36 protein-coding genes are annotated in these 50,036 nt (G+C 37.1%); 16 read left to right on the top strand and 20 right to left on the bottom strand.

The window, feature by feature from the left end; all coding sequences use genetic code 11:
* Positions 1-472: 472 nt before the first annotated feature.
* The 7 genes from NK356_RS16150 to NK356_RS16120 form a co-directional block, all read right to left on the bottom strand.
* Positions 473-1,831 carry a M28 family peptidase gene (locus tag NK356_RS16150; RefSeq protein ID WP_034698522.1) on the bottom strand — a complete coding sequence of 453 codons (1,359 nt, stop codon included), beginning with the start codon at positions 1,829-1,831 and terminating at the stop codon, positions 473-475.
* A 3-nt stretch (positions 1,832-1,834) separates the two neighbouring features.
* Positions 1,835-3,193, bottom strand: a complete 1,359-nt coding sequence (locus tag NK356_RS16145; RefSeq protein ID WP_253317454.1) for a M28 family peptidase — start codon at positions 3,191-3,193, stop codon at positions 1,835-1,837.
* 2 nt (positions 3,194-3,195) lie between these two features.
* Positions 3,196-4,599, bottom strand: coding sequence for a M28 family peptidase (locus NK356_RS16140; protein ID WP_253317453.1), 1,404 nt, complete (start codon positions 4,597-4,599; stop codon positions 3,196-3,198).
* Between the two features lie 54 nt (positions 4,600-4,653).
* Positions 4,654-5,898 carry a DUF1015 domain-containing protein gene (locus NK356_RS16135; RefSeq protein WP_034698519.1) on the bottom strand — a complete coding sequence of 415 codons (1,245 nt, stop codon included), beginning with the start codon at positions 5,896-5,898 and terminating at the stop codon, positions 4,654-4,656.
* A 2-nt stretch (positions 5,899-5,900) separates the two neighbouring features.
* Positions 5,901-6,866: a D-2-hydroxyacid dehydrogenase gene (locus tag NK356_RS16130; protein ID WP_034698517.1), complete on the bottom strand. Its 966-nt coding sequence runs from the start codon at positions 6,864-6,866 to the stop codon at positions 5,901-5,903.
* Positions 6,867-6,974: 108 nt separating this feature from the next.
* On the bottom strand, positions 6,975-8,039 hold the full coding sequence (gene serC / locus NK356_RS16125; protein WP_253317452.1) for a 3-phosphoserine/phosphohydroxythreonine transaminase: 1,065 nt from the start codon (positions 8,037-8,039) through the stop codon (positions 6,975-6,977).
* A 107-nt stretch (positions 8,040-8,146) separates the two neighbouring features.
* Positions 8,147-8,497: a 4Fe-4S dicluster domain-containing protein gene (locus tag NK356_RS16120; protein WP_034698512.1), complete on the bottom strand. Its 351-nt coding sequence runs from the start codon at positions 8,495-8,497 to the stop codon at positions 8,147-8,149.
* Positions 8,498-8,556: 59 nt separating this feature from the next.
* Here NK356_RS16120 and NK356_RS16115 point away from each other — a divergent pair, with 59 nt between their 5' ends.
* The 3 genes from NK356_RS16115 to NK356_RS16105 are packed head-to-tail and all read left to right on the top strand — an operon-like array spanning position 8,557 to position 10,804.
* Entirely contained in the window at positions 8,557-9,591 is a 1,035-nt protein-coding gene (locus tag NK356_RS16115) for an acyl-CoA reductase (RefSeq protein WP_034698508.1), read from the top strand.
* Positions 9,592-9,638: 47 nt separating this feature from the next.
* The gene (locus tag NK356_RS16110; RefSeq protein WP_253317451.1) at positions 9,639-10,076 is read left to right on the top strand and encodes a peptidylprolyl isomerase; all 438 of its coding nucleotides are present in this window, start codon (positions 9,639-9,641) and stop codon (positions 10,074-10,076) included.
* Between the two features lie 38 nt (positions 10,077-10,114).
* A complete protein-coding gene (locus NK356_RS16105; RefSeq protein ID WP_034698502.1) occupies positions 10,115-10,804 on the top strand; it encodes a Bax inhibitor-1 family protein in 690 nt (229 codons plus the stop codon).
* Positions 10,805-11,570: 766 nt separating this feature from the next.
* Here the strand turns inward: NK356_RS16105 and NK356_RS16100 are convergent.
* From NK356_RS16100 to NK356_RS16080, 5 genes are all read right to left on the bottom strand, one after another.
* Positions 11,571-11,819, bottom strand: coding sequence for a hypothetical protein (locus tag NK356_RS16100; RefSeq protein ID WP_002980002.1), 249 nt, complete (start codon positions 11,817-11,819; stop codon positions 11,571-11,573).
* Complete coding sequence (locus NK356_RS16095; protein ID WP_034698499.1) at positions 11,819-12,127, bottom strand: thioredoxin family protein; 309 nt, start codon at positions 12,125-12,127, stop codon at positions 11,819-11,821. Before NK356_RS16095 ends, NK356_RS16100 begins: the two co-directional genes overlap by 1 nt.
* Before the next feature lie 114 nt (positions 12,128-12,241).
* Positions 12,242-12,874 (bottom strand): peroxiredoxin, encoded by a 633-nt coding sequence (locus NK356_RS16090; RefSeq protein ID WP_034698496.1) that lies wholly within the window; start codon positions 12,872-12,874, stop codon positions 12,242-12,244.
* A 147-nt stretch (positions 12,875-13,021) separates the two neighbouring features.
* Positions 13,022-15,961 (bottom strand): pitrilysin family protein, encoded by a 2,940-nt coding sequence (locus NK356_RS16085; RefSeq protein WP_253317450.1) that lies wholly within the window; start codon positions 15,959-15,961, stop codon positions 13,022-13,024.
* A gap of 33 nt (positions 15,962-15,994) precedes the next feature.
* The gene (locus NK356_RS16080) at positions 15,995-17,188 is read right to left on the bottom strand and encodes a pyridoxal phosphate-dependent aminotransferase (RefSeq protein WP_034698490.1); all 1,194 of its coding nucleotides are present in this window, start codon (positions 17,186-17,188) and stop codon (positions 15,995-15,997) included.
* A 179-nt stretch (positions 17,189-17,367) separates the two neighbouring features.
* On the opposite strand from NK356_RS16080, the gene NK356_RS16075 reads away from it, so the two are divergent.
* From NK356_RS16075 to NK356_RS16045, 7 genes are all read left to right on the top strand, one after another.
* Positions 17,368-18,204 carry a GLPGLI family protein gene (locus tag NK356_RS16075; protein WP_253317449.1) on the top strand — a complete coding sequence of 279 codons (837 nt, stop codon included), beginning with the start codon at positions 17,368-17,370 and terminating at the stop codon, positions 18,202-18,204.
* A 69-nt stretch (positions 18,205-18,273) separates the two neighbouring features.
* On the top strand, positions 18,274-19,611 hold the full coding sequence (locus NK356_RS16070; RefSeq protein ID WP_253317448.1) for a M20/M25/M40 family metallo-hydrolase: 1,338 nt from the start codon (positions 18,274-18,276) through the stop codon (positions 19,609-19,611).
* A gap of 98 nt (positions 19,612-19,709) precedes the next feature.
* Positions 19,710-20,345, top strand: coding sequence for a 16S rRNA (guanine(527)-N(7))-methyltransferase RsmG (gene rsmG, locus NK356_RS16065; RefSeq protein ID WP_034698484.1), 636 nt, complete (start codon positions 19,710-19,712; stop codon positions 20,343-20,345).
* A gap of 62 nt (positions 20,346-20,407) precedes the next feature.
* A complete protein-coding gene (locus NK356_RS16060; protein WP_034698481.1) occupies positions 20,408-20,812 on the top strand; it encodes a hypothetical protein in 405 nt (134 codons plus the stop codon).
* The gene (locus tag NK356_RS16055) at positions 20,812-21,348 is read left to right on the top strand and encodes a hypothetical protein (RefSeq protein ID WP_034698478.1); all 537 of its coding nucleotides are present in this window, start codon (positions 20,812-20,814) and stop codon (positions 21,346-21,348) included. The genes NK356_RS16060 and NK356_RS16055 overlap by 1 nt, the downstream gene beginning before the upstream one ends.
* On the top strand, positions 21,345-24,032 hold the full coding sequence (locus tag NK356_RS16050; RefSeq protein ID WP_034698476.1) for a PD-(D/E)XK nuclease family protein: 2,688 nt from the start codon (positions 21,345-21,347) through the stop codon (positions 24,030-24,032). The genes NK356_RS16055 and NK356_RS16050 overlap by 4 nt, the downstream gene beginning before the upstream one ends.
* Positions 24,033-24,218: 186 nt before the next feature.
* A complete protein-coding gene (locus tag NK356_RS16045) occupies positions 24,219-26,582 on the top strand; it encodes a patatin-like phospholipase family protein (protein ID WP_253317447.1) in 2,364 nt (787 codons plus the stop codon).
* A gap of 110 nt (positions 26,583-26,692) precedes the next feature.
* Here NK356_RS16045 and NK356_RS16040 read toward each other — a convergent pair whose 3' ends face one another.
* From NK356_RS16040 to NK356_RS16005, 8 genes are all read right to left on the bottom strand, one after another.
* A complete protein-coding gene (locus tag NK356_RS16040; protein WP_253317455.1) occupies positions 26,693-27,772 on the bottom strand; it encodes a cytochrome-c peroxidase in 1,080 nt (359 codons plus the stop codon).
* 67 nt (positions 27,773-27,839) lie between these two features.
* A complete protein-coding gene (locus NK356_RS16035) occupies positions 27,840-29,354 on the bottom strand; it encodes a DUF6850 family outer membrane beta-barrel protein (RefSeq protein WP_253317446.1) in 1,515 nt (504 codons plus the stop codon).
* A gap of 1 nt (position 29,355) precedes the next feature.
* A complete protein-coding gene (locus NK356_RS16030) occupies positions 29,356-30,576 on the bottom strand; it encodes a DUF4876 domain-containing protein (protein ID WP_034698463.1) in 1,221 nt (406 codons plus the stop codon).
* Positions 30,577-30,597: 21 nt separating this feature from the next.
* On the bottom strand, positions 30,598-33,393 hold the full coding sequence (locus NK356_RS16025; RefSeq protein WP_253317445.1) for a TonB-dependent siderophore receptor: 2,796 nt from the start codon (positions 33,391-33,393) through the stop codon (positions 30,598-30,600).
* 301 nt (positions 33,394-33,694) lie between these two features.
* A complete protein-coding gene (locus tag NK356_RS16020) occupies positions 33,695-35,653 on the bottom strand; it encodes a T9SS type A sorting domain-containing protein (RefSeq protein WP_253317444.1) in 1,959 nt (652 codons plus the stop codon).
* A 159-nt stretch (positions 35,654-35,812) separates the two neighbouring features.
* Positions 35,813-36,991, bottom strand: coding sequence for an acyl-CoA dehydrogenase family protein (locus NK356_RS16015; protein ID WP_034698448.1), 1,179 nt, complete (start codon positions 36,989-36,991; stop codon positions 35,813-35,815).
* Positions 36,992-37,119: 128 nt separating this feature from the next.
* Complete coding sequence (locus NK356_RS16010) at positions 37,120-37,908, bottom strand: NUDIX domain-containing protein (RefSeq protein ID WP_051934549.1); 789 nt, start codon at positions 37,906-37,908, stop codon at positions 37,120-37,122.
* Between the two features lie 16 nt (positions 37,909-37,924).
* Positions 37,925-39,109 carry a sugar MFS transporter gene (locus NK356_RS16005; RefSeq protein WP_253317443.1) on the bottom strand — a complete coding sequence of 395 codons (1,185 nt, stop codon included), beginning with the start codon at positions 39,107-39,109 and terminating at the stop codon, positions 37,925-37,927.
* Between the two features lie 176 nt (positions 39,110-39,285).
* On the opposite strand from NK356_RS16005, the gene NK356_RS16000 reads away from it, so the two are divergent.
* From NK356_RS16000 to NK356_RS15975, 6 genes are all read left to right on the top strand, one after another.
* Positions 39,286-42,207: a TonB-dependent receptor gene (locus NK356_RS16000; RefSeq protein WP_253317442.1), complete on the top strand. Its 2,922-nt coding sequence runs from the start codon at positions 39,286-39,288 to the stop codon at positions 42,205-42,207.
* 11 nt (positions 42,208-42,218) lie between these two features.
* Positions 42,219-43,778, top strand: coding sequence for a RagB/SusD family nutrient uptake outer membrane protein (locus NK356_RS15995; protein ID WP_253317441.1), 1,560 nt, complete (start codon positions 42,219-42,221; stop codon positions 43,776-43,778).
* A 3-nt stretch (positions 43,779-43,781) separates the two neighbouring features.
* Positions 43,782-45,206, top strand: coding sequence for a glycoside hydrolase family 30 beta sandwich domain-containing protein (locus NK356_RS15990; protein ID WP_253317440.1), 1,425 nt, complete (start codon positions 43,782-43,784; stop codon positions 45,204-45,206).
* 9 nt (positions 45,207-45,215) lie between these two features.
* Positions 45,216-47,438 carry a beta-glucosidase BglX gene (bglX, locus tag NK356_RS15985; RefSeq protein WP_253317439.1) on the top strand — a complete coding sequence of 741 codons (2,223 nt, stop codon included), beginning with the start codon at positions 45,216-45,218 and terminating at the stop codon, positions 47,436-47,438.
* 83 nt (positions 47,439-47,521) lie between these two features.
* Positions 47,522-48,331: a family 16 glycosylhydrolase gene (locus NK356_RS15980; RefSeq protein WP_034698438.1), complete on the top strand. Its 810-nt coding sequence runs from the start codon at positions 47,522-47,524 to the stop codon at positions 48,329-48,331.
* A gap of 41 nt (positions 48,332-48,372) precedes the next feature.
* Positions 48,373-49,812, top strand: a complete 1,440-nt coding sequence (locus NK356_RS15975; protein WP_034698435.1) for a glycoside hydrolase family 30 beta sandwich domain-containing protein — start codon at positions 48,373-48,375, stop codon at positions 49,810-49,812.
* Positions 49,813-50,036: the final 224 nt, after the last annotated feature.

Raw genomic sequence — 50,036 nt, 5'->3', positions numbered from 1 at the left:
TTGATATTATTGAATTCGTGTTATTCGTGAAATCATTCGCGTAATTTGTGTTTAAATTTTAAAAACACAAGCAGCACAAATATTCCTTCACAAATAGCGCAAATAAATATACGCAAGGATCCGTGTCAATCTGTGGAATCCGTGGGATACTTATAAGTTTCGGCTGAAGCCCTTTGATATTATTGAATTCGTGTTATTCGTGAAATCATTCGCGTAATTTGTGTTTAAATTTTAAAAACACAAGCAGCACAAATATTCCTTCACAAATAGCGCAAATAAATATACGCAAGGATCCGTGTCAATCTGTGGAATCCGTGGGATACTTATAAGTTTCGGCTAAAGCCAGAGGAAAATCTCTATAAAGATAAATGGGCTTCCTTCGTCTAAGCTCAGGATTTTAGCCCATTTCTATTGAATTACTAGCAGTATGAGTAAAAAAGAAAACCGCCTTTATAAGACGGTTTCATATGTATTACCAGTTTTTATCAATCATATAAATAATCTGGGTTAAAGCGGTTGCTCCCAATAAAAGCTCTCTTCGGTTCACCTTTTCAAAAGTATCTTCTTCTGTGTGGTGGATATCGAAATAACGTTGAGAATCCGGCATCAGCTCAGCAGCTGGAATTCCCATGTCGTGAAGCGGATAAAGATCTGTTCCTGAAAACCGCTCTTCAAAATTATACACTCCGTAAGGAAGGAATAAATTCGACCAGCTTTTAATCTGATTTCTTTTCGTATCATCCATATCCAGGGCAATACCTCTTGGGGCGAAACCTCCGGCATCTGTTTCAATGGCAAAAAGATGTTTTTCGTTTTTCTCTTTTACGGATTTACCATATTGGATTCCGCCTTTTACTCCGTTTTCTTCATTAGCGAAGCAAACAACTCTGATGGTGTGGTTGTTCGGAATACCTAACTTTTTAAAGGTTCTTAGTACTTCAATGCTTTGTACAATTCCGGCTCCGTCATCATGTGCGCCTTCACCTACATCCCAGGAATCTAGGTGTCCACCGACAACAATCACACTTTGATCTTTTTTACCGGTGATTTCCCCGATTACAGAATGGGAGAGCTTTTCTCCTTTCATTCCACAGTTGGAATTCAGTTTCGCCGTAACTTTCTGGCTTTTCAGTAAAGCTTCCAGTTCATCTGCAGTCGTGCTTCCAATGGCAACTGCCGGTATTTTGGAAACCTTGTCTTCATAGCGCATGGCTCCGGTGTGAGGCACGTCGTCAAAAGCAGAAGACAGAGATCTTACGATGGCAAATTTTCCCCCTTTTTTAGCAGTTAGAGAAGCTGCAGTCGTTCTGTATTTTGCTGCATCTCCGTAAGCTTTGAAGGTTTCTATGAAAGACTGGCTGAACGCATAGTTGAAAAATACAATTTTATCTTTCACTTTTTCAGCAGGAAGCTTTTCATATTCTTCCATGGATTTTACCATGATGATTTCTCCGGAAACATCTTTTCCTCCGGTTCCTTCAGAATTTCCAAGGGAAAGCATTTTAAGGCTTTTCCATTTTCCGTTGGAAGTCTGGATGTTCAAAGATTCTTTTCCTCTTACCCATACCGGGATCATCACTTCCTGAAGCCATACTTTATCAGCTCCGGCATCACGAAGTTTCTGTTCAGCCCATTTTACAGACTTTTCATAGGCTTCAGAACCGCTTAGACGGTGGCCTATGTTTTTCGTAAGCTCTCTCAGCTCAGTATATCCTTTTCCGTTATTCAGAATTTCTGTTGAGATTTTTCTGAACTGGATAGAATCTTCTTTAGACTGGCCAAAAGCGACCATTCCAAAAAGTAATAATGAAGTTCCTAGTATCTTTTTCATTGTTTACCAATTTTTATCAATCATATAAATAAGTTGTGTCATCACTGCAGAACCGAGCAACAGCTCTCTTCGGTTGACTTTTTCAAAAGTGTCTTCTTCCGTATGGTGAATATCGAAATAGCGTTGCGGATCCGGCACCAGTTCAGCAGTGGGAACTCCCATTTCATGAAGTGGAGCGATATCTGATCCGGAATATTTACCTTCAAAGTTGTAAACGCCATAAGGTAAAAACAGATTCACCCAGCTTTTAATCTGGTTTCTTTGAGTTTCATCCATTTCCAGAGAAATTCCCCGTGGTGAAAAACCTCCCGCATCCGATTCTATAGCAAATAGATGTTTTTCGTTGTTTTCTTTGACAACTTTACCATATTGTTTTCCTCCTTTTGTTCCATTCTCTTCGTTGGCAAAACAAACGGCGCGAATGGTATGATTATTCTGAATACCTAATTTTTTAAAGGTTCTTAATACCTCAATACTTTGAACAATTCCAGCCCCGTCATCATGAGCACCTTCTCCAACATCCCAGGAATCTAAATGTCCACCAACAACAATAACACTTTGGTCTTTTTTACCGGTAATTTCCCCGATGACAGAATGGGAAAGTTTTTCGCCCTTCATTCCACAGCTGGAGTTAAGTTTAGCCGTTACTTTCTGCTTTTTCAACAGTATTTCCAGTTCATCAGCAGAGGTATTTCCGATCGCAATGGCCGGTATTTTTGAAATGTTTTCATCATAGCGCATATTGCCTGTGTGAGGTACATCATCAAAAGCGGAAGAAAGAGATCTGATGATGGCAAATTTTCCTCCTTTTTTAGCTGTTAATGAAGCGGCAGTTCTTCTGTAAGCGCCAGCATCACGATAAGAGATGAATGTCTGTACATTTCCCTGATTAAAAGGGTAGTTGAAAAATACAATTTTATCTTTCACTTTTTCAGCGGGAAGCTGATCATATTCTTCCAGTGATTTTACCATAATAATATCACCTGATACGTCTTTTCCTCCTGTTCCTTCGGAATTTCCAAGGGAGAGCATTTTCATACTTTTCCAATTTCCATTAGAAGTTTTGATGTACAATGATTCTTTTCCTCTTGCCCAAACCGGAATCATAACTTCCTGAAGCCATACTTTATCAGCTCCGGCATCACGAAGCTTCTGGGCAGCCCACTGTACGGATTTCTCATAGGCTTCAGAACCGCTTAAACGGTTGCCTATGGTTTTGGTAAGTTCTCGAAGTTCATTGTATCCTTTACCGTTGTTCAGAATTTCAGTGGAAATTCTTTTGAATTGGATGGAATCATCTTTAGTTTGGCTAAAAACATTTATTCCAAGAAGTAATAATGTTGTTCCTAATATCTTTTTCATTGTTACCAGTTTTTATCAACCATAAAAATCATCTGTGTTATGGCGACAGCTCCAAGAAGAAGCTCTCTTTTATTTACTTTATCAAAAGTGTCTTGTTCAGAATGATGATAATCAAAATACCTTTGTGTATCTACAACTAGCTCTGCTAAAGAAATATCCAGTTTTTTTAAAGGTGAAATATCCTGAATTACTTCTGTCTGGTCGAAATCATAAACGCCATAAGGAAGGAAATATTCTTTCCACGGATACACCAGTCTTCTTCTTTGAGGAGACATATCTAAGGAAAACCCTCTCGGAGAATAGCCTCCGGCATCGGTTCCTAAGGCAAATACATGCTTTTCGTCTTTCTTTTTTACATATGCTGCATACATCTCACGGCCCTGTCCTCCGTTTTCACTGTTGGCATACAAAACTACACGGATGGTGTGGTTATTTTCATATCCAAGTGCTTTCAGGGTTCTTAGCACTTCAATGCACTGCACAACGCCTGTTCCATCATCCACTGCACCTTCACCAATATCCCACGAATCCAGTTGAGCACCCAAAACAATTACTTTAGAATCTTTTTTACCCTGAATTTCAGCAATGATATTGGGATTTGTTGTATCACCTTTTGACTCTGCAGTCATGTTAATTTTAGCTGTGACTTTTTGCTTTTTTAAGGTTTTCTCCAATTCATCTGCAGATCTTACTCCAATTGATAAAGCTGGAATTTTAACTTTATCATCAGGTTCGTAGTAAATCATTTTAGCATGAGGAGTGTCATCATTAGCTGTGGTAAGTGATCTTATAATTAAAGCTTTTGCGCCTGTTTTAGCAATCACAGAAGCGGAAATTAATTTTGATTTTGCAGTCTGCAAATAGGAATCACTGGTGTTGATAATTTTCGGGTCCATAGGAACATTCACGAAAACTATTTTATCTTTTAACTGGCCTAGTGACATGGCATTCAGCTCTGATGTGGAATTGATTAAAATGACTTCACCCACCAGATCTTTTCCTCCTGTTCCTTCAGAATTTCCGAAAGAAAGCATTCTGATGTTTTTCCAATCTCCATTTCCTGCTTTGATCTGTAAAGATTCTTTTCCTCTGATCCAGACTGGTGCTTTGGCCTCCTGTCTCCATATCATATTAATCCCAATTTCCTTGAATTTTTTTTCTGCCCATTCTACAGCTTTGGTATAACCGGGAGTTGCACTGAAACGTGGACCAATTCTTTTGGTGAGTTCTCCGAGATTATCATAAGCAGTACCGTTGGTCATAATTTCATCTGAAATTTTTCTGAACTCATCATGATAATTGAATTTGGCAACAGTACCTTTTTTTGCCGGGCTTTTTTGTGGCTTTTTCTGAGAAAATAAAAATCCACTCAAAAAGAGTGGAAGTATAATGAATATTTTTTTCATTTTTTATTTACTAATCTTTTCCATTGATAAAAGTAGGGAAAAAATAGGAATTTATTAAGGTTTCATATCGTACATTAATAAAGCTGTAATCAATTTAGGCTCAATAAATGTACATTTTGGAGGCATGCTTAATTTTAAGTCTGAAATTTTAATCATGTCATTAAAGCTTACAGGATAAATTCCAAAACCAACTTTACCTTCACCGTTGTCTACTTTTTCTTTTAAAAGATTAATTCCATTGATATTGGAAGTTCCTTTTACGTAAGAAATAAGTTCAGAACTGTCCGGATCTTCAATTTTCAGAATATTTTTGAAAATATACTTATCTAAAAGATGGTGGTCCAGATTATCCAGAGACATTTCTTTGGAGCGGAGATCATGCTTCACGTGAAGAGAATAGAACTTCCCATCCATATACATTGAAATATGGAATTTTTGAGAAGGGTAGTATGATGCTTCTCCTTTTTCGTGAATCAGGAAATATGTCTCAAGTTCTTTCAGGAAATCTGCCGGAGAAATACCATTCAGGTCATGTAAGATTCTGTTGTAATCATGAATCTTTATCGACTGGTTGGAAACAATGAAACTGTATACAAAGTTGTAAAGCTCTGTCCCGTTATGTTTCTTATTCTTCTCCTTGTGATATTTTGCGTTGATTGCTGTGGAGCCAATTCTGTGGTGTCCGTCAGCAATATAAAACGAATCAATCTGATCAATTACTTCTTTAAATTGCTGTAGCTTCAGACGGTTGTCTATTCTCCAGATTTTATGTCTGATCCCCATCGAATCTACATGATTGAAGATAGGAACATTTTTTTCCTCATGATTCATCAGCAATTCAATTTTTGAATTGGCAGGGTAGGTAAGAAGCACAGGTTCAGCCTGCAGGTTTACTTTTTCAAGGTAATGAGCCAGTTTTTCCTTTTTCTGCGGGATGGTACTTTCATGTCTTTTGATTTTTCCATTCCAGAAATCTTCAATACTTGCCAATCCCAGAAGTCCTCTGAACATCTGTTTGTTGGGGTAGATCTGCTCATAAAGATAGTAGGCTGAATTGTCCTGGACCAATTTCTTTTCTTCCAGAAGCTCTTCAAATGTGGAACGGATCTTTCGAAGGTTCCGGTCAATATCTTTAGATTTACTTACAACATAGGGTTTAATCATATTGATGTAAGTATTTTCAACTTGAGCCTTCTCTGCGATCTCTTCCTGGGTGAAATTATCCAGTGGATGGGTAGGGAAAGTACTCTCAAAGTCTCTATGAGGTCTTATTCCACGGAAAGGTTTAAAAACAGGCATATTTATCTTATAGTTTCTTTTTGTAGCTTAATAATTTGTTCTGCAAGTTCGATACCGATTTTTTCTTGCGCATCCACCGTATTGCCACCTACGTGAGGGGAAAGTGATAATGCAGGGTTCATCAGTAAAGGCAGTTCCGGGCTTGGTTCGTTTTCAAAAACATCCAATGCAGCTCCGGCTACTTTTCCTGACTCGATAAAATCGATAAGGGTCACTTCATTGATGACACCTCCTCTTGCAGTATTTACAATATAGACTCCATCTTTCATTTTTTCAAACTGAGGGGTGTCTATAATATACTCATTCGTTTTCGGCGTATTGATACTGATGAAATCCGCCTCTTTAAGGAATGCATCCATATCATTGGTGGAAGTGATTTCAAAGTTCACAGACTGTCCGTTGAAGAAGTTCAGTGTAAGAACTTCTGTTTTCGGGCTTCTTGTCAGAACGGTTACTTTCATTCCTAATGCAATTCCTATCTTTATGACTTCCTGGCCAATGCTTCCAAAGCCGATTACTCCTAATGTTTTTCCTGAAAGTTCATACGCATTGCTGAATGACTTTTTCATAGCATTGAAATGAGTTTCTCCTTCCAGAGGCATCAATCTGTTCGATTCGTGAAGGAATCTTGCCAATGAAATGAAGTGTCCGAAAACCAGTTCTGCCACTGATTTTGAAGATGCTGTAGGCGTATTGATGACTTTGATGCCTTTACTTTTGGCATATTCTACATCAATATTGTCCATTCCGATACCGCCTCTTCCGATAATCTTAAGGCCCGGGCATGCATCAATCAGATCCTGTCTTACTTTCGTTGCACTTCTTACCAGAAGAACATCCACATTATTATCGTTGATAAAATTAATAACGTGATCCTGAGCCACTCTATTGTCCAGAATTTCAATTCCGGCTTCTTTTAGAGTGTTTTCTCCTGCTTTTGAAATTCCGTCGTTTGCTAAAACTTTCATGAGTTATTTTATTGATGTTAGATTGAAGATGTCAGAAGTTAGATTTTGAGGCCTGTTATCCGACATCTTTTGTCTTAATCCTTTTATTTTTCGGTCGCCTAATATAAGCTATTTTATTGACTTCATTACATCCACCAAAACCTGTACGCTTTCGATAGGTAAGGCATTGTATAAACTAGCTCTGTATCCACCAAGGCTTCTGTGTCCGTTTAATCCGCTGATCCCTGCTGCTTTCCATGCATTGTCAAATTCTTCTTTCTTGCTTTCGTCTGTAATTTTGAAAGAAACATTCATAAGTGAACGGTCTTCTTTTACGCAGAAAGTTTCGAATAACGGGTTGCTGTCGATTTCGTCATATAAAAGTTTGGCTTTAGCTTCATTTCTTTGTTCTGCAGCAGCAATTCCTCCATTTCTTTCAAGATATTGAAGAGTAAGTAAAGAAGCATATACAGGGAATACCGGTGGAGTATTGTACATAGATTCTTTAGCAATATGCTGAGAATAATCCAGAATAGAGAACATATTTTCTCTTCCTGTTTTACCAAGAATTTCTTTTTTGATAACCACTAAAGTAACTCCTGCAGGTCCCATATTTTTCTGAGCTCCGGCATAGATCAGATCAAATTTAGAGAAATCCAGTTGTCTTGAGAAAATATCAGAACTCATATCACATACCATCAGTGTATCTACTTCAGGGAAAGATTTCATTTGAGTTCCATAAATGGTGTTGTTGGAAGTACAGTGGAAATAATCGTATTCTGCACCTACCTTATAATCTTTAGGAATAAAAGAATAGTTTTCTTCTTTTGAAGAACCTACTACATCTACAGTTCCTACTTTTTTTGCTTCTTTAATAGCTCCGGCTGCCCAAGTTCCTGTATCCAGGTAAGCTGCTTTTCCTCCTACTTTCATCAGGTTGTAAGGAACCATTGCAAACTGCAGGCTGGCACCACCTCCTAAATAAAGTACTTCATAATCATCACCAAGATTCATCAATCTTTTTACAATGGCACGCGCTTCGTCCATTACCGCAACGAAATCCTTGCTTCTGTGAGAAATTTCAAGAAGAGACAATCCAATACCATTAAAGTCAAGGATAGCCTGTGCTGATTTTTCAAATACCTCTTGTGGTAAAATACATGGTCCTGCGCTGAAGTTGTGCTTTTTGTTCATATTTTTATTTTTTGGGTGCTTCAGGACTTGCAATCCTTCTGCTTTATTTTGATTTAATTGGATTTTGGGTTAAAAAAACCGCCTCACAGATGATGAGACGGAATTTTTTATTCGCCGTGTAAGAATGCTTTTTTATTAAGAAGAGCTTCTTCAGATTCTACGTGATCTTCATCAGGTACACAGCAGTCTACAGGGCATACCGCTGCACACTGAGGTTCTTCATGGAATCCTTTACATTCTGTACATTTATCTGTTACAATGAAGTATACATCATCACTTACAGGTTCCTGTGGTGAATTGGCATCTACAGTAAGTCCCGACGGCATCGTAATCGTACCTTGAAGAGCCGTACCGTCAGAAGCTTTCCAATCTACAGCTCCTTCATATATTGCATTGTTTGGGCATTCCGGTTCGCAAGCCCCACAGTTAATGCATTCATCAGTTATTTTAATAGCCATCGCTAATTTTTTTTAAATTTGCACAAAATTACAAAATTTTACCCAATTTTAAAGTAATTATGAATACCGAAAATCAAGTTTTAGGACTTATTAAATTAAGTGGTTATATAAAAGCGTTTTTAGCTAAGAAACCGGAAAACCACAATGAAGATGATGCTGATATCGAATTATTGTTAAAAAGATCTGAAATAGAGAATCCGTGGTTTACCATTGATAATCAGAAATTTGCTTTACAGCAATGGACAGATCTTCTGACTGAAGAAAATATCAAAACATGGCTTGGAAATTATTCAATCTCTAAAATTTCTAAAAGAGTTGGATTAATTTTAGCTGGAAATATCCCTTTGGTAGGGTTTCATGATGTCATGTCTGTTGTTTTAAGTAATCACATCCCAGTAATTAAGCTGTCTTCAAAGGATAAGTATATGATTCCGTTTTTATTAAAGAAATGGAATGAATTCTCCAATGAGAATGTAGCTTTTGAATTTGTAGAAAAATTAGAGAATTTTGATGCAGTTATTGCTACTGGAAGTAATAATACGGCAAGATATCTGGAATATTATTTTAAAAATCATTTGAATATTATCCGTAAGAACAGAACTTCCGTTGCGGTTTTGAAAGGTGATGAAACGAATGAAGAATTGCAGCTTCTGGCGAAAGATATTTTCCAGTATTTTGGATTAGGATGCAGAAATGTGACTAGAATTTTCATTCCTCAGGATTTTGTGATTGACAGGTTGTTTGAAAACTTCTTAGGCTTCCAGGATATTATCAATCATAACAAATATGCCAACAACTATGATTATAACAGAGCGGTTTATCTTTTGAACCAGGATAAATTCTGGGATAATAATTTTGTAATGCTGAAAGAGGATGATAAGCTCTTCAGCCCGCTTTCTGTAATCAATTTCAGCAGATATGAATCGTTGGATGATGTGAAAAATTTCATTGCTGAAAATGAGGAAAATATCCAGTGTGTAGTAGCAAAAGGAGAGGTCGGATTGGATGCTATCCCTTTTGGTGAAGCACAAAATCCAGGCCTTGATACGTATGCAGATAATGTAGATACAATGAAATTTTTAGAACTGGTCTGATTTTCGTATCTTCCATCACTTATTTCACCAGAACAAAAATGAATACTATGAAAAAATTATTGCTGGGACTTGCTCTCTTAGGGGGACAGTTGATTTTTGCACAGAAAGTAACAGGTGCAAAGGTTGAAAACAGTCCCAAAAAAGAGCAGCAGGCTAGTATAAGTAAGGAGAAGGTTAGTTTGTATAATGAAAACTTCCTGAAGTTTGTTGAGGCTTTACAGGCTTCTGACCGAACAACCATTGATGGATTGCTTTCTGATAAGGTAAAGGAAATTGTTACGGATGATGTTCTTAAAAAAGTCAAAGAAGGTATTAATCCTAATAAAAAGCTTGAAATCTTAAAAGCAGGATATTATAAAACGATGGATGGAACCAATCATCCAAGTATTAAATATAAATACGCAGGAGAGTCGTCTTCCAAAGAGGCTATTACCGCTGTATTTGAAGATGATGGGAAAATCCTGGGAGTGTTGCCTGCGAAGTAAATAAAATTTATTTTCGATTAACTAAAAAAATATTAACTATGATGACAGATGTTTTAGTCGCTCATTCTTCGGATGTGGAGAAGGCGAGTTTTTACAAGAAGACGTATTTGCATGTTGCTTTATCTATTCTTGCATTTATTGGAGTTGAAACGATATTATTGAAAACTGTTCCGGCAGAACTTATTGCGATGATGTTTAGCCAAAGGTATATCTGGCTGTTGATTATCGGAGTTTTCTGGCTAGCTTCGGTTTTAGCTTCCAAATGGTCTCTTTCACAAAGTAAATCTACCCAATATATGGGACTTGGTTTTTATATCTTGCTGGAAGCGATTATCTTTTTACCTCTGCTTTTTATTGCAACCAATATGACGGGTGGTACCAATGTGATCTTCCAGGCTGCTACTTTAACGATTGCTATGTTTGCGGGTATTTCTGCAGTAGCATTCACTTCTAAAAGAGATTTTTCTTTCTTGAGAAATATTATTGTAATCGGTGGATTTATTTCCATTGGATTAATTGTAGGAGGGATGATCTTCGGATTTAACCTTGGGTTGTGGTTTTCCGTTGGAATGGTGATTTTAGCGTCAGCTACCATTCTATATCAGACAAGTAAATTAAAAGATTCTTATGGAACGAATCAGTATGTAGGAGCGGCATTGCAGCTTTTTGCTTCAATTATGCTTTTATTCTGGTATATTCTGAGTATTTTGATGAATAGAAGAAGCTAATTGATTAGTTGTCTTAGCTTTAAAAATATAGTCCCGGTGATTTTTCATCGGGATTTTTTTTATTATTTAAACACAAAATTTAAACACAAATGTCACTAATGTTTTCACGAATAACACTAATTCAATAGGATCAATAGGAATGGGCTAAAATCCTGAGCTTAGACGAAGGAAGCCTGTTTATTTTAAATGAATCTTTTCCAACGGCTTTAGCCGAAACTTATAAGTATCCCACAGATTTCACAGATTGACACGGATGATTGTGTGTAATTTATTTGTGTTACTTGTGGTTTTTAAAATTTAAACACAAATGTCACTAATATTTTCACAAATAACACTAATTCAATAGGATCAATAGGAATGGGCTAAAATCCTGAGCTTAGACGAAGGAAACCCGTTTTATATTTTATGGGTGCTTTCCAATGGCTTTAGCCGAAACTTATAAGTATCCCACAGATTCCACAGATTGACGCGAATGATTACGTTTAATTTATTTGTGATATTTGTGAAATCATTTGTGTTATTCGTGTTTTAAACCAAAAACCCAAAAAATCCTGATGAAATGATCACCGGGATTTTAATTGGTTATTCTTTACAATTTTTCATACAACTTCCAGCTCCATGTGACCGGTTAAAGTCCTTTGAAGTTCATTTTAAGTTGAAAGAAAAGATTCTTAAAGAATAGAAAAAAGTATAGTAATGAGGAAAACCTCAGGTATTGTATAGTTTGTGTTTTTACAATCTTTTGATTAAAAATAATCGAAAGATGTTATTTGTCAATTGATCCTAAAACCTTCTGAGCAAAAGAGTTTAAAGCATCTTTCTCGCTCATTCCGTTTTGTACATTCGCGTGAACTTCCAGAGCTCCGCAGATGTTAGTGATCAATTCTCCTGCAACATTCAGGTCTTCTTCGCTTGTTCCTCTGAATTCGCAGAAACTTTCCAGTACTTCTAAAGTCTTTTCAAGATTTTCAGGAGTCTGATTCTGATAAAACTGTCTGATTACGGGTAATTTCATTATGCTAATTCGTTAAAAAGGTTAATTAAACTTTCTGCCTGGTTAGATTGAACCTGGTTTACCAATTCTCCGTTTTTAAAGATGGCGAAAGTAGGTAAGTTGTCTACTTTTGCTAATTTTCTGCTTTCTGGAAGCTTTTCAGCATCTACATATAAAAATGGAATAGAGTCATTTTCAGATGCTAATTTTTTGAATTTCGGCTTCATGATTCTGCAGTTTCCGCACCATGTTGCGCCATACTGAACAACTACTTTTTCATTGTCGTTCACTATGTTTTGTAATGTATCTTCGGTTAATTCTGTGTACATGATTGTAATTTGAAAATTTGTTAATTTGAAAATGTGCTAATGCTTTGTAAAGAAGAAAATGAGATAATTTTTGATAATTCTCCAATTATCTCATTTTCAAATTAACACATTATATTAGTTCTTCGCTAAGTATTCTGCTGTAGAAGTTCTGTCAGCTTTCATAGCGTCTTTCCCTTCTTCCCAGTTTGCAGGACATACTTCACCGTGCTTTTGTACGTGTGTGTAAGCGTCAATTAATCTTAAGAATTCTTTTACGTTTCTTCCTAGAGGCATATCGTTTACCGCTTCGTGGAAGATTTTTCCAGTTTCGTCGATAAGGTAAGTTGCTCTGTAAGTTACGTTAGAACCTGTGAAAACTTCATTTCCATCTTCATCATATTCGAAGTCCTGATCAACAATTCCCAATGTGTTAGCCAATTGTCTGTGAGTATCAGCTAAAAGTGGGTAAGTTACTCCTTCAATTCCTCCGTTATCTTTTGGTGTGTTCAACCAAGCGAAGTGTACTTCGTTAGTATCACAAGATGCACCAATTACTTTAGTGTTTCTTTTTTCGAATTCACCTAAAGCCTCCTGGAAAGCGTGAAGCTCAGTAGGACATACGAAAGTGAAATCTTTAGGGTACCAGAATAAAAGAACTTTTTGCTGGTTGTTTACTGCTTCATCAAGGATGTTGATTCTTAAATCGTCACCCATTTCAGACATTGCGTCAATTGTTAAATTTGGGAATTTTTTTCCTACTAAAGACATAATTTTCTGTTTTTATATTTAAATTTCTGTTGCAAATATATAAAAGATTCATCTATCGAACAAACTAAAATCGATAAATAAAATCTATAATCGTTTTTGGTGTGTTGTTAAATAAAAAAGCCCTGATATCAGGGCTTTTTGTTTATTTTAATAACCAAATATTTCAGTTAAATTAAGTTTTTTTACTTCGCCTAATTTCTGCATATCGGCCTCATTTACTTTATCTTGAGAAGCGACAAGGCAGTAGGTGTAGTTCTTGTTTTTCATTTCCTTATCATGGAATGAGTTGATGTCTGTGAAAGACAGTTTTGGTGCCTGTTCATAAACATTTTTTCTCATATCAAAGTTGTTTCCAAGCTTTTGAGATTTCAGATAAGAGAAGATGATTCCATCCTGAGTAATTCTTTCAGAAGCAATTGATTTTTTCAATCCGCTTTTCGCTGTTTCAAATAACTGCTCAGATTTTGGAAGGGTAGTCAGAAGCTCGTTCATCGCTGTTGTAGACTCATTGAATTTGTCTGCCTGCGTTCCTACATAAGCCATCACCATGTCTTTGTCTGTTTTCTTACTTGGAAGTGCAAAATAAGAATACGTAGAATAAGCCAGTGCTTTTGATTCTCTGATAGTCTGGAATACAATAGATCCCATTCCGCCTCCGAAATAGTTGTTGAATAAACTTACCGTTGGAGTAGTGGATGCATTGTACGGGTCAGAATTTCTTACCCAGAACACTTCTGCCTGTACCATATCATAATGAGCAAATAAAACCTTGTTCTTATCAGTTGGGATCTGAGCGAAAGTTTTAGACTTAGGAAGATCTTTCAGGGTAGCAGGAAGTTTGTGGATAGGTTTCAAAGCTGCTACTACATCATTTCCTGATTTTGGTCCATAATACAGTACTTTGTGCTTGAAATTGAATAAATCATGAAGAACATTAATTAAGTCTTCTGCTTTTAATGCATCAAGTTCAGCATCGCTTAGTACATTGTTGAAAGGGTTCTGAGCGCCATATTGAGCATAACTTCTCAATCCGGACATGATTACTCCCTTATTCTGTTTTGCGTTCGCTCTGGCTTTCTTCAACCTAACTTTGTAAGCATCAAGAGCGGCCTGGTCTGCCTGACAGTTTTTGATTAAATCTTCAAATAAAGAAATGGTTTTATCAAAGTTTTCATTTAAACCTTCCAGTGATACATAAGTTTCCTCGTTTCCTGCACTCACATTGAAGCTTGAGGCAAGTTTGTAGAATTCTTTACTGATGATTTCAGAAGACTTGTCTTTCGTTCCTAAGTACTGAAGATATTCTGCGGCCAGTGGAAGGATTTTGTTGTTCCATTTTCCTGAATCAAAGTGATAATACATTCTGAACAGAGCGTTGTCAGTATTTTTTACAGAAAGTACATCTACAGCAGCTAATTTGTTTTTAGCGATGTCTTTGTCATAATTCAACCATACCGGAGCGATAGGGTTTTCAGGCATTTCATCAATCTTCTTAAGGAAAGGAGATTGGTCTTCTCTGTTAACAGAAACAGGTGTAATGGTTGGTTTATCAACTTTTACAATACTCTTGTCTTCACCTTTTCTTTTGTAAACCGCAACGTAGTTATTATTCTGAAGATATTTGGATACAAAATCCATGATATCTTTTTTCGTCAGTTTTGAAATCTCATCAACATACTCAAGTGATGCTTTGTGATCAACCTCTGAAGTGAATTCATCCATTAGGATGCTTGCTCTTGACGAATATTTTTCATCCTTCTGAATAATACCTTTCTTCTCGTTGTTCACGATAGACTGAATAAGATCATCAGAAAAATCCCCTTTTCTTAATTTGTCAATTTCCTGAAGAAGAAGGTTTTTTACTTCATCCAGAGATTGACCTTCAGTAGGTTTACCCTGTAAAAGTAAAACTGAATAATCTTTTAAAGCATAAGAACCTGCGTAAGCTCCAAGTAATTTTTGTTTTTTTACCAGATCAAGGTCGATTAACCCGGCCTGTCCGTTGGTAAGCATATTTCCAACAAGGTTCAGCATTCTGGCATCTTTGGTAGATGCTCCCGGAAATCTGAATCCAAGCATTACGTTTTCAGGATTCGGTCCTACCACTTCTTTTACAACCGGAGCGGTGATAGGTTTTTCCTGTCCAACTTTATATTCAGGAATTGCTTTAGGCTTCATATAAGAGAAAGCCTTATCAATTTTTGCAATCACTTCATCCGGATTAAAATCTCCGGACATGATGATTCCCATGTTATTCGGAACGTAATAATTGTTATAATATTCTCTGATAGCGTGCAGAGAGGGGTTTTTCAGGTGTTCAATGGTTCCGATGGTGGTTTGCTTTCCATAATTGTTGTTAGGGAAAAGATTGGCAAACATGGTATCGAAAACTTTATCTCCGTCATCATCAAGAGATCTGTTTTTTTCTTCATATACCGCTTCAAGTTCTGTGTGGAAAAGTCTTAGAACCGGTTCTCTGAATCTTTCAGCCTGTACCGCAAGGAATTTGTCAAGAACATTGGCAGGTACATCTTCCGTGTACACCGTTTGTTCAAAAGAAGTGAAGGCATTGGTGCCATCAGCTCCCATACCAGCCATCATTTTATCGTATTCATTTGCGATTGCAAATTTTGCTGCCTCTCCGGAAACCCTGTCAATTTCTTTATAGATTTCTTTTCTTTTGGCTTCATCCTTAGTCTGGTTGTACTTTTCGTAAAGAGCGTCAATCTGGTCTAAAAGAGGTTTTTCTTTTGCCCAGTCTTTAGATCCAAACTGGTTTGTTCCTTTGAAAAGCATGTGTTCCAGATAATGGGCAAGACCTGTGTGGTCTGCAGGATCGGTTTTGCTTCCGGCTTTTGTTGCAATATACGTTTGTATTCTTGGATCCTTATTGGTAGGACTCAAAATAACCGTTAATCCGTTTTTCAAAGTGTAATACCTTGCAGAAGTAGGGTCGTTGGTCACGTATTTGTACTTGTAGCCATTGGAAGTCGCTTCTTTCCATTGGAAATCCTGGCCAAAAGCATATCCTGCGAAACTTGCAGCGGCAATACTTGTAGCGATGGTTAGTTTTTTTAACAGATTCATTGCTGTCGTGTTTTATTTTGGGTTATTAATTTGTTAATTGAATTTTTCCAATAAGTTTTTGATTCTTTTCATAGCTTCTCTTAAATCTTCCTCAGAAGCGGCATAAGAGAATCTGATACATTCCGGGCTTCCAAAAGAGAATCCGCCTACACATCCCACATGAGCATTTTCCAGAAGGAACATGGCAAAGTCGTCAGAGTTTTTAATTTCTGTTCCATCAAGGGTTTTTCCAATATAGTACGAAATATCCGGGAAGAAGTAGAAGGCAGCCTTTGGAAGGACCACTTTGAATCCTGGGATTTCTTTGATCAGTTCATAGACAAGATCTCTTCTTTTTTTGAAAGCATCAATCATGTATCTGTATTCGGAAGGATCTGTTTTCAGGGCAACAATAGAAGCTCTCTGTGCTACCGTATTAGCGCCGCTGGTCATCTGTCCCTGTACTTTTTCGCAAGCTTTTGCCAGCCATTCCGGACATGCTGAATACCCGATTCTCCATCCAGTCATAGCAAATGCTTTTGACATACCATTGATTACCGCAGTCTGTTCATACACTTCCGGGAACTGAGCAATGGAAGTGGTGTTGGTTTCGTAATTGATATATTCATAAATCTCATCAGAAATTATCGTTATCTGAGGATATTTAGCAATTACTTTGGCAATCGATTTTAATTCATCATAAGTATAATATCCTCCTGAAGGGTTGCACGGAGAACTGAAAAGGACAGCTTTAGTTTTTTCAGTAATAGCTTCTTCAAGTTGTTCTGCAGTCACTTTGAAATCGGTAACATACGACGTAGGAAGCATTACAGAAGTTCCGCCCATCATTTTTACCATTTCATCATAGCTTACCCAATATGGTGCAGGAAGCAGAACTTCATCACCATCATTGATAATAGCAGCCAGAACATTGATAATAGCCTGCTTCGCTCCATTGGAAACACAAATCTGAGTAGGTTTGTATTCCAGATTATTATCTCTTTTTAATTTATATGCAATAGCCTCACGCAATTCCAGAAATCCTGGAACAGGAGAATAGTGGCTGTAATTTTGATTGATGGCATCGAATGCTGCCTGTTTGATGTTGTCCGGAACATCGAAATCCGGTTCGCCAAGAGTTAAGCTAATCACATCTATTCCGCTGGCTTTCATTTCTCTGGCTTTGTTAGACATTACAAATGTCTGGGAGTATCCTAATCTTTTTACTCTATCTGAAAGTTTATCCATTGTATTTTTTTGAATTTTAACAAATATATAATAAAAACGTCTTGTGGAGGTAATAAAAGTAAGGGTACTTTAAAGATTTTTGTCAGGTTTTAGTCAAATCTTCTTTTAGATTATAAAAATCTTTTCTTTTGATGTATGGGACTGATTTTAATCTTATTTTAGCCAAAAAACTTATTTCCATGAAGAAGATATTCAAAGCAATGTTTTTGTTATCCGTGCCACTTTTATATGCACAGAATTACCGTTTTGTTTATGAATATAAGATGAAACCGACTATTGAAAAAAAGGATTCTGTAGTAATCAATTATATGAACCTGGATACGGATGGGAAGAAATCCTATTTCACTAATGCCGTTAAATATGAAAGAGATTCAGTGTATCGGGTAGACAAAAACTACTCTGCATTGTTGAAAGGCAAAAATTATGACCGTAACCTGAGCTATATTATTGAGAAAAACTATTCCCAAAAGACGATAAACCTATATGATAAATACAAAAGTGTAAGTCTGGTAACTATAGATCAGGAAATCCCAAAATGGAAAATTGAAAATGAGTTTAAAAAGATCAACGATCTGAATTGCCAGAAAGCGGTTGCAGATTATAAAGGCCGAACATGGGAAGCATGGTTTAGCAAGGATTTTCCCGTAAGCGATGGCCCATACAAATTCAGTGGTCTTCCGGGACTTGTTGTTGCCATTAAGGACGGGGACAATGATCACGTTTTCGAATTGGTTCAGATTAAGAAAATTAAAGCAGTCACAGCGCTTGTACCCAAAAATAATAAGCAGATGAATGGTGAAGAATATAGAAAGCTTATTAAGAATTATACTTTTAATCCGGCGGAAGACATTGCAGCGATGAATATGGATTCCAAAAGCGGGACGATGGAAATGCAGCTGAAAGATGGTTATGTTGCTCAGCTGGATATCAATAAGCTCAAAAAATACGGAGCAAAAATGGATGATGTTATTGCAGAAATGCTAAAAATGGGCACTAATCCTATTGAAAGAGATTAAAATAAATTCTGATAAGAAATGATTTTGCTGTGTAGGGTTTTGTATCTTTAACAATCTAAGATCTGCCCTATGAAATATTCCGTTTTTTTATTACTTATTTCGTGTACTGTTTTTTCCCAGAAGCACTCAAAAGATGATGAAGTGAAAAAATATGTCTCGCAGGTGAATGAAGATTCATTAAAATCATATATCGGAAAGTTGGTAAGTTTTGAAACCCGGCATACCTTGAGTTCGATAGATGATTCTAAGCACGGAATAGGTGCCGCAAGAAACTGGGTGATCAGGAAATTCAAAGATTATGCTAAAAATTCGGGTGGAAGAATGGAGGTGTATCTACAACAGGAAGATATTCAGCCGGATGGAAAAAGAATTGATAAAATAGTAAATCTTGGAAATGCTGTTGCCTTTCTGAAAGGAACAGATCCGAATGATAAAAGAATTTTCCTGATCGGAGGGCATCTTGACTCAAGAGTGAGCGATGTGATGAACAGAACTTCCAAAGCGCCTGGTGCCAATGATGATGGGAGTGGAGTAAGTGCTGTGATAGAATCTGCCAGAATACTGAGCAAATCTTCATTTCCGGCATCTATTATTTTTGTGGCCTTTTCGGGAGAAGAACAATCTTTGTTAGGTTCTAAACAATTGGCCGAGAAAATTAAAAGAGAAAATGGGCAACTGGAAGCTGTTTTGAATAATGATATGATCGGTAACCCCAAAGCAGGAGAAACAGGAGAGATCAACACCCGTATACTTCGTGTTTTCAGCGAAGGTCTGCCATACAAAGATCTGGATAAAAAAGCAATGACAATCAGGAATCTGGGTTTTGAAAACGATAGTGAATCCAGGCAGCTGGCTCGTTATATCAAAGAAATTACAGAACAATATGTGAAAGGATTGGAAATTAAACTGATCTATAGGAATGACAGATTTTTGCGTGGAGGAGATCACACCAGCTTTGTGAATAACGGATTTCCTTCTGTAAGACTGACGGAATATTATGAAAACTACGATCATCAGCATCAGGACATAAGAAGTGAAAACAATAGGCAATATGGTGATCTTCCTGAGTTTATAGATTTTAAATATCTGAAAAAGAATGTCGCTGCCAATGTTGCCGTATTGGCAAGCCTTGCAAAATCTACCTCGAAACCTGAGAAAGTGGAAATGGATGTGAAAGAGCTGACAAATTCAACAACTTTACATTGGGAAAAACCAAAATCCGGAATTCCGGCAGGATATTATGTGCTGGCAAGGGAAACAGACAGTCCGGTATGGCAGAAAAAAATATTCACCACTGAACTTTCTATGAAGATTCCGCTTTCGAAAGACAATTATATTTTTGCAGTACAGAGCGTGAGCCCGTCAGGAAACCTGAGTGTCCCTGTCATACCAGGAATTGCAAAGTGATGGATTTTGCTGAAAACCAGAATTTACTGCCGGATCAGGAAAAGTAGATTTGAATACAAGAGAAATAAAACTTATTTTTGCGGTTTATAATAATTCACATGTCTGCATCGTTACTATTAAAATATTTCCCGGATCTTACTGAAAAACAGAAAGAACAGTTCTCAAAACTGGAAAGTCTGTACAATGAATGGAATGAAAAGATCAATGTAATTTCCAGAAAAGATATGGAATCACTGTATGAAAAGCATATTCTGCACTCGTTGGGAATTGCAAAAGTGATGGAATTTGCACCGGGAACCAAAGTTTTGGATATCGGAACCGGAGGTGGTTTTCCAGGTATTCCTCTGGCGATCCTTTTTCCTGAAACAGAATTTACGCTGATTGATTCTATTGGTAAGAAAATCAGTGTGGTACAGGCTGTTGCAGATGGAGTAGGACTTACTAATGTAACGGCTATCCATGGAAGAGCAGAAAAGCTTAAAGAAAAATTCCACTTTGTAGTCAGTAGAGCGGTAACTCAAATGCCGGAATTTTTAAGATGGCTGAAAGGGAAATTTGAAAAAGAACAGTTTAACCCTAAACATAACGGAATTTTATATTTGAAAGGCGGTGATCTTGCTGAAGAACTTGCCGGACTTAAATGTGAAATTTTCAATCTTAAACACTATTTTGATGAAGAATTTTTTGATACGAAGAAAGTAGTTTATGTATCAAAAGGTAATTTTAATTCCTGATTTTTATGTGAATAAGGAATAATTTTTGCTAATATTTGTTAATAATCAGAAAAGTAAAGGTTATGAAAAAACTTTTAAATATTGGATTTTCAGTATTCGTGTTGGGCGTGCTTCTGGTTTCGTGTGATGATGATGATTATCATACCATTGAATCTATTGGTAAAATCAAAATAGACAGTGTAAAAATTGTCAATGATACCATGGATGTTTTTGCAATACAGAGCATTAAAACTTATTCCACATATCCGTCTCATTGTGAGGGTTTTTACGGATATGATTATGTTTACAATACCAATCTGGAAAGAACGGTTACTTCCTATAAATATATTACCAACGGACCTTGTACACAAGGGAATTACGTGGGAGCGAATCAAATAAACTTCAGTCCTCAAAGAAAAGGTACTTATACTTTTAAATTCTGGAATGGAGGAAATAACTGGATCACGAAAACAATTGTAGTGGAATAATGAGATTGACTTTTGTATTATGTTTATTGGCAGTGCAGGCTGTATCCGGACAGAAAATTATCTGGGAAGAAGGCAAAAAATTAACGTGGGATAACTTTAAAAGCCCGGTTAGCAAGAAAAAGAATCCTGATGTAGTGGCTTACACCCATTGTGGCTGGGAATTTTATTCTGAAAAATCTTCCGATCCAAAAGCACCGGTTACGATTACCATCAAAACCCTGTTTCATGAAGATAAATCCTGGAAAGATGCTAAAAGAATGGATGATTATATTCTTCTTCATGAGCAAAAGCATTTTGATATTGCAGAATTATTTGTGAGAAAATTCAGAAAAGCTGTTGCTGAAAAAATTAAAAATTCCGGAGATTATAATAAGTATTTCAAAACCATTTATGACGGAATAGCTATTGATTATAAAAACTTCCAGATGGCCTATGACAGCGAAACCCGTCATGGAATCGATAAAGAAAAACAAACCGAATATAATCAGTTGATTTCTGAACAACTAGACAACTTAAAAAGCTACCAAACCCTTTGAAATTCCTCAATAAGATCATCCACGAACTGCTAGCACAAAACACTGACCTTTCTGCGTTTAATATCATTCTGCCCGGAAAACGTCCCATTGTGTTTATCAGACAGATTCTGGAGGAAAATAACTATTCAGGGTTTCTTCCCAATTTTTTTACGATTGAGGAACTTATCAATAAAATAGCGGATCATCAGACCATTCAGGGGATTCCGTTGTGGCTTTTCTCTTTTGATGTGTACCGAAGCCTGAATCTTATCCCAAGAGATGATTTTTCCGATTTTCTGAAGTGGTTTCCCACCTTACAGAAGGATTGGGATGATATTCTCAAATTCTCAGATAGCGATCAGGCAGTTCTGCAGTATATGTTTGATGAGGAAAGGATCAAAGAATGGGCTCAGGACCTTGGAGAGGATGACGATGTTCCACGAAAAAAGTTTCTTAATTTCTGGCAGAATATGAGCGTTTTTCTCCCTGTTCTAAAAGAAAGATTGCAGGAGAGAAACTGGGCAACTTCCGGAATGATTCACGAGGCGGCTAAAGCCAGGATTGCCGATTTTGCAAAAAATACCAAAGAAGAATTTGTTTTTTGTGGTTTCAATGCCTTTACTCCCGTAGAAGAAAAGCTTGTAAGAAGCCTTTTGCAGTGGAATAAAGCGCAGTGCTTCTTTCAGGCAGACCGTTATTATTTCGATGATGAGAGACAGGAAGCCGGAAAATTCCTTAGAAATCATAAAACATGGAAAGAATTTGATGATAACAGAGCTTTCCAATGGATAGAAGACGATTTTAATCAACCTAAAAAAATTAAGGTATACGAAGTGTCCGGAAATGTAACCCAGACCAAAGTACTGCCTGAGATCTTTAAAGAGATCAATAATAAAACTTACTCCAATACTGCGGTAGTGCTGCTGGATGAAAACCTTCTTCCTGCCAGTCTTGATGTGATGCATGGTGTTGATAATTTGAATATTACAATGGGATTTCCGTTGAAAAACTTATCTTTCTCCAATGCTGTGAAACGTCTTTTCTACCTGCAGAAACAATTGGAAAAAAACAAACTGTCTTATTATTACAGAGATGTTTTTCCCATTTTGGAAGAACTTCCCAAATCTGTAGAAGATGAACAGATTATCAATGATTTTAAAGCCAAAGTAGAAGAGAGGAATATTGTCTATATTTCTCGGAAGCTTTTACATGAACTGCTTAGTGGTCTGTCTTATTATGGCCTTCTTCAAAAAGCAACAGGAACCAATGGCTATCTGGATATGCTTATAGAGTTCTGCCAGCAGGTAAAATGGCTTGAGATAGATGATATTCAGTATGAGAATGTCTCTCACTTTGAAAATGCATTCAGGATCATCAAAAACCAGCTGACTCCCTACAACATTGAGATCAAAATGGAAACGCTGGAAATTCTGATCAATCAGCATATCAATTCTGAGAGTATTGATTTTCAGGGAGAGCCTCTGAGAGGACTTCAGATCATGGGATTATTGGAAACGCGTCTTTTGAATTTCGAAAACGTTATTCTGCTTTCCGTAAACGAAGGAAAACTTCCCCTTGGAAACTCCCAGAATACCTATATTCCTTTTGATATCCGAAGGTTCTTTGATCTTCATACTTTCCTGGAAAATGACAGCATTTATGCCTATCACTTTTACAGGCTGATTCAGGATGCGAAGAATGTACATTTGCTGTACAATGCTTTAAGTTCCGGAGTGAATACCGGCGAGAAGAGCCGTTTCATTACACAGATCGAAATGGAGAGTTCTCATGACATCGAACATCTCATTATTGAAAATTCTTCCGAACCTATTGCCACCAAACCGATAGAAATTTCCAAGACCCAAATTGTACAGGATCGTCTTCAAAAATGGAAGGAAAAAGTATCAGCTTCCCATCTGACGAGTTATCTTTATAATCCGATTGATTTCTACCTTTCCAAGATTTTAAATACTTCGGAAACAGATGAAATTGAAGAAGAACTGTCGATAAAAAATTACGGAAATCTAGTCCATTATTCACTTCAAGAAGTGTATGAGGTATTAAAGGGTAAGGTTTTAAAAGAAAGTGATTTAAAGAATTCAGTTAAAGCAGTAGATGAATATATAAATATTGCTATTGAGAAACTGAAGCATCAGCCGGAATTCTATGAAAAAGGAATGAATTACATCCATAAGGCTATTGCTAAAAAGGTAATTGAAAATGTGCTGAATCATGATCTTGAGCTCATAAAACAGGGTAATAAACTGGAGATCATTGATATTGAAAGAAGGTTTGAAAATATAGATTTTCCTCTCGATGATAATGATAAAATTTCTTTCTTCGGATTCATTGACCGGATTGATAAGCTGAACGGTACTCTAAGAATTATTGATTATAAAACAGCGAAGATTAAAAATCTCAATGTAAAAATTGATCAGGATAATGTAGATGAATATTTTCACAACAGCGATAGAAAACAGGCACTTCAGCTTTGTATTTATCATTACGTTGTTCAGCACCTTCCTGAGTTTTGGGGATTCCCGATTGAAACAGGAATATGGAGTTTTGCAGACGCTAAGAAAGGAATGGTTTCATTGCAGTTCGATAAAGGAAATATTGACGATGCTATGAAATCGGTTAAAAGCCTTATTCTTGAAATCCTTAACCCGGATATTAATTTCGTGGAAACTATAAAAACGTATTGAAAATAGCTGACATGTATTGGGAAATATGTCTGACCTGAAAAATGAGGGAATTTTGTTTTTAAGTTATAGACTGAAATACATTTATTTACTTCGTAGAATAGTCAATTAAGCAGGTAACTTTTTGTGTATCTTTACTACTTATTAAAAACTTTTAAAAGTTTAAATCAGATACATTAAGCAGCACCAATGAAAAAGATCCTGATATTTTTAGCTATTGCTTTTTCTCTTATTATCAAATCTCAGCAAAAGAATGATTCTCTGAATATTGCCCTTCAGAATGTAACCAAAGACACAAAATTTGGGCTTGCTCTTAGTGGTGGAGGTGCAAAGGGATTTGCCCATATCGGAATTCTCAAGATGATTGATTCATTGGGAATAAAAGTAGATTATATCACTGGAACCAGTATGGGAGGTATTCTGGGAGGTTTATATGCAATGGGATATAATGCAGATCAACTGAAACATACGATCTATAAAATGGATTGGAACAGGATTCTGAGCAATAAAATCCCTTACAATAAAGTTAATATCAGTGAAAAAGACGAATACGACAAATATATTCTTGAATTTCCTGTAGTGAAAGGATTTCCAACTCTTCCGAGTTCTTATATTGAAGGGCAGTACATGGGAGAGGTTCTTAATACACTTACTTTCAATGCAAAACATATCAACGATTTCAGCAAACTGAGGATTCCCGTGCAGCTTACTTCTTCCGATATTGAAAACGGAGGTCTTGTAATGCAGAAAGAAGGATCATTACCGTTGGCTATTCGTTCCACACTGGCCATTCCTGCCGCTTTTGCTCCTGTTTATATTGATGGAAAACTTTTGGTAGATGGCGGTTTGGACCGTAATTATCCAGCCAATGAGGTGCGTGAGATGGGTGCTGATTTTGTTATTGGTGGATATACGGGTTTCAGGCTTTTTACGAAAAAGGAGATTGAAAACCCGATGAAGATGATTTATCAGACTCATGCCATCCGTTCGGTGGAGGATTTTAAGCATCAAAAAGAACTCTCTAATATTCTCGTAGATTTTGTAGATCCTTTGGGAGAAATTACAACGAAGGATTTTGCCAGATACAGAAAGATTATCAAAATAGGAGAGGTTGAAGCCAGAAAGCACCTGCCTGAGTTTGTAGCTCTTGCAGAGGCGCAGCGAAAAGCCGGAATTACGTATGAGCATACGATGATTGAAGAGGTGAAACTGCCTACCACAAAATTCACTTTTAACGAAGAAGACGGAACGCCTATTACTGATGCAGCTGAAATTGAAGTACTGAAAAAGCAGATGGGACTTACGGAAGGGAAGTATTACGATGCAAAAACGATTAATGAAGCCATAGACCGTGTATTTGGAATGCGTCAGTACGTTAAGGTGTATTATACCTACACCAATGTAAACGATGGTCTTGTGATGAATGTATTTGTGAAAAGAGCGAAAAAAGGGGCGTTTAAACTCGCGCTGCACTATGATACGGAACAGTCCGTAGGGATTATTATCAATTATACCTACAGAAATATTCTTCTGAACCGATCAAGATTTCTGGCAACAGTGGATATTTCCGAACGTTTCAAAGCTAAACTTGCTTATCAGCAGTTTCTGGATAGTGGGGAGCGTTTATGGTTGGATCTTGAGGCGAAGATGGTTCATCTTAAAAGTAACGACCTGAACTTCAGATTATATGATATCAGTGAGGATGGCGGCGACCGTTTTCCTAACCATATGTACCGTAATATAACCGGAAAGATTGCGCTGAATTATAATATCAATCCCAATGCTTATCTATCTCTGGGAACGGAATTCAGTACGGAAAGAATGTATAGTTTACTGGATAAGGTAGATCAGTCGAAAGTAGATAATTACAGCAAGAAGCTGTATAACCACAGTAATTTCAACACTTTCCTGAAGTTTGAACAGAACAATCTTAATAAAAGATATTTTACTACAAAAGGGAATCATCTGCAGGTGAGTACGAGATTTTATTACGGAGATCGCTATGAACTTTATGATCTGAATACCGTGCAGCCTCTCCTGTATCTGATCCTTAACCCGAAAGAATCTTACTATTCTGAGCCTAAAAACCTTGTTTCATTCACATTGAATGAGAACTTTTTCTATCCCATCACAAGAAGACTGACCGTAAAAGCGAATGTGTTTCTAGGAACGAGTTTCGGTTCCAAGAAAGAAGATAAAGTTCCGTATTTGTTCCTGAATCAGAAATATAACCTGGGAGGTAGCGAATATAATTATGATCTGCTAAGCCCTGAATTCAACGGTCTTCGCCAAAAAGAACTTCCGATGACTTCAGTAGCTAAGGCTGCAATATCATTTCAGTACAGAATTATGAAAAAGCTCTATCTAACTCCTTCGTTCAGCTATGGAAAGGTGAGTGAAGAGTTTTCTCCTTTTAATGACAGTTTTGATATGTTTGGGTATGGATTGAACCTTGGCTACGAATCCCTGATTGGTCCTATCAGCATGAATATTTCCCGAAACAGTCAGCTTGATTTTTCAAGGATCTATTTCAGTATTGGCTTCAAATTTTAAAGAATAATTAAAATCATTTTGGAAGATATTAAAAATCCTTTTATCTAAAGTGCTTGTTTAGATAAAAGGATTTACTGTTTTAGGATCAATTATTTATTCTGTATTTATATCTATTTTCTTGGGATTTCCGGTCTTGGCATTTTGTAATAGCTTCCGGACATACTTTTTAAAAATGCAACAATGGCATCTATTTCCTGCTCATTCAGATGTAAAGGTTTTATCAGATGATCTGTGACCGGAAAATTAGGATCAGCCTTCTTTTCTTCCGGAGTAGGGTTAATCATCTGCATGCCGCTGTTGTATAAACTGACAACACCATGCATGTCATCCATCAGTCCGTTATGCATCCATGGAGCAGTGTAATCAAGATCTCTCAGCGAAGGGGTTTTAAATTTACCGGTATCATCAGAATTCTTGGTGATATGATAGAGACCCAGATCCTCATATTCCCGTTTGTAATAGGTAAGCCCTATGTTGTGAAAAGATTCGTCTGTAAGATTTTTTCCGTAGTGACAGTTCATGCATCTGGCTTTGGTACGGAATAGATGCATCCCGTAGATTTCCTTATCACTCATGGCTTTATAATCGCCTTTAATGAACTTATCAAGTTTGCTGGGCTGGCTTCTGATTGTCCTTTGGAAAGTAGACAGAGCTTTGGCGATTTTATCAAATGTAATCTTATCAGTTTGATAGACTTCTTTGAAAAGCTTCTTGTATTCTTTAAACTTTGAAAGTTTTCCGGCCAGCTTTTCCGGCTTCATATTCATTTCGTTATGAGCAGAAATAGGCCCTACAAGCTGTTCTTCCAATGTTTTAGCTCTTCCATCCCAGAAATAGGATTGGCGATCCGCAATATTGAAAAGCGACTGTGTATTTCTTTTCCCCTGCAAATGATCAGTTCCCAATGCTACTTCCTGACCGTCTGCCCAGCCCAGTTCAGGGTTGTGACAGCTGCTGCAGGATACCTGGCTGGATTGTGACAGTTTGGGATCAAAAAACAGTTTTTTTCCAAGCATTACTTCGGGTAATTCCTGTGTATCATAATAATTGGAATCCCATTCTATGGCCTCAAATTCTTTCCAGTTCACCTCTGCATCCACTGTAGGTTTGGGCCAGTATTGTACAGGCCTTTTATATTGTTCTATAGTTTCTCCATAGTCTACTTTGTATTGTTGAAGAGTATGCTGCATAAAGAATAGAGCAATTCCTCCAAGAACAACGAATAATTTAATATCTGAAAATTTTATCATCATGTGTTTAAAATATACTTCCTATACTGATAGCAAACAAAGTATTGCTGCCATTGTTAAAATTACTGTAGATTATCTTAGCTCCTACAAAAGCATTTTTCACGACAGGGAAGTTGAAATGAAAGTGAATATCAAGTTTTGCCTGCCAGAAATCCGAAGACTGAAAGGCATAATTTTCCTGAAGCATCGTATTGATGGAAGGCTTTCCGGAATTGTTGAAAAGCGCATCTTTTTGATAGACACTGGTAGCTGAAAGTCCGGCTACAACAGACAATGTCTGTAGATTTCCGAAAGTTTTCAACCACTGATAATCCGCTCCATACATAAGCTTACTTAATTCTATTCTTGATAGTGGACTGCTGTACTTTTCTTTTTCCTGAACCCATCCAAAGAAGGGAAGCAAAGACAATTTTGTCTTTTCATTGCCCATCTGTATAAGTCCTTTGAAAATAATAGTACTGATCTTATGGTTGTATTTTTCCACACTTCCAATCTGGATATAATTTCTCGAGTTCTCATTAAGGAAAAGGTTTTCAGTTCCTTTTCTTTCCGTACTGTTTCCTTCTGCAGAAATTCCCCAGACTGTATTCCCTGAATCAAAGAATTTTCCGGCTGAAAAGGTAAGCTGCTGTTCATCAATTTTTGAGGCATTCAGATCTGCATATTCTGTCAATAATTTATCAAGATTAAACTTTTTAAGACCTATATTCAGATACCAGTATCTATTGTCTGCTTCAAAGATCTGTAAACCTCCTCCGTAAGACCAGCCTTCGTAATAGGCCTGACGAAGTTTTCCGGAAAGCAATTCATTGTAATTTCCCAGTCCGCTCATATTATAAATCATAGGATATCCCTGATTGCTGACAAAGCTCAGATAATGTTTTTGAGTATATTTTTCAGCATTTACATAAGCTCCAACTCTGAACTTCTCCAGAATCAGTTTGTCAGCTCCCATTGCCAAAGAAAAATGAGCCGCTGTATTTTTCGGTCGCGGATCTATATCTCTGTAACTCAATGTTGCCTGATAGCTTCCTGCAATTCCTAAAGTGTAAGTATCTATTTTTCTGGAATATCCTCCTGAAAAGCTATAGTTTTCAAATTTCATATCACCACCCACACTGTCCGCTGCTACATAAGGATAGATGAGATCATAATCTGAATTTTCATTCCATACCACCTGCTTATTTTTCCCTTGTGTGTAAGAAGCATTTCCCCAAACTGATGTTTTATCATTGAGCTTCTGTAAGCTGTACACTTCCGCACCCCATAAGTTTTTTCCTTTTCCTTTTTGTTGCAGGTGGTTGGGAGTGTTGCTTTTTTCTGTCAATACATTAAAAATTGTACTGCTGTACTTCCTCGCCCCGGAATAACTGGCCGGATTAATGGTAATACTGTTTTTAATAAGCCTTTCAAAACTATATTCTTCACGTACTTTCTCTTTGATAGTATCATTGATCTGGGCATACATTCTTATCCCTGAAAAGGAGCTGAGCAGGATAGATATGGAAAGAAAATATTTCATTTTAATTAAATAAAGATGGCTTTACACCATGTTCAAAGTCTGTTGTGGAGTTGTTGGTATCTTTAAGGATATTTTTACCATCTATTGTTTTTCCTGTCACTTTTCTGCGGACAGCTTTTCCGAAACGGTTTTTATCTCCGTCAAAAGTAGTTACAGAAGTCCATCCCATATCCAAAGAAGGTGAGGTTACCAGCCATTGGAAAGAATCCTGTACACTTAAATTAACAGCATCTGTAATCCATTCATTGGGGATTTTAACAGCGGTTCCGTCCATAGGATATACATCACCGTTAATGGTAAGGTTATAAGTGTAAGTATAAGAGTTTTGAGCAACCAATGCTTCATTAGTTATTCCCTGTGGCATACGTGCCAATGCATAAGCGTAATATCCTTGGGTATGAATCACCATTTTTTCAAAAACATTCACCATTTTCGGAACGGAAGGATTGTCGATATCATCTGAGTCTTCCTTGAAAATCTGGAAGTTGGCATTGGAAAGATTAATGGAAGAAGGGTTGAAATTTTTATGATTAATAGCGTCTTCTGCAATAATAATGGATTCTCCAGCTTTTACGGGATACATGGTTCCATTTCCCGGAATTCTGATGATGGCACCCGCAGATAGAGTAGTTCCCATAATATTAGGGCTGTAATCCTGTTTTTCATTGGTCATAAAGCTGGATTGTATTAACAGCATACCATCTGCATATAAGGTCTTATCTGTATTATTGGTAATTTTAAAATACTGATCACCAAAATACATGGCTCCCTCTGGTGTTTTTGTTCCGGTAAAGAAGACCTCTTCTAAGATCAGATCGCTGCTGTTCCCTGATTTCAAAGAAAGATCCAGCGTTTTGTTGGTTTCATTACCATTGATAACGATTCCGTTCTGTACACCGGCAACTTTAGCTTCTACCGATCCGGAGTTGTCACCATATACAATGCTTCCTTCCGCAGTAATGTTATACGTTCCTGAAGGAAGAACAACCTGCAAAATGTTGGTGTTTTTAAGTTCCTGAGTAATAGTAAATCCTGAGTTTAGCTCTTTGAAACTGATCGAAAGGTTTTTATATTCTTTAACCTGAATATTGTCAGGAACTACTTTAAGTTCCAGCTTTAAGGAGGTTTTTGCTTCCGGAGCTTCATTTGAATCCGAAGAACAGGCTGTAATGGCAAAAGCTGCACACAATACGAACAGTGTTCTTAATACATGTTTTAACATAATTTATTGAATTGAAATTGTTTATAAATTGAAATTGATTTCCATTCCGAAGTAGGGATCATAAGCTCCTTTTCTGTTGATGGTAAATCCGTTGATGTTGTAGGGTGTATAATAACTGAATAATCGGTTGGCAAACATAGAGACCACAACTGCTTTATTTCTGAAGCTTTTGGTCACTTTCAGATTGAGATTCATTTCCATAGGTCTTCTTGTGCTATTGTATAAATCCTCATTCTGAGCAATGATCAGACTTTCCAGAATAGTTCCTTTTACTGAATCCGGGTTATAGGGAAGAACAGTACCATTCTGGTCCACATAATGACTTGGAATACCGCTCATAGGAAGAATTTGCCTTGTAGAATACCAGGAAAACTGGAATGATGATGAAAAAACAAGATCCAGACGGGGAATATAAGTATCCAGCATCAGATTGGTATTCAAAACCTCATTCACCGAATTGGGTTCCATCCCTTCATACAATCCAAGATAAGGATAAGGTCTTCCGTTGATCAGTAAATCTCTTCCTCTGTATACGGGCAGACTGTTTCCATATTTTGTTCGGAACCAGGCTCCGTTTAAAGTAAATCTTGTATTGATCACAGGAATTCTGTTGGAAGAATATTGAAATTCAATCCCTTCTTTGTCCACTTTGCTACCATTTCGCTGAGTCGTATAGAGAAAGTTTTCACTCACTGTCTGGTAGGGAAGTGTATTCACATCCGGTGGAGAAGTAATGGCATCATGATTCAGTCCTGAAGTATCATATTTTTTATACTGATACAGAGCATATTCATTCATAGAACGGAATGCATTACGCATATTTTCTTTGAAAACCGTCACAGACAGCTGATGTGCTCCCAGACTGAAATCAACTCTTGCTTCAAGTTTTTCATTCATAGCCGGTTCTATATCCGGATTCTGTGGATTGTAAATCAGTGTTTTATAATTGATTCTTCTGTAGTCTGGATTGTTGTGGAAATAATTAAGCTGCTGAATGTCTTTATAAATAAGTTCCGGATACAGAAGATTGAGATCCGGAAACAGGCTTTGTTTTCCATATCCTAATGTAAGTGCTACAGTTGCTTTCTTATCCATCAAGTCAAAAGAGGGAAGTTCCCACTGAAAATTGGCTCTGGGATCGGCATACCACTTTCCGTTCATTTTGAAGGAAGAAGGAAGATTCATCATGGTGTTTCCTCTGAGTCCTACAGCCAATGTAAGCTTGTGTTGACCTGCATTTAAAGAATTGATAGATTCCAGAAACAGGGCAGAAGTCATATAAGCAGGAATATCACGATACGCACGCGGTCTGAAGGTTGCCTTAGGATCTATAGGTCTGTAGATGTCAAATAATTGTCCTTTTCCCCAGTTTTTACTCATTTGCCAGTCGAATCCGGCATTGAACTCATGCGTCATCGATTGAGATTTAAGCTGAAAATTATTAATCATTTTGACAAAAAGATCAAGAGGCTTTCCATCTACTGTATAATTTGAAATGTAGCGTGCTTCAGGGTAGTAGCCATCGTATTCTCCTTCGATTCTGGATAGGGGAAAGGCCGTTGCATTTTCAAGCTGGATAAACTTGGTTTGTTTTATTTTGTCAAATCTTTGGTTAACCGTTGCCTGAATTTCTGTGGAACGGTAGAACGATGGTTCGTTTTTAATGTAATTGAATACATTGGAAAGACTCAGGAAATGAGTATTCACTTCATAAGAATTCAGTTCAGACAAATCGATATCCGGATCAGATTTTGAACCATCCAGAGAACCTGTATAACTGAGATTACTTTGCCATTTTGCCGTTCCATGATCATATTTTTTTTCTTTAATGATACCAAGATGGGCGGTGATTCTTTTATAGCTTTCCAATCGGTCTCTTGGGTCGGTCTTTGCATTCAGATAATCCAGACCTGTATTGATTTTCAGATCTTTTTCTTTGTTTTCAAAACCTTTGCTCACAGCAAATAGCTTACTGTAGCCATCTGCTTTAAATCTTGCTTTCCATCTTGTATAGCCGGATTTGTTGGTGATTTTTACAATTCCTGAGATAAGATTTCCATAGACTACAGAAGGAATTCCACGAAGAACTTCCACGCTTTCAATCTGATCTGTAGAAATGGTTCGCATATCTACACCACTATTTACAGTAAGCCTTCGCTTCAGTCCGTTATTGGTTTTGTCTAAAAAATCATAGGAATACTGAAGATTGGCATTAGAATTTAAAGGAGCACCATCCACTAAAAATGTAGTTCCCATGGAAGAAGTATTGTAATCAGTACCAGGCCTGCCGGTTTCACGGAGACTGATTTTGTTGGCCTGATTAAGAACCGGATCATTGGATCTTCCGCCGGGAAGAAGCTCCAGAAGATCAGAAAAACTTGAAGGCTGCAAATGCTGCATTGCCCGCTGGTTAATGATGGAAGAAGAGGTAAGCCCTTTTCCTTCTTTGGCGGTAATCACTACTTCTTCAATGGTATTCAATTTCTCCTGAAATAGTAGGGTGAAAGTTTCAGTTTTTGTCACAGAAATTTTACCGGAATACCTCTGAACACCATTTTTCCAGGCTTCTGTTTTATATTTTCCGGGAATCAATGAAATTACTGCTATTCCTTTTTCATTTGTAGAAACTGAATAGGAATTTTCTTCGTTGTAGATCTTGATTTCAGAGTCATTTATTAAGTTTGAATCAAGACTTTTTATTTCAAAAGTGATGGTGAATTGTAGGTTTTGTGCCTTTACGGCTGTCATCGTAATGATAAAAATAAGAAAACTGAAAAATCGAAGCCTCAAAGGAAAGCGGGAGTCATGATGTACCATCTAGCATTATTCTTTCGGCAAAAGTAGCGTCCTCAATGTAAGTTTGCTAATTTTATTTAGAATAATTCAAAATAAATGACAAGAATCATTTATGTTATTTTAATATAATTTTTGCTAAAAGTTTAAAATATGTATCGTAAAATGATAGTTAATAATGGATTGTGTAATTTTAAGTATTTTAAAATGAAATTTATCTCCAATTATTTTTAGTGGAGTTATTGTAATTGCTCATCCATAAAAAAGCACTTCATTGCTGAAGTGCCAAAATTAACTTGAAATGAGATATGAAGAGTGATTGTTTTTACAGTTTTATTTTTTTGCTGATGGTTTTTCCATTAGAAAGTGTGACTTGTACAAGATATACTCCTGATTCTAAGTTTCTGGATTCAAACACTGGTTTATTAACTTCCTGTTGAACGATCAGAGCACCGGAAATGCTGTAAATACTAATGTTTTTAATATCATTGCCGGATTTAGCTACAATTTGTTGTCTTTGAGTGTAAATATCAGTGTTATTTTCTGATGATATTGTTCCTCCAACCGCTTTACTGAACTGAAGATTGTAGTAAGGAGTAACAACCTCAAACGTATAGTTTTTGTTTTCCAGCTCCTGAATATTGATTCCTCCGGATTCACGATATTGTTTTTGCGAAATACTTTTGATCAATGTTTTATTTTCATCAAAAATATTCACAGCAGTAAGTTCTTCCTGATCTACTTTTAATTGCAAAACGGATGCATTCACAGATTGTACAATTTCGTTTTCGGTAACTTCCTGAGGCGTGTTTTTGATGTATGGAATTATTTTATTTTCATTGTTTTCTGATACTTTCAATAAATAAACTCCGTCTTTTAAAGTTGATAAATTTTGGTTGCTGGCTGTTCTGCTCTGTGCTTTTTCTTTATTGAAATCTGTAATTTCAATAAGCTGCATGTTACCTAAATCTGGTTTTATCTGTGAGGATAAAAGGGTAGGCTTGTCAGAAGTTTTCTCTGTCGATTGCTTACCGAAGATTGATCCTGCAATAGCCCATTCATTAAGAAGTCCGCCGCTCCTCAAAGTATTGAACTTGGCATTAGATGCTAAGGTGAACGGTAGAATTCCTCCCACATGGCCCAGTGGTCCCCAGTAAAAAGAATCCAGTTTATACTTATTCAGGTCCCACCATGGGTAATATCCACGCTGAACATCAATAGTTTTAGAAGTATTTTCAGGTGGAATAGTTAAATCTACGGTAGAATGCCCTAATGTCATTGGAGTTTTATTGTACCAGTCATACACATCTTTAGGTTTCATGCATAATCTTAACTTGTTATTAGGATTGTTGGTGACATCATTTACAAAGTTGGTGGTAAAGAGCTTTCTCCATATTACAGGCCCCCACAAAAGTCCTCCGTTATCCTGAACGACGTGATAGTTGTATTTGTCAAGATATTCTGCAGAAATAACTTCTGAAATGTCATTATTATAGGTTTTATAACCTGTATTGTTGCAGGTATGAAGTACATTGGCCAGGAATGAGGTGAAAGGGTAGATATCTTTTTCAAGGACTCCTTTATTTAACGTGACTCCGGAGAAATCATAAGGTCCGTCTCCCATGTAGGCATATTTGAATTTTATATTATTGGGATTTGAAATACTTAATCTTTTTAATGTAGACATCGCCGCATGAGCGCCTTGAGAATATCCGGCTAAGAAATATTCGTCATAACGTTTAATATTCAGCTGTGCCAATACTTTATTCGCTGCGGTTATAAAATCTATGGTAGCACCAGCCTCTGTGGCATAATCTACATAAGGGTGAACGCCATCTCCAGTTCCCATCCCTACGTAGTCGGGAGCCATCAAAATATATCCGTTGAGTACATAAGATAATTCAACAACAAATCCTGCGGTTAAAGCCCCTTTAAAATTAGACGGAACATTATTTCTGCTGTCTGTTGTTCCATGATCGGATACTACTGTTGAGAGTTTGAAGGGTACGTTTGGGTACATCAATAATCCTGTAGCTTTTACAAGAACATTGTTTTCATTTTTGGTGTAATAGGTGATTTTGTAACCTTTCAGCCCAAGATTGAAGCTGTTCAGGTAGTTGGCAAATTCCGGAGCATTCTGATCACCAAGATTACTGGCGATAAAATTGATGACTCCTTGTGGTGTTAAATCCAGTTTCTGTTCGGCACTTACAACATCACCAGCCTGTTGGGCAAAGTAAAATGGTGCGGTAAGACTTAATAAAAAAATCGTAATTTTTCTCATATTGTTTGTTTTTGTGTGGTATTAAAGTAATAATTTTAATAAAATCACAAAAACTTTAGAGTATTAATAATTATTCATTGAATATCAATTCTCCGCAAAGTGAGTAAAATAAAAGAGTCTGACCATTGGCCAGACTCTTTATTTATATTTTTATCTTTTTTAGAAAGCGTTGATTCCTGTAATATCCAATCCGGTGATTAGTAAGTGAACATCATGCGTTCCTTCATAAGTAATTACAGATTCAAGGTTTGCAGCGTGTCTCATCATCGGGAATTCACCCATGATTCCCATACCTCCAAGGATCTGTCTGGATTCTCTGGCAATTTCAATAGCCATATGTACGTTGTTACGTTTAGCCATAGAGATCTGAGCAGGAGTTGCTTTGTGGGCATTTTTAAGATTTCCTAGCTGAAGACAAAGTAACTGAGCTTTTGTAATCTCTGTCAGGAATTCAGCCAGTTTTTTCTGCTGAAGCTGGTAAGAACCAATTGGTTTTCCAAACTGTTTTCTTTCTTTAGAATATTGAACAGCAGTACAGTGGCAGTCAATAGCAGCACCAATTACTCCCCATGAAATTCCATATCTTGCAGAGTTCAGACATGATAGAGGTCCTTTTAATCCTGTTACTCCTGGAAGAAGGTTTTCTTTCGGAACTTTTACATCATTAAATACCAGCTCTCCGGTTTTGGAAGCTCTTAAGCTCCATTTATTGTGAGTTTCTGGAGTGGTGAAACCTTCCATTCCTCTTTCAACGATTAATCCCTGCACTTTTCCTTCCTCATTTTTTGCCCATACTACAGCGATGTCGCATAAAGGAGAGTTGGTGATCCACATTTTCGCCCCATTTAAAAGATAATGATCGCCCATATCTTTAAAATAAGTTTCCATTGAACCTGGGTCAGAACCATGGTTAGGCTCAGTCAATCCAAAAGATCCAATCATTTCTCCGGCAGCAAGCTTTGGAAGATATTTCTTTTTCTGTTCCTCAGAACCGAATTCGTTAATAGGGAACATCACCAATGAACTCTGTACCGAAGCTGCAGAACGTACTGCAGAATCTCCTCTTTCCAACTCCTGCATAATCAGACCATAAGAAATCTGGTCTAATCCTGAACCGCCATACTCAACCGGAATATAAGGTCCCAGTGCTCCGATTTTTCCCAATTCTCTCATAAGATTAGGAATATCTGTATGATTTTGAGCGGCCTGATCTATCTGCGGCATTACAAAACTTTCCACCCAGTCTCTTACAGATTGGCGGATTAGTTTATGTTCTTCAGTAAGTAAAGCATCAATTCCATAATAATCAGGGATGCTTGTAAGAGGATAATATGACATGATTTTTTGATTTGGTTAAAAGTAACATTTTTCGTGATGTCTTGAAAATTTTTTTAAAAACTTGTTTTACTATTGATTTTCAGAGGGCTACTGCTACTTTGTTTATGATTTTAATTAAATTTATATTTTTATGACTCCTCATCATTAGAGATAGGATACTGATTGGTAGAATTATGAACTTCAGTTTTAAATTTATACAGATAAGGAGCTTTATTGGCCGAGCCGTCATACAGTTTTTCCATTCTGTCCAGAATATTTAAACTTAAAATTTTTCGCTGAAAATTATTTCTTCTGAATTTCTGTCCTAAAATAGTTTCATAAAGAGCCTGAAGATCTTTCATAGTAAATTTCTCCGGAAGAAGATTACTTGCTGCAACCTCTGTATTGATATTCATTCTCAGATATTCAAGACCTGTCTCTATAATTCTGTCATGGTCGAAGGCCATTTTAGGAAGATTGTTTACTTCAAACCATTCACAGCTTTCATTGAAAGCATCAGGGAAAGTGTCCGTTAGTGAAAAATCGATAAGGCTGCAGTATCCTACTGTAACGAACCGCTGGAAAATCCAGTGATCTTCAGGAACGGTTATTCCTTTATTTTTAAGGAGAATCTGATGTACATTGTTCTCTGTACGGTCTATTCTTCCGAAGGTATGAAATTGTTTCAAAAATAATCCTTTAAGATGTGTTCTTTCAAACAATACCCTTTCAGCAGCTTCTCTAAGGTCTTCGTCATTGAAAACAAAACCACCTGGAAGTGACCATAGATCCAGATCATGATATTTTAAAAGCAAAACTTTCAGAATGTTATTATGAAAGCCGAATATGGTGCAGTCAACAGAAATATGCGCTACGAAATCTTTCGTGTCAATGAGTTCCTGTAGCGTTTCTTTACTTTTTGTGTCTTTGATTTTCATGGCAGTAAAAATAAAACTATTTTCTATTTGTGACAGTAAAATATACAAAACTAATCACAAATAGCAGAATTACAGAAGATAAGATGTATAATGGATAATAATTTAACAATTGTTTTTCAAACAAAACAGCCATAATAATAGAGCTTACAGAGCTACCCAGGGAAGAAAATATAACAATAAGGGAGGTGAAAAGATTAATCTTATCTTTATCCACCTGAGCAATCATTCTTGAATTGATCACGGGGTAGAGGGGTGAAAGAAACAAGCCAATAACCGGAAATAAAAAAAGTAAGAACCTGGAATCTTCAGAGTCAAAGTACTGTATGCCCAGTATAATGATCAGTAAGGTGATAGTCAAAGTCATACAAGTAATATAATACCTGGGTAATGAAAACCTTTTGATAATATTGGCAGTAACTGTTCTTCCGGCATAAGAAAAAATGGATAGAAATGATGTGGCCTGAAGTGCAAAAAATGAATTGACCTTCAGATGGTTTTTATAAAAAGAAGGAAGCCATGAATTGAATCCTTGTTCCACGAAGACGATAAAAAAGACTACTCCTAAAAACAAAGCTACTGCTGGTGCGGTAAACCCTGATAGTTCTGAGAGGATACTCTTGCTTTCCATAGGCTTGGACTCTACTATTTCTATCTTCGAAAGCAGAAAAATAGTCAACACAGATAATAAAGCAATCAATAAGAACCCAAACTTCCAGAATTCCGAATACTGGCTGGAGATTACCCATCCAAAACCGGTATTTACTACGAAAATTCCGATCATAAAAGAGGCTTCTACATTATTCATGGTCTTCGCCAGGGATTTTTCATCCGAAATATTATTCCTTATAATCCCAAAAACACAGATTTTTCCAATCGCGAAGCAGGCTCCTATAATGGCAAACCACAATTTATAAAACCAGAAAACCTTTACAAAAGGAAGAAGGCAGGAACAGAATCCAACAATGGCCAGAGCCAGAATCAATGCTTTTTTAGGACCAGTTTTGTTGATAAAGCTCACTGCAAAAAGCGAAATAAAAGCAATAGGTAGATCTTTAAAAGATTCTAAAAGACCCAGTTCTCCATAGGTGATTTTCTCTTCTGACAATTGCAGAATCACCAATCCCATACAGTTCAAAACCATTGAAAAAATGAGAAAGGTAAGTTTTAATGGAAGGGAAATTTTGGATGGCTTGACGATCATTTTGGGAGATAACTTTATTAATTTTTTATGATATTTTATGAAATATTGATGCGAAGATAGGGCTTCTAACCCTGAAAAATAAAAGAAAAATTAAAATATTTATGAATAGAATGTTAATTAATTAAAAAAAAATATATTTTTATTGTCTCAATTTGAGAATTAAACAATAACTGTATATGAATGTAAGAATATCAAGAAGCGTAGGAGTGGTTGCCGTCCTCTATTTTACGGCCAACTTCAGTGCCCAGACCACCAAGGCGAAGGACACACTTGCGAAAGAAAACAAAATAGACGAAGTGGTAGTCATCGGTTATGGAACTCAGAAAAAGAGTAACGTAACAGGAGCTATTGCGAGTATTAAAGCCAGCGACATAGAAAATATTCCGTCTGGTAAGCCGGAACAGGTTTTACAGGGAAGAGCTGCCGGGGTTTCTGTAGTGACCAATTCAGGACAACCTGGTGCTGCTGCTACAGTACGTGTAAGAGGAATTACCAGTTTTGGAGCGGGAAGTAACAGTCCGTTATGGGTAGTAGACGGTATTGTGGTGGATAATATCGGATGGCTTAACCAGTCTGATATAGAAAGTATTGAAGTACTAAAAGATGGAGCTTCATCTGCAATCTATGGCGTTTCTGCGGCAAAAGGAGTAATTCTGGTGACTACTAAAAAAGGAAAAAAAGGAAAACTGACTCTTTCTTACAATGGCTTCTATGGTTTTTCAAATGCTTCCAAAAAACTGGATCTTCTGGATGCTACGCAGTATGCTAAAATTATCAATGAGGGTTTTGTAAATGATGGAGGAACTCCCAGATTTACCAATCCGGAATCATTTGGAAAAGGAACCAACTGGCAGGATGCTATTTTCGGAACAGGTGAAAAATCCTCACACGAAGTAAGCATTACAGGTGGTAATGAAAAATCAACATACTACACATCATTCGGATATTTTGATCAGTCTGGGATTGTAATGAGCGATATTTCTTACTACAAGAGAATCAACGCGAGATTCAACTCAACCCATAAAGTTACGGATTACCTAACCATAGGGCAAACCTTTGCCTATACCCATGTGAAATCTCAGGGAGTAAGTGCAAACGAAGAATTTGGAGGGCCTTTAGCTTCAGCTGTTAACCTGGATCCTATCACGCCGGTTGTCGTGACAGATTGGTCAATGGTAGATTCGAACGGTTATAGTAATCCTTATATCATCCGTGATTCTGAGGGACGACCTTACGGAATTTCCCCATATGTAAATAACGAGATGACCAATCCGCAGGCTTTCCGTCACATACAGCAAGGCAATTATAATTGGTCTGATGATTTTGTGGGGAATGTTTTTGCAGAGCTTAAGTTTCTTGATCACTTCACTTTCAAAACAAGTTTAAATGGTAAGAAATCCTATTGGGGAAGCCGCTCCTTTACACCGAAATATTATTTAAGCCCAAATTTTAATAATACCGGTTTTAACAGTCTGAATAAGGTGGACGAAAATAAGTTTGAATGGAGCATGGAAAATACATTGACCTATCAGAATAAGTTTGGTGATCACAACATCAATATTATGGTTGGGCAGGGTGTTTACCGATACAACATTGCGGGCGGTGCCAGTTTGACCTACAGTAATCTTCCTATTGATAACTGGCAGGATGCTTCCTTCAACTTTGATATTCCCAGGGAAAATATTACAGCAAAAGGATGGGATGGGATCGAGACCCGAAAAGCATCTTATTTTGGTAGAATCATTTATGATTACGCAGATAAATACTTATTTACAGGAACAATCCGTAGAGATGGTTCTTCAAAATTTGCTACCAATCAACACTGGGGAACTTTCCCATCTATGTCATTAGGGTGGAATGTTCATAAAGAAAACTTCTGGCCAGAGAATAATGTCGTTAATAATTTAAAATTAAGAGGAGGTTACGGAGTGTTAGGGAATGACGAAATGGATAACTTCAGATTTGCAAGTTTCATGGTTTCCGGTAGCAATTATACCAACTCCAGTAATAATATTATCATTGGGTATGCAAAAAGTACTCTGGAAAACCCTAATTTGAAGTGGGAACAGACAAGCCAGCTGAATATTGCTGCAGATTTGAAATTATTCAACAATTTTACCCTTACAGCAGACTGGTACAAAAAGAAAACAACCGATATTCTTAGACAAATCAATATACCAGGTTATGTAGGAGTTCCTGTTTCACCTTGGGCAAATGTAGGAGATATGGAAAACTCAGGTGTTGAACTTGAATTAGGCTACAAGAAAAATTGGGAGGATTTCAGCATTTCGGTTAATGGTAACTTCGCAACTATAAAGAACAAAGTTCTTAGATTGGAGGATGATATTGAATACTTCAATCTGGCTTCTTTCCAGACTATGGGAGCGGTATCCAGAGTAGCAGTAGGGCAGCCCTACGGATCATTTTATGGTCAGACCTATAGTGGGGTTTTCCAGAATCAGGCACAAATTGACAATTATGTAAATGCTAATGGTGTAAAATTATTACCCGATGCAAAACCTGGGGACTTTATCTGGCAGGATAATAATGGAGATGGTAAAATTGACGACAATGATAAAGTAAACTTAGGAAGCTCTATACCAAAATATACTTTTGGACTTACTGTGAATATGAGCTATAAGAATTTTGATCTGATGATGTTTGCGCAAGGACAGGCTGGTAACAAGATTTTTCAGGGGTTAAGAAGATTAGATATTCCTGATGCGAATTACCAAACAAGAATCCTAGACAGATGGACAGGTGAAGGATCTACCAATGATAATCCAAGACTTACCCGCAATGATTCTAACCACAACTATTCATGGATGTCTAACTACTACCTTCAGAAAGGAGATTATGTGCGTCTGAAAATTGTTCAGCTAGGATATACCATTCCTCAGGATGTTACAAAACGCTTTGGAATGAGCAAGGTAAGACTGTACATCACAGGAGAAAACCTGGTTACTTTTACAAAGTATACAGGATATGATCCGGAAATTGCAGGAAGAAATAATTCTGAACAGGACATTATCGGTGTAGACAGGGCTTACTATCCACAAGCCAGAACATTCCTTATAGGAGCTAATATTCAATTTTAATGACCAACAAAATGAAAAATAAGAATTTAATATATAAAGGACTTGCCGTAGCATTACTGACAGGTCTGAGTTTTACCAATATCGGTTGTAGTGATTCCTATCTGGATGATGTAAAGAATTCAGGATCTTTTAATACAGATTTGTATTTTCAGAATGAGCAGCAGTCTTTCAGTGCATTGATTTCCGTATATGATCCTTTAAGAAAATATTCGGCTGGATTTGAAAATACCGTTACTTTCTTTAATGCAGGGTCTGATGATTTTTATTCCGGTGGGGGAAATTCCAATGACGGAGCGGGTATTCAGGGAATGAATAACTATATGATCAATGCCAATACAATGCCTGCCAGCTACTGGAGGGATTACTATCAGGGAGTTGCACGGGCTAATCTTTTGATAGAAAGAGTTCCGGGGGCAAATATGAATGAGGACCTTAAAAAAAGATATATTGCAGAAGCTAAAGTTCTTCGTTCTTTATATTATTTTGAATTACTAAGAATGTTTGGAAATATTCCTTTGATTCTTAATACAATAAAGTTTGATGATAATTATTGGAACGTTCCACAGGCCAAGCCAAGTGATGTTTATACACAGATAGAAAGCGATATCGTTGCAGCTATTCCAGACCTCATGATGACACCAAGTATCAGTGATAAGGGGAGAATAACGCAGGGAACGGCCAGAGCTATACTAGGTAAAATTTATCTTTATGATAAAAAAATGCCCCAGGCCGCCGCACAATTTGCTGAAGTAAATGGTACGCCAGGAGGAACCAGTCAGTATGGCTACAAACTTGTGGCAAATTATGCTGATTTATTTAAAGTTGCCTTGGAAACTGACCAGGATCCAAATAAATATAAATTCTTATCAGAATCTATCCTTGAAGTAATGCATACCAATAAAGGAAGCTCTGACTGGGGATTCTGGGGGCAGGGAAAAGACGAAGGAAACTCTATCAACGTAATGGTAGGACCTCGTTCTTATTCATTAAAAAATATCCTGAATAATAATGCACCTGATATTTATTCAGGCTGGGCATTTAATACCGTAACAGAGAACTTTGTCACTTTTATGCAGGATGATCCAAGACTGAACGTTACAGTTTTCAATGCAAAAAAACTAGTGACAGAGGGTAAGGTTACTTATGCTCCTGCTTTTGCAGATACCGGATACTTCCTCAACAAGTATTTACCTACAAACGCCTTAAAAACATCACTTCCAGGGCCTCCTGAGCTTAATTTCAGACAAAATTATATTGCAATAAGATTAGCAGATACTTATCTGATGGAAGCTGAAGCTTTAGGTGCTTCAGGAGCAAGAGCTCAGGCTTTATTAGATGCAGTAAGAGCAAGAGTCGGTTTAGCATCAGTTCCTGTTTCTTTACAGGCTATTAAAGATGAAAGAAGAAGAGAGCTTGCAGGAGAAGGGCACAGATGGTTCGACCTTGTAAGATGGGGAGATGCTCCATCAGTACTTGCATTCAAAGGGTTTAAGGCCAATAAAAATGAAATTCTTCCCATTCCGTTCAACGAATTGCCGAATACAGCTTTAAAACAAAATCCTGGTTACTAAAATATGAAGTTTCACAACTTATATAGTTTCTTTAGAGGTGCCGCACTACTTAGTGGTGTGGCCCTTTTTCCTTTATCATGTACCTTAGTGGCTTCCAATAAAGGAAACGAAGTACAGTACTGGCTTACAAAAGGTGATGCAAGTGTAAAATTACAGCAGCAGACTTCCGTTAAATTTGTAAATAATGCCAACAGCTTTCAGAATATTGAAATTGATGACTCTCAAAAGTTTCAATATGTTGACGGCTTTGGCTATACATTAACAGGAGGAAGTGTTGAGGTAATCAACCGGTTGTCGCCTTCCAAAAGAAAAGCACTGCTTCACGAACTTTTTGGAAAAAATAAGAATTCGATCTCCATCAGTTATTTAAGATTAAGCATAGGCGCATCTGATCTTGATGGTGAAGTGTTTTCATATGATGATCTTCCTGAAGGGCAGACTGATCCTTCGCTTTCAAAATTCAGTCTTGCAAAAGACAAAGCTTTGATTGGTATGCTGAAAGAGATTCTGGCGATCAATCCTTCTATTAAAATTATTGCTGCTCCATGGTCTGCTCCGGTTTGGATGAAGGACAATGGAAAGTCAAAAGGAGGAAGTTTAAAACCTGAATTCTATGGAACATACGCTCAATATTTTGTAAAATACATCCAGGGAATGAAAAAAGAAGGCATCACCATTGATGCTGTAACTCCTCAGAATGAACCTTTACATCCTGGAAATAACCCAAGTTTGTATATGCCGTCTGAACAACAGGGAAACTTTATTAAGAACCATCTTGGTCCGGTTTTTAAAGCCAACGGAATCACTACTAAAATTGTTGTATATGATCACAATTGCAACAAACCTGAATATGCGATCAATATTTTAAAAGATTCTGAAGCCAATCAGTACATAGACGGATCTGCTTTTCATTTGTATGAAGGAGATATCTCTGCATTAAGTACAGTACATGATGCTTTCCCTGATAAAAACTTATATTTTACCGAGCAGTGGACAGGTTCAAAAGGAACTTTTACCGAAGATCTGAACTGGCATACGAAAAATGTAATCATAGGTTCCATGAGAAACTGGAGTAAAACAGCTCTGGAATGGAATCTTGCCAACGATCCGAAATTTGCCCCTCATACAGATGGTGGATGTACAGAATGTAAAGGAGCTATAACCGTTTCCGACAGTGAGAATTTCACCAGAAATGTGTCCTATTATATTATTGCACACGCTTCAAAATTTATCCCTGCAGGTTCTCAGCGCATCGCTTCCACGCAGACGGATCAACTTTCAACAGCTGCTTTTAAGACTCAATTTGGGAAAATAGTTTTAATTGTACAGAACGATAATCAGGCAGATGAGAATTTTAATATTAAATTTGCCGGCAAAACTGCTGCAGTAACAATTTCAGGACGTTCTACAGCAACCTATATTTTTTAATTTTATACTATGAAAAGAGTTTATTTCTTACTGGCATTTTCTGCATTGGGATTGAATGCTTACGGACAAAAGACCATTGATCAGAAAGTAGCAGAGCTATTGTCTAAAATGACTTTGGAAGAAAAAGTTGGGCAGATGGTTCAATACAGTGGTTTTGAATATGCCACAGGACCACAGCACTCCAATTCGGCTGCTGTTTTAGAAGAAATTAAAAAAGGAAAGGTAGGTTCCATGCTGAATGTAGCAGGTTCTGAAGAAACCAGAGCTTTCCAGAAACTGGCTATGCAGTCAAGGCTGAAAATTCCTTTATTGTTCGGGCAGGACGTTATCCATGGCTATCGTACCACATTCCCTGTCAATCTTGGACAGGCAGCAAGTTGGGATCTGGCTATGATAGAAAGATCAGAAAGGATTGCAGCAACGGAAGCAGCAGCCTACGGTATTCACTGGACGTTTGCGCCAATGGTGGATATTGCCAGAGATCCTAGATGGGGAAGAGTAATGGAAGGTTCAGGAGAAGATACTTATCTTGGAACAAAAATAGGTTTAGCAAGAATTAAAGGATTTCAGGGCCGAGGCTTGGGAAGTCTTGATGCCGTAATGGCCTGTGCAAAACACTTTGCAGCCTACGGAGCAGCTGTAGGCGGAAGAGATTACAATTCTGTAGATATGAGTCTCAGACAATTGAATGAAACTTATCTTCCCCCATTCAAAGCTGCAGCAGAAGCAGGAGTGGCCACTTTCATGAATTCTTTCAATGATATTAACGGAATTCCTGCAACAGCCAATCAATATATTCAGAGAAACCTTTTAAAAGGAAAATGGAATTATAAAGGCTTTGTCGTTTCAGACTGGGGAAGCATCGGAGAAATGGTTCCTCACGGTTATGCTAAAGATGGTACTGAGGCAGCCGAAAAAGCAATACAGGGTGGAAGTGATATGGACATGGAAAGCCGTGTGTATATGGCAGAACTTCCCAAATTGGTTAAAGAAGGAAAAGTAGATCCTAAACTGGTAAATGATGCAACGGGAAGAATTTTAACCAAAAAATTTGAAATGGGACTTTTCGATGATCCTTACAGGTTCAGTAATGAGAAAAGACAGAAAGAACAGACCGATAATCAGGAAAACAGAAAATTCGGAAGAGAATTCGGTTCAAAAAGTATTGTTCTTCTTAAAAACCAGGGAAATATTCTTCCGCTTTCAAAAACTACAAAAACAGTTGCTCTGATTGGCCCTTTCGGTAAAGAAACGGTAGCTAATCATGGTTTCTGGTCTGTTGCGTTCAAAGATGATAATCAAAGAATCGTTTCACAATTTGACGGAATTAAAAACCAGCTGGATAAAAACTCTACTTTATTATATGCAAAAGGGTGCAATGTTGACGATCAGGATAAAAGTCAGTTTGCTGAAGCCATTGAAACGGCAAAAAAAGCTGATGTTGTCATTATGACATTGGGAGAAGGCCATGCGATGAGCGGAGAAGCTAAAAGCCGAAGTAATATTGGTTTTACCGGCGTTCAGGAAGATTTGTTAAAAGAAATTGCCAAAACAGGTAAACCCATCATTCTGATGATCAATGCCGGACGACCTTTGATTTTCAACTGGGCATCAGACAATATTCCTGCCATTATGTACACATGGTGGTTGGGAACAGAAGCAGGAAACTCTATTGCAGATGTGGTATTTGGCTCTGTAAATCCAGGTGGGAAACTTCCAATGACTTTTCCAAGAACTGTAGGTCAGATTCCTATGTATTACAATCATTATAATACAGGAAGACCGGCAAAAAATAATACAGACAGAAACTATGTTTCAGCCTATATAGATCTTGATAATGATCCAAAATACCCGTTTGGATATGGTTTAAGTTATACAGATTTTAAATATTCTGATATGGTTTTAAATTCCACAAACCTTACAGGAAATCAGACCTTGAATATCAGCGTTACTGTTTCCAATACAGGGAAATATGACGGGGAAGAAGTGGTACAGCTTTATATAAGAGATCTGTTTGGAAAAGTAGTAAGACCGATAAAAGAACTGAAAGGTTTCCAGAAAATATTTATCAAAAAAGGAGAAAGCAAAAAAGTTGATTTTAAATTGACACCGGAAGATTTGAAATTCTTTGATGATAATCTGAATTTTGACTGGGAAAGCGGAGAGTTTGATATTATGATCGGAACTGATTCTCAAAATGTTCAGACCAAAAGAATCACCTGGACAAAATAAATTCAATTCAATAGGACGGGTTTTAATCCGCTCATTAAAACGTCAGAAAAATGGCTTTAGCCAAAACTTAAAACCTAATACATATGAATCTCAAAGCTAAAAATCTGATCAGAATTTTTGCAACAGGAGCTTTCTTCCTTTCTGTATTCAATTGTGCTTCACACAAACCTGATTCCGGCAGGACACTGATTTGGAGTGATGAATTTAATGGCAAAGGGCTTCCGGATTCATTAAAATGGAATTATGATACCGGAGGAAGCGGATTTGGAAATGAAGAAGCTCAGTTTTATACCAAAAACAGACTTGAGAATGCCAGAATGGAGAAAGGAAATCTCATCATTGAAGCCAGAAAAGAAAACCGGGAAAACAGTAAGTATACCTCTGCGAGACTTTTAACCAAAGGAAAATTTGCCTTTCAATATGGAACAGTAGAAGTAAGAGCAAAGCTTCCCAAAGGTCGTGGAACCTGGCCTGCCATTTGGATGATGAGCGAAAATATGAAGAAATGGCCGGATGATGGTGAACTGGATATCATGGAACATGTGGGCTATCACCAAGGCTATATCCATGCTTCCGTTCATACCAAAAAATACAATCATATCCAGGGAACACAGAAAACAGATACATTGTTTGTAAAGGATGCAAGCGAAAAGTTCCATGTCTATAAAGCAGACTGGACTCCCGAAAAGATCGATGTTTATATAGATGATAAGAAATTTTTCACCTACGAAAATAAAGAGAGAAACAATGAAGCATGGCCTTTCGACAGACCTTACTTTATCATTTTAAATCTTGCCGTAGGAGGATTTTGGGGTGGAAAAGAAGGCATTGATGATGCGGTTTTTCCACAGAAGTATTATATAGATTACGTAAGAGTTTATCAAAATAAATAATGAAAATGAGGGCCGAATGGGTCCGGAAACAGAAAAAAATCATGAGAAAACTAATTGTAAGTTGTTTTGTAGTAGGCATTGCCATCAATATCAATGCTCAGAATTATTGGAAAAAAAATGCAGGAAAAACAGCTAAAGTGGTCCTTACCAACTCAAAAGCAAATGAGAAGATGGTGGATAAAGGAGCCGTTACATTTGAACAGTTCGGGCAGCCTAAAGAAACGGATGCCTGTATTTTTGTAGCTCCCCATTTTAAATATCAGAAACTGATAGGAATAGGAGGTGCTATTACAGACGCCTCCGCAGAAACTTTTTATAAAATGCCAAAGAATAAGCAGAAAGAAATTCTGGATGCTTATTTCGGAAAAAACGGATTGGGATACACAGTAGTTCGTACCAATATGAATTCCTGTGACTTTTCCAGTGATTCTTATACCTATGTAGAGGATAATGATACTTCGTTAAAGACCTTTAATGTGGCTCACGATGAAAAGTATAAAATCCCAATGATTAAAGAAGCTCAGAAAGCCATTGGTAATAATTTTACCTTTTATTTCTCTCCATGGAGCCCACCAGCATGGATGAAATCAAATAAAAGCTTGTATAAAGGCGGAAGATTGGAAAATCAGTACTACCAGACGTGGGCAGATTATTATATCAAATTCATCAAAGAATATGAAAAGAGAGGAATTAATATCTGGGGATTAACGGTGCAGAACGAACCCATGGCTACCCAAAGCTGGGAATCATGTATTTATACTGCCGAAGAAGAAGGAGAGTTCCTGAAAAAGAACCTTGGACCAACCCTTTGGAAAAACGGATATAAAGATAAAAAAGTAATGATCTGGGATCATAACAGAGACTTGATCTATCAGAGAGCAACGACTACTTTAAGTGATCCTGAAACCTCAAAATATGCCCATGGTATCGGTTATCACTGGTATGAAACATGGAATAACAAAACCCAACTTTTTGACAATTTAGCAGAAACACACAGAGCTTTTCCTGATAAATTCCTGGCTTTTACTGAGGGATGTAAAGAACAGTTCAATATGGATAAAATCTATGATGTAAGCCTGGGAGAACTGTACAGCAAAAATATGCTGAACGACTTCAACAAGGGAAATGCATTATGGACTGACTGGAATATTCTATTGGATGAAACCGGAGGACCCAATCACAAAGGAAATTTCTGCTTTGCCCCAATTATTGCTGATACTAAAACAGGAGAGGTATTCTATACCTATGAATACTATTATATAGGACATGTTTCAAAATATATCAAGCCGAATGCCCAGAGAATTGGAAGTTCTTCCAACAGAGCTGCCCTTACATCTTCTGCTTTTATAAATGAAAACGGACAGCTGGTAACCGTTATCATGAACGATTCGGACAATGATATTGAAACCAATCTATGGATAGAAGGAATGGCTGCTAAGCTGAATGCTCCTGCACACTCTATACAGACCGTAATTTTATAATTTCATATTAATTTAATATTATTTTTGACTGATCCGGCGGCCTCTTCGAGGCCGCCGGATTTACTTTTCCAAAATTAAAATAAAGGAGATTCACCGTGATTACAACAACAGCAAGAGACTGTCCAAAAAGTTTTGGCAGCCTCTTGTTTGTTATAAAGAAATAGAATTTAGGAGATTTTGAGGGTCATATAAATGTCTTGAATGAACCTTAGATCTGACACTTT

The organism is Chryseobacterium sp. S0630, from assembly GCF_024158915.1.
GTDB lineage: Bacteria > Bacteroidota > Bacteroidia > Flavobacteriales > Weeksellaceae > Chryseobacterium.
This window is presented reverse-complemented; position numbering and strand designations above follow the sequence as displayed.

Excerpts from the sequence above, each read along its gene's own strand:
- NK356_RS16150 (WP_034698522.1), bottom strand. The coding sequence starts at position 1,831 with ATGAAAAAGATACTAGGAACTTCATTATTACTTTTTGGAATGGTCGCT.
- NK356_RS16145 (WP_253317454.1), bottom strand. The coding sequence starts at position 3,193 with ATGAAAAAGATATTAGGAACAACATTATTACTTCTTGGAATAAATGTT.
- NK356_RS16140 (WP_253317453.1), bottom strand. The coding sequence starts at position 4,599 with ATGAAAAAAATATTCATTATACTTCCACTCTTTTTGAGTGGATTTTTA.
- NK356_RS16135 (WP_034698519.1), bottom strand. The coding sequence starts at position 5,898 with ATGCCTGTTTTTAAACCTTTCCGTGGAATAAGACCTCATAGAGACTTT.
- NK356_RS16130 (WP_034698517.1), bottom strand. The coding sequence starts at position 6,866 with ATGAAAGTTTTAGCAAACGACGGAATTTCAAAAGCAGGAGAAAACACT.
- serC (WP_253317452.1), bottom strand. The coding sequence starts at position 8,039 with ATGAACAAAAAGCACAACTTCAGCGCAGGACCATGTATTTTACCACAA.
- NK356_RS16120 (WP_034698512.1), bottom strand. The coding sequence starts at position 8,497 with ATGGCTATTAAAATAACTGATGAATGCATTAACTGTGGGGCTTGCGAA.
- NK356_RS16115 (WP_034698508.1), top strand. The coding sequence starts at position 8,557 with ATGAATACCGAAAATCAAGTTTTAGGACTTATTAAATTAAGTGGTTAT.
- NK356_RS16110 (WP_253317451.1), top strand. The coding sequence starts at position 9,639 with ATGAAAAAATTATTGCTGGGACTTGCTCTCTTAGGGGGACAGTTGATT.
- NK356_RS16105 (WP_034698502.1), top strand. The coding sequence starts at position 10,115 with ATGATGACAGATGTTTTAGTCGCTCATTCTTCGGATGTGGAGAAGGCG.
- NK356_RS16100 (WP_002980002.1), bottom strand. The coding sequence starts at position 11,819 with ATGAAATTACCCGTAATCAGACAGTTTTATCAGAATCAGACTCCTGAA.
- NK356_RS16095 (WP_034698499.1), bottom strand. The coding sequence starts at position 12,127 with ATGTACACAGAATTAACCGAAGATACATTACAAAACATAGTGAACGAC.
- NK356_RS16090 (WP_034698496.1), bottom strand. The coding sequence starts at position 12,874 with ATGTCTTTAGTAGGAAAAAAATTCCCAAATTTAACAATTGACGCAATG.
- NK356_RS16085 (WP_253317450.1), bottom strand. The coding sequence starts at position 15,961 with ATGAATCTGTTAAAAAAACTAACCATCGCTACAAGTATTGCCGCTGCA.
- NK356_RS16080 (WP_034698490.1), bottom strand. The coding sequence starts at position 17,188 with ATGGATAAACTTTCAGATAGAGTAAAAAGATTAGGATACTCCCAGACA.
- NK356_RS16075 (WP_253317449.1), top strand. The coding sequence starts at position 17,368 with ATGAAGAAGATATTCAAAGCAATGTTTTTGTTATCCGTGCCACTTTTA.
- NK356_RS16070 (WP_253317448.1), top strand. The coding sequence starts at position 18,274 with ATGAAATATTCCGTTTTTTTATTACTTATTTCGTGTACTGTTTTTTCC.
- rsmG (WP_034698484.1), top strand. The coding sequence starts at position 19,710 with ATGTCTGCATCGTTACTATTAAAATATTTCCCGGATCTTACTGAAAAA.
- NK356_RS16060 (WP_034698481.1), top strand. The coding sequence starts at position 20,408 with ATGAAAAAACTTTTAAATATTGGATTTTCAGTATTCGTGTTGGGCGTG.
- NK356_RS16055 (WP_034698478.1), top strand. The coding sequence starts at position 20,812 with ATGAGATTGACTTTTGTATTATGTTTATTGGCAGTGCAGGCTGTATCC.
- NK356_RS16045 (WP_253317447.1), top strand. The coding sequence starts at position 24,219 with ATGAAAAAGATCCTGATATTTTTAGCTATTGCTTTTTCTCTTATTATC.
- NK356_RS16040 (WP_253317455.1), bottom strand. The coding sequence starts at position 27,772 with ATGCAGCATACTCTTCAACAATACAAAGTAGACTATGGAGAAACTATA.
- NK356_RS16035 (WP_253317446.1), bottom strand. The coding sequence starts at position 29,354 with ATGAAATATTTTCTTTCCATATCTATCCTGCTCAGCTCCTTTTCAGGG.
- NK356_RS16030 (WP_034698463.1), bottom strand. The coding sequence starts at position 30,576 with ATGTTAAAACATGTATTAAGAACACTGTTCGTATTGTGTGCAGCTTTT.
- NK356_RS16025 (WP_253317445.1), bottom strand. The coding sequence starts at position 33,393 with ATGGTACATCATGACTCCCGCTTTCCTTTGAGGCTTCGATTTTTCAGT.
- NK356_RS16020 (WP_253317444.1), bottom strand. The coding sequence starts at position 35,653 with ATGAGAAAAATTACGATTTTTTTATTAAGTCTTACCGCACCATTTTAC.
- NK356_RS16015 (WP_034698448.1), bottom strand. The coding sequence starts at position 36,991 with ATGTCATATTATCCTCTTACAAGCATCCCTGATTATTATGGAATTGAT.
- NK356_RS16010 (WP_051934549.1), bottom strand. The coding sequence starts at position 37,908 with ATGAAAATCAAAGACACAAAAAGTAAAGAAACGCTACAGGAACTCATT.
- NK356_RS16005 (WP_253317443.1), bottom strand. The coding sequence starts at position 39,109 with ATGATCGTCAAGCCATCCAAAATTTCCCTTCCATTAAAACTTACCTTT.
- NK356_RS16000 (WP_253317442.1), top strand. The coding sequence starts at position 39,286 with ATGAATGTAAGAATATCAAGAAGCGTAGGAGTGGTTGCCGTCCTCTAT.
- NK356_RS15995 (WP_253317441.1), top strand. The coding sequence starts at position 42,219 with ATGAAAAATAAGAATTTAATATATAAAGGACTTGCCGTAGCATTACTG.
- NK356_RS15990 (WP_253317440.1), top strand. The coding sequence starts at position 43,782 with ATGAAGTTTCACAACTTATATAGTTTCTTTAGAGGTGCCGCACTACTT.
- bglX (WP_253317439.1), top strand. The coding sequence starts at position 45,216 with ATGAAAAGAGTTTATTTCTTACTGGCATTTTCTGCATTGGGATTGAAT.
- NK356_RS15980 (WP_034698438.1), top strand. The coding sequence starts at position 47,522 with ATGAATCTCAAAGCTAAAAATCTGATCAGAATTTTTGCAACAGGAGCT.
- NK356_RS15975 (WP_034698435.1), top strand. The coding sequence starts at position 48,373 with ATGAGAAAACTAATTGTAAGTTGTTTTGTAGTAGGCATTGCCATCAAT.